The organism is Mesorhizobium sp. M2E.F.Ca.ET.219.01.1.1 (genome assembly GCF_004016445.2).
GTDB lineage: Bacteria > Pseudomonadota > Alphaproteobacteria > Rhizobiales > Rhizobiaceae > Mesorhizobium.
On the sequence record NZ_SADT02000002.1, the window covers coordinates 1,117,254 to 1,172,294 of the forward strand.

The 55,041-nt window shown below is 65.8% G+C and carries 56 protein-coding genes and 1 pseudogene (2 of these 57 running past the window's edge); 33 read left to right on the top strand and 24 right to left on the bottom strand.

Annotation, left to right across the window (positions count from 1 at the left end; translation table 11 throughout):
- Positions 1-996, bottom strand: partial view of an NAD(P)/FAD-dependent oxidoreductase gene (locus tag EN862_RS16115; RefSeq protein ID WP_127865273.1) — the 5' portion only. Its footprint begins 285 nt before the window's first position; 996 of the gene's 1,281 nt are visible here — the first part of the coding sequence; it begins with the start codon at positions 994-996; its stop codon lies beyond the left edge, outside the window.
- The gene (locus EN862_RS16120; protein WP_127865274.1) at positions 993-2,525 is read right to left on the bottom strand and encodes a formyl transferase; all 1,533 of its coding nucleotides are present in this window, start codon (positions 2,523-2,525) and stop codon (positions 993-995) included. The genes EN862_RS16115 and EN862_RS16120 overlap by 4 nt, the downstream gene beginning before the upstream one ends.
- Positions 2,526-2,771: 246 nt before the next feature.
- On the opposite strand from EN862_RS16120, the gene EN862_RS16125 reads away from it, so the two are divergent.
- Both EN862_RS16125 and EN862_RS16130 read left to right on the top strand, forming a co-directional pair.
- Positions 2,772-4,880 (top strand): Wzz/FepE/Etk N-terminal domain-containing protein, encoded by a 2,109-nt coding sequence (locus EN862_RS16125; RefSeq protein ID WP_127865275.1) that lies wholly within the window; start codon positions 2,772-2,774, stop codon positions 4,878-4,880.
- A gap of 1 nt (position 4,881) precedes the next feature.
- Complete coding sequence (locus EN862_RS16130) at positions 4,882-6,201, top strand: VpsF family polysaccharide biosynthesis protein (RefSeq protein WP_127865276.1); 1,320 nt, start codon at positions 4,882-4,884, stop codon at positions 6,199-6,201.
- A 191-nt stretch (positions 6,202-6,392) separates the two neighbouring features.
- Here the strand turns inward: EN862_RS16130 and EN862_RS16140 are convergent, their stop codons facing one another.
- Positions 6,393-7,592, bottom strand: coding sequence for a TCR/Tet family MFS transporter (locus EN862_RS16140; protein WP_127865277.1), 1,200 nt, complete (start codon positions 7,590-7,592; stop codon positions 6,393-6,395).
- A 171-nt stretch (positions 7,593-7,763) separates the two neighbouring features.
- Here EN862_RS16140 and EN862_RS16145 point away from each other — a divergent pair, with 171 nt between their 5' ends.
- On the top strand, positions 7,764-8,402 hold the full coding sequence (locus tag EN862_RS16145; RefSeq protein WP_127865278.1) for a TetR/AcrR family transcriptional regulator: 639 nt from the start codon (positions 7,764-7,766) through the stop codon (positions 8,400-8,402).
- A gap of 94 nt (positions 8,403-8,496) precedes the next feature.
- Here EN862_RS16145 and EN862_RS16150 read toward each other — a convergent pair whose 3' ends face one another.
- Both EN862_RS16150 and EN862_RS16155 read right to left on the bottom strand, forming a co-directional pair.
- On the bottom strand, positions 8,497-9,771 hold the full coding sequence (locus EN862_RS16150) for a cellulase family glycosylhydrolase (RefSeq protein WP_127865279.1): 1,275 nt from the start codon (positions 9,769-9,771) through the stop codon (positions 8,497-8,499).
- Between the two features lie 10 nt (positions 9,772-9,781).
- On the bottom strand, positions 9,782-10,969 hold the full coding sequence (locus EN862_RS16155; protein ID WP_245519601.1) for a DUF1972 domain-containing protein: 1,188 nt from the start codon (positions 10,967-10,969) through the stop codon (positions 9,782-9,784).
- 357 nt (positions 10,970-11,326) lie between these two features.
- On the opposite strand from EN862_RS16155, the gene EN862_RS16160 reads away from it, so the two are divergent.
- The 11 genes and pseudogenes from EN862_RS16160 to EN862_RS16225 all read left to right on the top strand — a co-directional run bounded on the left by EN862_RS16160 (position 11,327) and on the right by EN862_RS16225 (position 25,615).
- On the top strand, positions 11,327-12,511 hold the full coding sequence (locus EN862_RS16160) for a glycosyltransferase family 4 protein (protein WP_127865281.1): 1,185 nt from the start codon (positions 11,327-11,329) through the stop codon (positions 12,509-12,511).
- Complete coding sequence (locus tag EN862_RS16165) at positions 12,508-13,815, top strand: hypothetical protein (protein WP_127865282.1); 1,308 nt, start codon at positions 12,508-12,510, stop codon at positions 13,813-13,815. Before EN862_RS16160 ends, EN862_RS16165 begins: the two co-directional genes overlap by 4 nt.
- Before the next feature lie 9 nt (positions 13,816-13,824).
- A complete protein-coding gene (locus tag EN862_RS16170) occupies positions 13,825-15,054 on the top strand; it encodes a GNAT family N-acetyltransferase (RefSeq protein WP_127865283.1) in 1,230 nt (409 codons plus the stop codon).
- 95 nt (positions 15,055-15,149) lie between these two features.
- Positions 15,150-15,374: a hypothetical protein gene (locus EN862_RS16175; protein WP_127865284.1), complete on the top strand. Its 225-nt coding sequence runs from the start codon at positions 15,150-15,152 to the stop codon at positions 15,372-15,374.
- Positions 15,375-15,639: 265 nt separating this feature from the next.
- On the top strand, positions 15,640-18,138 hold the full coding sequence (ligD, locus tag EN862_RS16185; RefSeq protein ID WP_127865285.1) for a DNA ligase D: 2,499 nt from the start codon (positions 15,640-15,642) through the stop codon (positions 18,136-18,138).
- A gap of 141 nt (positions 18,139-18,279) precedes the next feature.
- Positions 18,280-18,566 (top strand): annotated as a pseudogene (locus EN862_RS16190) (GIY-YIG nuclease family protein).
- 363 nt (positions 18,567-18,929) lie between these two features.
- A complete protein-coding gene (locus EN862_RS16195) occupies positions 18,930-19,838 on the top strand; it encodes a Ku protein (protein ID WP_127865287.1) in 909 nt (302 codons plus the stop codon).
- Entirely contained in the window at positions 19,835-20,944 is a 1,110-nt protein-coding gene (locus tag EN862_RS16200; protein ID WP_245519602.1) for a tetratricopeptide repeat protein, read from the top strand. The genes EN862_RS16195 and EN862_RS16200 overlap by 4 nt, the downstream gene beginning before the upstream one ends.
- A gap of 238 nt (positions 20,945-21,182) precedes the next feature.
- On the top strand, positions 21,183-21,839 hold the full coding sequence (locus tag EN862_RS16205; protein WP_127865288.1) for an alpha/beta family hydrolase: 657 nt from the start codon (positions 21,183-21,185) through the stop codon (positions 21,837-21,839).
- 173 nt (positions 21,840-22,012) lie between these two features.
- A complete protein-coding gene (gene xth / locus EN862_RS16210; RefSeq protein ID WP_127865289.1) occupies positions 22,013-22,786 on the top strand; it encodes an exodeoxyribonuclease III in 774 nt (257 codons plus the stop codon).
- An 813-nt stretch (positions 22,787-23,599) separates the two neighbouring features.
- Positions 23,600-25,615, top strand: coding sequence for an amidase (locus EN862_RS16225; RefSeq protein ID WP_127865290.1), 2,016 nt, complete (start codon positions 23,600-23,602; stop codon positions 25,613-25,615).
- Between the two features lie 42 nt (positions 25,616-25,657).
- Here EN862_RS16225 and EN862_RS16230 read toward each other — a convergent pair whose 3' ends face one another.
- Positions 25,658-26,887, bottom strand: a complete 1,230-nt coding sequence (locus tag EN862_RS16230) for an MFS transporter (protein ID WP_127865291.1) — start codon at positions 26,885-26,887, stop codon at positions 25,658-25,660.
- Positions 26,888-26,986: 99 nt separating this feature from the next.
- Here EN862_RS16230 and EN862_RS16235 point away from each other — a divergent pair, with 99 nt between their 5' ends.
- Positions 26,987-27,895, top strand: a complete 909-nt coding sequence (locus tag EN862_RS16235; protein WP_127865292.1) for a LysR family transcriptional regulator — start codon at positions 26,987-26,989, stop codon at positions 27,893-27,895.
- Between the two features lie 289 nt (positions 27,896-28,184).
- Here EN862_RS16235 and EN862_RS36180 read toward each other — a convergent pair whose 3' ends face one another.
- Positions 28,185-28,433: a hypothetical protein gene (locus EN862_RS36180; RefSeq protein ID WP_193771567.1), complete on the bottom strand. Its 249-nt coding sequence runs from the start codon at positions 28,431-28,433 to the stop codon at positions 28,185-28,187.
- Positions 28,434-28,577: 144 nt separating this feature from the next.
- Between EN862_RS36180 and EN862_RS16245 the strand changes: the two genes are divergently transcribed.
- The 4 genes from EN862_RS16245 to EN862_RS16260 all read left to right on the top strand — a co-directional run bounded on the left by EN862_RS16245 (position 28,578) and on the right by EN862_RS16260 (position 31,508).
- Positions 28,578-29,129, top strand: coding sequence for an isochorismatase family protein (locus EN862_RS16245; protein WP_127865293.1), 552 nt, complete (start codon positions 28,578-28,580; stop codon positions 29,127-29,129).
- A 52-nt stretch (positions 29,130-29,181) separates the two neighbouring features.
- Entirely contained in the window at positions 29,182-29,637 is a 456-nt protein-coding gene (locus EN862_RS16250) for a GFA family protein (protein WP_127865294.1), read from the top strand.
- Between the two features lie 295 nt (positions 29,638-29,932).
- Complete coding sequence (locus EN862_RS16255; RefSeq protein WP_127865295.1) at positions 29,933-31,156, top strand: amidohydrolase family protein; 1,224 nt, start codon at positions 29,933-29,935, stop codon at positions 31,154-31,156.
- A 196-nt stretch (positions 31,157-31,352) separates the two neighbouring features.
- Entirely contained in the window at positions 31,353-31,508 is a 156-nt protein-coding gene (locus EN862_RS16260) for a DUF1127 domain-containing protein (protein WP_127865296.1), read from the top strand.
- 113 nt (positions 31,509-31,621) lie between these two features.
- Here the strand turns inward: EN862_RS16260 and EN862_RS16265 are convergent, their stop codons facing one another.
- Both EN862_RS16265 and EN862_RS16270 read right to left on the bottom strand, forming a co-directional pair.
- On the bottom strand, positions 31,622-31,915 hold the full coding sequence (locus EN862_RS16265; protein ID WP_127865297.1) for an antibiotic biosynthesis monooxygenase: 294 nt from the start codon (positions 31,913-31,915) through the stop codon (positions 31,622-31,624).
- Positions 31,916-31,938: 23 nt separating this feature from the next.
- The gene (locus EN862_RS16270; protein WP_126083289.1) at positions 31,939-32,253 is read right to left on the bottom strand and encodes a GYD domain-containing protein; all 315 of its coding nucleotides are present in this window, start codon (positions 32,251-32,253) and stop codon (positions 31,939-31,941) included.
- Positions 32,254-32,649: 396 nt separating this feature from the next.
- Between EN862_RS16270 and EN862_RS16275 the strand changes: the two genes are divergently transcribed.
- Together EN862_RS16275 and EN862_RS16280 are read left to right on the top strand one after the other, a co-directional pair.
- On the top strand, positions 32,650-33,819 hold the full coding sequence (locus EN862_RS16275; protein WP_189401352.1) for a PLP-dependent aminotransferase family protein: 1,170 nt from the start codon (positions 32,650-32,652) through the stop codon (positions 33,817-33,819).
- A 320-nt stretch (positions 33,820-34,139) separates the two neighbouring features.
- A complete protein-coding gene (locus EN862_RS16280; protein WP_127865299.1) occupies positions 34,140-34,685 on the top strand; it encodes a YbhB/YbcL family Raf kinase inhibitor-like protein in 546 nt (181 codons plus the stop codon).
- Between the two features lie 244 nt (positions 34,686-34,929).
- Here the strand turns inward: EN862_RS16280 and yghU are convergent, their stop codons facing one another.
- On the bottom strand, positions 34,930-35,799 hold the full coding sequence (gene yghU / locus EN862_RS16285; RefSeq protein ID WP_127865300.1) for a glutathione-dependent disulfide-bond oxidoreductase: 870 nt from the start codon (positions 35,797-35,799) through the stop codon (positions 34,930-34,932).
- A gap of 205 nt (positions 35,800-36,004) precedes the next feature.
- On the opposite strand from yghU, the gene EN862_RS16290 reads away from it, so the two are divergent.
- Both EN862_RS16290 and EN862_RS16295 read left to right on the top strand, forming a co-directional pair.
- A complete protein-coding gene (locus EN862_RS16290) occupies positions 36,005-36,907 on the top strand; it encodes a S1C family serine protease (RefSeq protein ID WP_127865301.1) in 903 nt (300 codons plus the stop codon).
- A 13-nt stretch (positions 36,908-36,920) separates the two neighbouring features.
- Positions 36,921-37,877 carry a LysR family transcriptional regulator gene (locus EN862_RS16295; protein ID WP_127865302.1) on the top strand — a complete coding sequence of 319 codons (957 nt, stop codon included), beginning with the start codon at positions 36,921-36,923 and terminating at the stop codon, positions 37,875-37,877.
- On the opposite strand, the gene EN862_RS16300 is transcribed toward EN862_RS16295, so the two are convergent.
- The 3 genes from EN862_RS16300 to EN862_RS16310 form a co-directional block, all read right to left on the bottom strand.
- A complete protein-coding gene (locus EN862_RS16300; RefSeq protein ID WP_127865303.1) occupies positions 37,828-38,565 on the bottom strand; it encodes an SDR family oxidoreductase in 738 nt (245 codons plus the stop codon). The two genes, EN862_RS16295 and EN862_RS16300, sit on opposite strands and share 50 nt — an antisense overlap.
- A gap of 107 nt (positions 38,566-38,672) precedes the next feature.
- Complete coding sequence (locus EN862_RS16305; RefSeq protein WP_127865304.1) at positions 38,673-39,107, bottom strand: type II toxin-antitoxin system HicB family antitoxin; 435 nt, start codon at positions 39,105-39,107, stop codon at positions 38,673-38,675.
- Positions 39,108-39,119: 12 nt separating this feature from the next.
- Entirely contained in the window at positions 39,120-39,308 is a 189-nt protein-coding gene (locus tag EN862_RS16310) for a type II toxin-antitoxin system HicA family toxin (protein ID WP_042642833.1), read from the bottom strand.
- Positions 39,309-39,525: 217 nt separating this feature from the next.
- Between EN862_RS16310 and EN862_RS16315 the strand changes: the two genes are divergently transcribed.
- Positions 39,526-40,122, top strand: a complete 597-nt coding sequence (locus EN862_RS16315; RefSeq protein ID WP_127865489.1) for a YdeI/OmpD-associated family protein — start codon at positions 39,526-39,528, stop codon at positions 40,120-40,122.
- 229 nt (positions 40,123-40,351) lie between these two features.
- Here EN862_RS16315 and EN862_RS16320 read toward each other — a convergent pair whose 3' ends face one another.
- A complete protein-coding gene (locus EN862_RS16320) occupies positions 40,352-40,654 on the bottom strand; it encodes a hypothetical protein (protein ID WP_127865305.1) in 303 nt (100 codons plus the stop codon).
- Positions 40,655-41,007: 353 nt separating this feature from the next.
- Here EN862_RS16320 and EN862_RS16325 point away from each other — a divergent pair, with 353 nt between their 5' ends.
- From EN862_RS16325 to EN862_RS16360, 7 genes are all read left to right on the top strand, one after another.
- Positions 41,008-42,381: an adenylate/guanylate cyclase domain-containing protein gene (locus tag EN862_RS16325; RefSeq protein ID WP_127865306.1), complete on the top strand. Its 1,374-nt coding sequence runs from the start codon at positions 41,008-41,010 to the stop codon at positions 42,379-42,381.
- A gap of 206 nt (positions 42,382-42,587) precedes the next feature.
- Positions 42,588-43,295, top strand: coding sequence for an SDR family NAD(P)-dependent oxidoreductase (locus EN862_RS16330; RefSeq protein WP_127865307.1), 708 nt, complete (start codon positions 42,588-42,590; stop codon positions 43,293-43,295).
- 252 nt (positions 43,296-43,547) lie between these two features.
- Entirely contained in the window at positions 43,548-44,744 is a 1,197-nt protein-coding gene (locus tag EN862_RS16335) for a diaminopropionate ammonia-lyase (RefSeq protein WP_127865308.1), read from the top strand.
- A 44-nt stretch (positions 44,745-44,788) separates the two neighbouring features.
- Positions 44,789-45,973 (top strand): M20 aminoacylase family protein, encoded by a 1,185-nt coding sequence (locus tag EN862_RS16340; protein ID WP_127865309.1) that lies wholly within the window; start codon positions 44,789-44,791, stop codon positions 45,971-45,973.
- A 409-nt stretch (positions 45,974-46,382) separates the two neighbouring features.
- On the top strand, positions 46,383-48,500 hold the full coding sequence (locus EN862_RS16345; RefSeq protein ID WP_127865310.1) for an EAL domain-containing protein: 2,118 nt from the start codon (positions 46,383-46,385) through the stop codon (positions 48,498-48,500).
- A 90-nt stretch (positions 48,501-48,590) separates the two neighbouring features.
- Complete coding sequence (locus EN862_RS36185) at positions 48,591-48,989, top strand: hypothetical protein (RefSeq protein ID WP_189401207.1); 399 nt, start codon at positions 48,591-48,593, stop codon at positions 48,987-48,989.
- Between the two features lie 183 nt (positions 48,990-49,172).
- On the top strand, positions 49,173-49,676 hold the full coding sequence (locus EN862_RS16360) for a hypothetical protein (RefSeq protein ID WP_127865313.1): 504 nt from the start codon (positions 49,173-49,175) through the stop codon (positions 49,674-49,676).
- Between the two features lie 4 nt (positions 49,677-49,680).
- Here the strand turns inward: EN862_RS16360 and EN862_RS16365 are convergent, their stop codons facing one another.
- The 3 genes from EN862_RS16365 to EN862_RS16375 are packed head-to-tail and all read right to left on the bottom strand — an operon-like array spanning position 49,681 to position 50,920.
- Complete coding sequence (locus EN862_RS16365; RefSeq protein ID WP_127865314.1) at positions 49,681-49,980, bottom strand: AzlD family protein; 300 nt, start codon at positions 49,978-49,980, stop codon at positions 49,681-49,683.
- Positions 49,977-50,720: an AzlC family ABC transporter permease gene (locus EN862_RS16370; protein WP_127865315.1), complete on the bottom strand. Its 744-nt coding sequence runs from the start codon at positions 50,718-50,720 to the stop codon at positions 49,977-49,979. The genes EN862_RS16365 and EN862_RS16370 overlap by 4 nt, the downstream gene beginning before the upstream one ends.
- On the bottom strand, positions 50,717-50,920 hold the full coding sequence (locus EN862_RS16375) for a hypothetical protein (protein ID WP_127865316.1): 204 nt from the start codon (positions 50,918-50,920) through the stop codon (positions 50,717-50,719). Before EN862_RS16375 ends, EN862_RS16370 begins: the two co-directional genes overlap by 4 nt.
- On the opposite strand from EN862_RS16375, the gene EN862_RS16380 reads away from it, so the two are divergent.
- Positions 50,892-51,350, top strand: a complete 459-nt coding sequence (locus EN862_RS16380; RefSeq protein WP_127865317.1) for an Lrp/AsnC family transcriptional regulator — start codon at positions 50,892-50,894, stop codon at positions 51,348-51,350. The two genes, EN862_RS16375 and EN862_RS16380, sit on opposite strands and share 29 nt — an antisense overlap.
- A gap of 228 nt (positions 51,351-51,578) precedes the next feature.
- Here EN862_RS16380 and EN862_RS16385 read toward each other — a convergent pair whose 3' ends face one another.
- The 5 genes from EN862_RS16385 to EN862_RS16405 all read right to left on the bottom strand — a co-directional run bounded on the left by EN862_RS16385 (position 51,579) and on the right by EN862_RS16405 (position 53,171).
- Complete coding sequence (locus EN862_RS16385) at positions 51,579-51,896, bottom strand: plasmid stabilization protein (protein ID WP_127865318.1); 318 nt, start codon at positions 51,894-51,896, stop codon at positions 51,579-51,581.
- 40 nt (positions 51,897-51,936) lie between these two features.
- The gene (locus EN862_RS16390; RefSeq protein ID WP_127865319.1) at positions 51,937-52,134 is read right to left on the bottom strand and encodes a hypothetical protein; all 198 of its coding nucleotides are present in this window, start codon (positions 52,132-52,134) and stop codon (positions 51,937-51,939) included.
- Positions 52,135-52,159: 25 nt separating this feature from the next.
- A complete protein-coding gene (locus tag EN862_RS16395) occupies positions 52,160-52,378 on the bottom strand; it encodes a hypothetical protein (protein WP_127865320.1) in 219 nt (72 codons plus the stop codon).
- Between the two features lie 45 nt (positions 52,379-52,423).
- Complete coding sequence (locus EN862_RS16400) at positions 52,424-52,918, bottom strand: hypothetical protein (protein ID WP_127865321.1); 495 nt, start codon at positions 52,916-52,918, stop codon at positions 52,424-52,426.
- Between the two features lie 151 nt (positions 52,919-53,069).
- The gene (locus EN862_RS16405) at positions 53,070-53,171 is read right to left on the bottom strand and encodes a KGG domain-containing protein (protein ID WP_082056318.1); all 102 of its coding nucleotides are present in this window, start codon (positions 53,169-53,171) and stop codon (positions 53,070-53,072) included.
- A gap of 439 nt (positions 53,172-53,610) precedes the next feature.
- Here EN862_RS16405 and EN862_RS16410 point away from each other — a divergent pair, with 439 nt between their 5' ends.
- On the top strand, positions 53,611-53,835 hold the full coding sequence (locus tag EN862_RS16410) for a hypothetical protein (RefSeq protein WP_127865322.1): 225 nt from the start codon (positions 53,611-53,613) through the stop codon (positions 53,833-53,835).
- Positions 53,836-53,888: 53 nt separating this feature from the next.
- Here the strand turns inward: EN862_RS16410 and EN862_RS16415 are convergent, their stop codons facing one another.
- Together EN862_RS16415 and EN862_RS16420 are read right to left on the bottom strand one after the other, a co-directional pair.
- Positions 53,889-54,782: an alpha/beta hydrolase gene (locus tag EN862_RS16415; protein ID WP_127865323.1), complete on the bottom strand. Its 894-nt coding sequence runs from the start codon at positions 54,780-54,782 to the stop codon at positions 53,889-53,891.
- A gap of 36 nt (positions 54,783-54,818) precedes the next feature.
- Positions 54,819-55,041, bottom strand: the 3' portion of a protein-coding gene (locus EN862_RS16420; protein WP_127865490.1) for a hypothetical protein. 11 nt of this gene lie beyond the right edge of the window; the window shows 223 of its 234 coding nt (coding positions 12-234); its start codon lies off the right edge, out of view — the gene reads right to left on this strand; it ends in the stop codon at positions 54,819-54,821.

A 55,041-nucleotide genomic window follows, 5' to 3' on the forward strand; every position in this document is an offset into this window, starting at 1 on the left:
CGCCATGCCGGGCGTTTCGAGCCAGGCAGGGATATGCGTCGTGGCGAGGCAGTCGACATCGGTGAGCACCCGGTGGATGCCGTCGCCCTGCGCCGGACAGGTCGTGGCGAACGCATCGCCGATGAAGACGACACCATCGCGGCGATGGCCCTGTGTCGTCGTCAGGCTGACCTGCCGCACCTCGACCTCGCTGGCGACGGCGAAGTTGCCGCATCGCTGGGCAATCTCCGGCATCAGGTCCAGCAGCATCTGTTGCGGGTTCTCGCGGAACGCCCGCACCCACGGATCGGCGACGGTCCGGTAGACGAACATGTTGGCCCGCAGCCGCTCGCCGATCCGGAAGATGGTAAGAAAGGCAATGCGATCGGCGATCCGCCTTCCGTAGAAGGTGAGGGATTGCAGGCCGAATTCCTGCGGGCTGATCGCCAGATCGAAGCCCATCGTCAGCGAATGCGCCTTCGATTCCTCGATGCGCTCGACGCCGATGGCGCGCCGCACCGCCTCGCTGTAGCCGGTGGCCACCACCAGCAGCCGGGCATCGATGACCGAGCCGTCGGTGAGCATCAGGCGCTGCCGGTCCGGTCCGGTCGACACCTCGGCGACCTTGCCCACCGTCAGCGGCACTTCCGGAGGCAGCGCCGCTCGCATGCCGTTGACCAGCGGCGCGTAGGAAAAGGCGTATTCGAAGGTCTGCTTGCGCTCGAACAACTGGCCGAAGCGGAAGACATGGAGATCGGTCATCGGCGTGGAGATCGACCTGAAGGCCGAGCCCAGGCCGAGCTTTTCGAACAGCCCCATCTGTTCCGCGCGGGTTTTCTCGGCCCGGAATTCGTCATGGTGGACACGATGCGGATCGATCAGCGCCACCTTGCGGCCTGCTTTGGCGAGCGTTGTCGCCAGAACGGTTCCGGCCAGCCCGGCGCCGACGATCGCCACTTCCACCTCGGTCCGGCCGGGCGGGGCTGCGGGCGTTTCGCGATTCTCGGTGGTGCTCATTGCTTGTCTCCACGGCCCGTGGGCATGCTCTTCCGCCGCTGGGTCTGCTTCCAGCGCGGTGCCATTGCCGAACCATCTATGAATTCCAGTCCGCCCGCTTCGTTGAGCGTATGCAGCTTGCGGCCGGCCCAGCCGGCGCCCGGGTTGAGGATCGTCTCGACGACCTGTTCGAAGCCGTTATCGTCGAGCTGTGTGACGCGTGCGATGCCAAGCGCGGCGCCATAGCTCCTGCGGCAGTCCTGCACCGGACGCAGAAGCTGGCCGCCGCGGCTCACCATGCGGCCCGCCGGCCGCGCCGAGGCGATGTCGATCAGCAGCGGGTTCTTCGGATGCGACGTCCACGGCCCGCGGAAATCCGTCGCCGACCACAGATGCAGCTGATCCGAGAAGGCGCCGCCGCCGTCACGCACCGTGGCGAACATCCACCAGCGTCCGCCATGCTCGACAAGCGTGGCGTCGCTGGCGACGACGTCGGAGACCAGCGTCGCCTCCTTCACCCAGCCGCCCGGGAAGGCGGTGGCGCGGTAGAGGTCGACGCTGCGGTTGGCGCCGCTTTCCGGCACCATCCACATCTGGCCGTCGCGCTCGAACACGAAGGGGTAGGAGAGGTGGTAGGGCAGTTCCAGCACCGGCTTAGGGGTGCCTGCCGGTCCGTTCGGCCCGAAAGCCACCGCCGACAGGATCGCCTTGCCGGCGCTATGGATATAATCCTCGACGAACAGCGTCACCTGGCCGCCGTAAAGCACCGGGAACGGATCGGCGTAGAAGCGGCTGCCGTCGTCGGGCAAGTCCCGCCAGCCCGATTGCGGATGGGCGCGCAGATCGTAAAGGTCCTTGCCTTGGGTCTCGCGCCAGCCGACCCGCCAGTGCGGGGCATTGTAGCACAGATGATAGATCTGCTGGACGATGCGCCGCACTGTCGCCTTGGCGGCCCGCACGCCGAGCTTCGTGGCCGATGGCATGGGCGGTGGCGACGCGCCGGATGGCGGTTCGGGCAGCACAGGCAGGTGCGAGCGCGCGGCGCCGGCCACCGCCGCCACGATCAGGCTGGCCGTGCGCGCCAGCATGTCCTGGAAGGACGCCAGCGCGACGCCGTGATATTCGGTGCCGAGCCGCCCTTCGGCGAAGGTCACGCCGTTCTGCTCCAGGCGGGCGAGCGGCGTGCGGCCGGCAAGGATGAGCGCCAGCAGCGCTTCCTCGCCGCAGACGCCGTCATAGGCGAGCCGCCAGACCTGTCCGCCTTGCGGCTCGACATCGCCGACAAGGTCGATGGTGAGGTCGGCTGGCTGGGACGCCCTCGCATGGCCGGCAAGGGCCGAAATTGGCACACGCCTGGCCGTCCCATTGGCGGGCAGGCGGTGGACGAGCGTTTCAAGCTGGAACAGCGCCTCTGCCGCGCGCGGCACACCGCCCGCCGCCGGGCGAGCGTCGACGCAAAGCTCGACGCCGGGCAGCAGCGACAGCCGTTCGGCCAGCGCGACATGGAAAGCGCGCACGCGATCGCCGTTGAGGCGCAGGCTCAGGCGCATGGACAGTCCCCGGGCGACTCGCCTCCGGAACTGGCAGGCAGGCCCGCCGGGTCTAGTTCCCGCCGCATGCGCACGATGTCTCCAATTTCAGCTGCACCTAATTTCTACTGTGTTGGTGCAAACTTCGTGCCAGGACAGCCTCAATTTATGAACATAATTAACAGTGTTTTAATCGTTGCCGGGAATAGCTAGGCCAACGCCGCATTTCTCGTCTTGCCGGCCGATGGAGCGTTGTCGGAGCGACCTTTGCAACCACCCCTGCTCATGGTGCCTCAGCAGAACGCTTCGGAGGCGGTTGCGCCGGCGCCAGCCTATTACGCGCCCGCATTGGCGCCAGCGGCTGCCACGGTCGAGCTTGGTGATCTCGGCCGCATCCTGCTGCGGCGCCGCTTCCTGATCCTTGCCGTCACCGCGCTCCTCACCGCATTGACGCTCGTCTACACCATGCTGACCCCGGCGCTCTACTCCTCGACGGCGCAGATCATCGTCGATCCCGAGGACCTCCAGGTCGTCACCAACGACGTCAATCCGAGCCGCATCTCGCCCGACGGCGGCATCACCCAGGTCGAGAGCCAGGTCAGCGTCGCGCAGTCGAACGGCGTCCTGCTGCGCGCGATCAAGGCGACCAACCTCACCGAGGATCCGGATTTCAACGGGCAGGGCGTTCTCGGCCGCTGGCTGGGCATGCTCTTCGGCGACAGTGACAGCGACAGGACGGCGACCACGCTGGATTCGCTGCGTCGCGTGCTCGCGGTGAAGCGCGACGACAAGGTTCTGGTGCTCAACATCATCATCACCGCCAAGAGCGCGCAGAAGGCGTCGGACCTCGCCAACGCCATCGCCACCGCCTACCTTGCCGACCAGGCCGACGCTCGCAGGGACAAGGCGGCCAAAGCCTCCGAGGCGATCACCGCGCGGCTCGACGAACAGCGCAAGCGCGTCGAGCAGGCGGAGAACGCCGTCGAGGCCTACCGCTCGCAGCACAACATGGTGATGGCCCAGGGCAATCTGGTGAGCGACCAGGAACTGACCGGGCTCAATGCCGAGCTGACCGCCGCGCAGGCGCGGACCCAGCAGCTGAAGGCGCAGGTCGATCAGTTGCGCAGGCAGGGAGGCGCGCCGGACGCGACCTCGGAAGCCACGCGCTCCTCGACAATTTCGAGCCTCAGGGCGCAGGAAGCGGCGCTGGTCGACCAGATCGCCCAGCTCGGCACCGGGCTCGGACCGCGCCACCCCTCGATGATCGCCGCCCAGCAGCAGCTGCGCGACCTGCGCGCGCTGATCCAGCGCGAGCTCGGCCGCATCGTTACCGCCGCGGAGACCGACTATGAGCGGTCCCTGGCCAACCAGCAGGCGCTGCAGGCCAAGGTGCAGGCGCTCAAGTCGAAATCGCTCGATACCGACCAGGCTTCGGTGCGCCTGCGCGAATTGCAGCGCGACCTCGACGCCGTGCGCACCGTCTATGCCAACTACCTGCAGCGCGCCCAGGAAACGCGCGAGCAGACCAATGTCGACAGCACCAACGCCCGCATCATCTCGCAGGCCATGCCGGCGCTGAAGAAGAGCTGGCCGCCGAAGGGGCTGCTTGTGTTCGGCGCCGTCTTCGGAGGGCTGGCGCTGGGCATCGGCATGGCGCTGATCGCCGAATATCTTTCGCCGACCGTGCTTTCCGCCAACCAGATGCAGTCGGCCATCGAGGCGCCGGTGCTGGGCGTGCTGCCGGGCAGGGGACGCCGCCGCTTCGGCCGTGCGGGCGGCGTGGCGCAAAAGACCGACGCCGTGGCCGGACTGGCGCTGCAGCGCATCGCCGCCACCACAAGGCGTCCGCCCGACTGGCCGCTGGTGCCCTCGATACTCGTGGCGTCGCCGCCCGAGGACAAGGCGCAGCGCTCGAGGGTCGCGTGGCAGCTCGCCAACGCGGCGGCGGCCCGGGGACGACGCGTGCTGTTCATCGACATCAATGCCGGCAAGGGCCAGAAGGACCCGCAGCCCGGCGTGCTCGACGTGCTGCGCGGCGAATATCCGCTCGACGCGGTCAGCCGCTATGCGCCCGGCAGTTCCGTCGCGCTCATCGGCCGGGGCCGGCCGGCGGCGGTGTTCCAGGAAGCGCAGGCGCTTTATTTCGCCCACCGCATGCTGGCCGAGGCCAATCGCAGCTTCGAGCTCGTCGTCGTCGACGGTGGCGCCCTGGCCGACGACCTCAACGTCCTGCCGCTGGTCGCCATGGCCGACGAGATCCTGCTCGTCGCCAGGCTGAACGCGACGCCGATGCGCGATGTCGCCTCGACCTCGGAAGCGGTCTCCGTCATGGGGCGCCTGCCGACCGGCGCCATGCTGGTCGACGAGGCCGCCTGACATGGCCTCGGTCCTGGCTGGTTCCGCCCGGCCTGTCCCGGCTCCGGTCTACGGCATGGCCGGCCGGCGCGCTGTCCCTGTCGACACGCTGACCCGGCTTGGCATCACCGTGGCGGTGCTTCTCCTGTTTGCCGTATCCGGCGGCATGCTTTGGCTGCTCGGCTACAATTACGAGGGCCTGCAAGGCAGCGCCCTGACCAAGATCCATCCCTCCACCTATCTGGTGGTCCTGGTGTTTGCCTGGCGGTCCTGCACCTTCGGCAATCCCGTCGGCTATGTCGTCAATGTCACCAACCGGCGTCCGGCCACCGCGCTTTTGGCGGTGATCGCGGTGGTGCTTCTCCTCGTCGTCATCGTCAGGCAACGTCCCGGCATGGCCGGCATGATCGACACCTTCGTGGCGCCGGCGCTGTTCGTCCTGGTGCTGAGCGAGGATGACGAAAAGACTTTTGCCCGGCTGCAACTCGTCATCCATGCCGTGATGACGGCGAACGCGCTGCTTGCGCTGTTCGAGTTCGGCGCCAAGCATCTGGTATTCCCCTACAGGTTCGACGGCGCGGTGTTCGTCAACGACCCGCGCTCGACGGCGCTGCAGGGGCACCCTCTGTCCAATGCCACGGTCACCTTGATCTATGTGCTGTCGCTGCTGTCCGGCGCGCGTTCCCTGTCGACGCCGCTGCGGCTGGCGTTGGTCGGCCTCCAGTTCTGCGCGCTGGTTGCCTTCGGCGGCCGCTCGGCGATGGTGCTGACGGTCCTGCTCGGCAGCGTCTATATGCTGACCCGCGGCGTCGCCCAGCTCAGGACCGGGCGAGTGAACCTTCTGGCCGCGGCGCTCGTGATCATGCTTGCCGCGCTGCTGCCGTTGGCGATCATGCTCGCCGGTTACTACGGCTTCTTCGACGCGCTGCTCGAGCGCTTCGTCTCCGACAATGGCAGCGCCAACGCGCGCGTCCAGATGTTCGACCTGTTCAGCCGGCTGGAGCTGCGCGACATCATCGTCGGCCCCGACATCGACCTTTTGGAGAGCACCCGCCGTATCAGCGGCCTCGAACAGGGCATCGAGAACCCGATCATCCGCATGACGCTCTATCAGGGCGCCTTCTTCACGCTTTTGATGTTCTTCGGCGTCGCGCTGTTCATGCACGAGGTTGCCCGCCGCTGCCATCCCGGCATCTGGCTGCCGATGCTGGGTTGGCTTCTCATCATCAACACCTCGGAAAGCCTTGCGTCCAAGACAACGCTGATGACCAAATTCGTGGTGATTGCCCTGGCGCTGTACAGGCCGGTTGGGCCCATTGCGCGTCAAAGGACGCAGGCGTAGCCGCTCTACGGCGCCCCCCTCTGTCCTGCCGGACATCTCCCCCACAGGTGGGGAGATCAGCCGTCACGCTGGCTTTCGCCAACCACCGACGTTGCAAGCGAGGCGCGTTCGCGGAAGCTGCCAATCTCCCCCCAAGTGGGGGAGATGTCCGGCAGGACAGAGGGGGGCGCGAAGGAACTCGGCGAATCTAGTTACGCACCCACAGCCACCCCGCTCGCCTCACGCCTCCGCGTCCCAAGCAACACCAGCGGCACCGCGACCAGGTTGATCGCGATCACCGACAGCCAAGTGGCGCCGGGCCATTCTCTTCGCGTGGCGAAGTACAGGGTCGAGAACGCAAGCGGCGCGACGATGGTGGCGAGGCTCACCGCCGAGGCCAGCACGCCCTGCAGCTGGCCCTGGCGCGCCGCGTCGACCTGCCGTGTCGCCAGCGCCTGGAAGGCCGGCGTGCCGATGCCGGAGAGCGCGAAGACCGGCATGATGGCGAACACCATCCAGCCCTGGCTGGCGAAAGCCATGACGGCGAGCGCGACACATGCGCAGGCGATGCCGGCGACGAAGGCCTTGCGCTCGCCGAGCAGCCGGGCAGCCGGGCCGGGCAGGAAGGCCTGTGCCAGCGTCTGGCAAAGTCCGAACGCACCGAGCGAAAGCCCGATCCAGAGACCGTTCCACCCGAATGTGTCGAAGCCCCAGAGCGCCCAGCAGGTGCCGTAGGCCTCGCCGGCGCCGGAGAGGATGAAATAGACGAGGACGATGGGAAGCAGCCCTTTCATCGAAAACACCCAGCCGAGCGGCTTCAGCGGATTGAGCGCGGCGAGGTCGATCTTCCCGCGGGCCGGCGGGCGCGACTCCGGCAGGACGAAGACGGCCAGGAGCAAGTTCGCGGCGTTGAGCAGGGCGGCGGCGATGAAGGGCAGCCGGATCCAGTGGTCGCCAAGCACGCCGCCCAGCACCGGACCGATGATGAAGCCGATGCCGAACATGGCGCTGAACAGGCCGAAGCGGCCGGCGCGCTTATCCTGCGGCGTGATGTCGGTGATGTAGGCCGTCGCCACGGAAATGTTGGCGCTGGTGAGCCCTGCGATGGCGCGGCCGATCAACAGCATCCAGAGCTGCGGCGCGAAGGCCATGATGAGGTAGTTGATCGCGGCGCTCGCCAGCGAAATCAGCAGCACCGGACGGCGGCCCAGATTGTCGCTCAGGGCGCCGAGCACCGGCGCGAAGAGGAATTGCATGGCCGCGTAGAGCGCCGTCATGACGCCGATATAGGCGACGATGTCGGGGCTGTGCGTCACCTCCTCGAGCAGGCGCGGCAGGATCGGGAAGACCAGGCCGATGCCGACGGCGTCGAGGCAGATGGCGGCAAAGATGACGATGAGAGGTTTGTTCATGGGGTGAGCTCCGGGAGCAAAGGTCTGTTCGCCGGGGCGGATCGCATCGCGCCGGGCGTCAAACCATATATGTACTGAGTTTTAATATGGACTGAGTACATATATCGCGCGCTGGCGACGCGGAGTCAATACGAATATGTACTGAGTACAGAAATCATGCTAGGAGAAGCCATGCCCGAACCATCAGACCGCCGTTCCCGCAAGCGCCTCGCCACCCGCAAGGCCATCTCCGACACCGCCACGCGCCTGTTCATGGAGCGCGGCTTCGATCACGTGACGGTGGACGAGATCGCCGAGGCCGCCGATGTCGGGCGCATGACGGTCTTCAACCACTTCCCGCGCAAGGAAGACATGTTCTTCGACCGCGACGAGGAGGGGCGTGAGATGCTGCGTGAAGCGGTGCGGCACCGCCCAGCCGGCGTCGCGCCGCTGGAGGCGCTCTGCCGGCTCGCGCACCGTTTGGTGGCGGAGAAAAGTCCCGTCGTCGAGTTTTCAGCCAGAAGCGAGCGCCTGGTTCCGACGGTCGCCGGCAGCGAAACCCTGAAGGCGCGGGCGCGGGCGATCCGCGACGACCTGGCCGACCTGGTCGCCGCGGCGCTGGCCGAAGCGGTTGGGCGCGATGCCGCCGATCCCGACGCCCGTCTTGCGGCAAGCCTGCTGCTGGCGGCATGGACGGTCGCCTTCCTCGAAGCGCATCGCACTTTTCGTGAGACGCGCAGCAGGAAGGAAGCGGACAATGCTTTCCTGACGCTCGTCGACAAGGGGGCGACGGGCCTGAAGGCCGCGATGGCCGGCACGCCTTATTTGTGAGCCGCTGGCTCGATTTCGCAAGAATGCACCGGCTTCCCGCCCGCCGGCGCTCGCATCAAACCAAAGCCTTAGCGTGGTTTGATGATTCAACAAATCAGTTTGGCGGCATCGTCAGTCCGAGCGCCTCCACCATTGCCGGGTCGAGCGCGCGGGTCGTGTCGTCCATCATTCCCATGCCGTCGAACAGGTCCCAGAACGCCCAGGGAAAGCCGGCGGCTTCGGCGCTCTGCCGCACATCGGTGATGTAGCGGGCGCGGTCGGGATTGGGCGCGGCGGTGTAGCGGGCGTCGGTGCGCAGCGCGCCGAACTCGCCCATGACGATGCGCCCGGGCGCGATGCCGTGGCCGTCCGCCCAGTCGCTCACTTGCGCGAGATAGCCGTCGACGAAGCCGCGGTCGGGCTGCGCGTCGAAATAGACTTTGAGCACCTTCTCGGTCTCGGCATAGGCGGCCTTCTTGGCTTCGTCGGACCTCTCCGTATCCTTAGCCATCCTTGCCCTGACCGAGGCCAGCGTCTGTTCCAACGTGCCGGCCGAGGCTGGCCAGGGCACGTTGTTCAGCGCGCGATAGACCGGCTCGCGCATCCATGGCGCTCCCTGATGGCTGAACAGATAGGGCTCGTAGAAGTGGAAGGTGAACAGGATCGGCTCGAATTCCGCCAGCGGCGCCGGGTCGAGCGCGGTGAGGCCCCGCACCATCGAGCCGCAGCCGCCGGTGACGACGATCGGCAGGTCTTTCGCCGAGCCCCGCGCGGCGTTGAGCAGCGCCGCCTGCACCCTGGGCCACGCCTCGGAGGAACAGTCCTGCGGCGGCTCGTTCACGGGTTCCAGCGCGACCCTGCCGGGCGCCATGTCTTTGAGCATGCCGGCCACATCGGCGACGAAGGCGCGGTAGCGGGCGAATTCCGGAGCGTCGGTGCTGGAAACCATACGGTCGGGATTCCAGTAATGGGTTGCGCCATTGGCCTGCACGTTGACGATGACGCCGAGATCGGCGGCCAGAGCCGCTTCGACCGCCGCGCTGAGCATCGCCATGAGGTCGGCGCGCCGGCCCGCATCGGCGGCCAAGAACGGTCCCGGATCGACAGGCAGGCGGATGAAGTCGAGGCCGCTGGCGCGCAGCCGGGCAAGGTCGGCCGGCGTCGGCACGGGCCGCTGCGACTGGAAAGGCGGCCAGTCATAGTCGGTGCGCGGTGCTGGAAATTCGCGCGTCAGGGCAAACCACGGCCAGGCGTTGACGCCGCGCCTGAAAGGCCATTCGCCGGTCTCGGCTTTCGCCGGTGCGATCGATGGCGGAGCCATTGCCGCCAGCGGCGCCGTCGCCGCGGCCAGCGCCGCCCCAAGGATCCGGCGGCGAGACCAGCCGGTCATGCGTGCCCGGTCATGCGTGCTTGGCGCGGTCGGCTTGCGCCGGCGCGGCCGTGGCGGCGCCGAGCTGCCGCAGCGCTTCCTTCTCATAGGCGGCGAGCACGTCTTCCCAGCGGAAGGCCTCGCGGGCGCGTGCCCGCGCCGCCTTGCTGCAGCGCGCCACCAGCGCGTCGTCGGCCAGCGCCTCGTCGATCCGTGCGCTCAGGTCGTCGGTGTCGTTGAAATAGATCGCCGCATCGCCGGCGACCCAGCGGTTGTAGCGGTTGTCATGCGCGATCACCATGTTGCCGGCGGCCAGCGCCTCGACCAGCGAGGGGTTGGTGCCGCCCACCGTGTGGCCGTGCATATAGGCGCGCGCATGGTAGCGCAGCGCCTTCACCGTCGCCTGGTCGTAGATCGCGCCGGGCATGATCACCGTGGTGCCTGCCGCCTCGCGCACCGCGCGGTGATAAGGGATGTCGTCGTTGAGCGTGCCCAGCACCACCAGCTTGATGTCGCCGCGATCGCGGCGACGGAAGGCTTCGATGATCGGCAGGATGTTGTTGTCCGGCTCGATGCGCGCGATCGAGACCAGATATTTGCCGGGCTCCAGCCCGAGCGCGCGAACGGGTTCCTCCGGCGCCGAGGTCACCGGGTCGGCGCCATAGGCAATGGTGGCGATGGCGCTGCGCGGCCGCCTTGTCGCCAGGTGATCGGCGATCGCCGGGTGGTCTGCGACCAGACGGTGCGAGAGCCAGGCGCCGATCCATTCGTTGAGCCAGAACCAGGCGCGCGCCGCCAGCCCCCATTTCGGCCGCCGCCACTCGATGCCGTCCATATTGGTGATGATCTTGCGCCGCATGAGCCTGAGCCAGGTCAGGAACACCGCGCCGTTATAGCCGAGCACCAGGCACACGCCCGGCCGCCGCGCGGCGTCGAGCACGCATTGCCAGTCGAATTCCAACGTCGCGCGCGGACCCCTGGAGGCGACCTCGATGGTGATGAGCTCGATGCCGCGCCAGGTGCCGCTCGTCACCCTTTGGCCGACGCGCTCGACTTCCTTCTGGCAATAGACGCCGACCTTCCAGCCGCGTCCGGCCAGGAAAAGCGCCAGCCGCTCGGCGAAAGTCTCGAAACCGCCATGCGAAGCCGGAATGCCGCGCGTGCCCAGGATCAGGATCGAAGGCTTTTCGATCGGGGTGGAAGGTCGTTCCGGTTTCAAAATAAAAGGATTCCCCGGGTCCGGTCATGGTTGTCGTTATGTCAATGACCGCCCAGCAACTTCCGTGCCAGGGGTACCCCCGGGACGAACACTCGCATGAAGGTGTAAAATTTCTCTTCAGAACGCGGGACTTGCTTCATTATCGGTCAACTTTCGCGACGTATCTGTATCGATACGGGGCACGGTTGGGTTTTGGAGGTCGCAGTCGGGCGTTCGATACCCGGCACGATCCTTGCTCCCGAGGCCGGCAGTGGCCACCGCTGCGTAGAGCGGCGTGCGGATTTGGCATGAAGTTCCTTCCGCGCTTGAAGGGTCCGGTGCTGAGCGGACTCGGGGGTGCAAGGTGGAAAGATAGAAATGCGCATAGCCTGTGTTCATCAGGGCTACGAGCTCTATGGTTCGGACCGCAGCTTCGCGGAGAGCGTGGCTGCGCTGCGCGCCGCGTTTCCGGCCGCCGAGATCGAGGTCGTGCTGCCGCGCCAAGGGCCGATCGTCGATATCCTCGCGCCGCATGCCAGCCGCATCGTGTTCGAGCCGCTCTGGGTGCTCAGGCGCCAGGCCATGCTCAGGCTCGCCACCGTCGAGATGGCGCGGCTGCCGGCGGCGCTCTGGCGCGCCTGGCGCCGCATGCGGGGCAGCGACCTGACCTATATCAACACCTCGATCATCGCCGATTATGCGCTTGCCGCGCGGCTTTTGCCGCGCAAGGCGCTGCTGCATATCCACGAGATCCCCGAGGGCATATTGCGCAAGGTGCTTGTCGCCCTGATGCGCTGGAGCCGTGCGGACCTGATCTTCAACTCACGCGCCACGAGCGCCACTTTCGGCGATCCGCCGGCCGTCGATGCCGGGGGACGGCGCACGCATGTCGTCTATAACGGCGTCGCCGGGCCGCTGGCCGCCCTGCCGGTGACCTATGACGGCAGCCGCCCGCTGAAAATCCTGCTGCTTGGCCGCGTCAACCGCATCAAGGGGCAGGAGGTGCTGCTCGAAGCGGTCGCCTCGCTTCCCGCCGGGTTGCGCGATCGCGTCGAGGTCCGGCTCGTCGGCGGCGCCTTCGAAAGCGTCGAGCGCGAGCAGGCGCTCGCCGAGCTGGTCGGGCGCATGGGGCTGACCAGGCATGTCGAGGTGCTGCCCTTCGTCTCCGACCCCACAGACCACTATCGCTGGGCCGACATCGTGGCGGTGCCGTCGCGCCGCCCGGAATCGCTCGGCCGCGTCGCCATCGAGGCGATGGGCTGGGGCAGGCCGCCGCTGGTGTCGGCGATCGGCGGGCTGGTGGAAGTGGTGGCCGACGGCGAGACCGGCTGGCATGTGCCGCCGGGCGATGCCAGGGCCCTTGCCGGCAAGCTCAGCGAGATCATCCAGCGGCCGGAGCTCTGGCGCGGCTTCGCCGCCGCCGGCCGGGCGCGCTACGAGGCGCTCTTCAGCGAACATATCGCCGCCGCCGCGATCGTGGCGATCGTGGCCGACAAGCTGAAGGCCACCACGCCGCGGCGGGGGCGGGCGCGTGTCGCCCGCGAGGCGGAGACGAGCCCGTGAAGTTCGCGTTCCCGGCCCACTTGGTGCGGCGCCTCATGCTGATGATCGGCGGCGAGGCGATGCAGAGCGGTTTCCATTTCGCCCTCAACATCGCGCTGCTGCATCTTTTGTCGGCGGAAGGCTACGGCCTCTTCGCGCTGGCCATGGTGATGGGCGGCGTCGGCCTGTCCTATATCCGTTCGCTCACCGCCGTTCCGGCTACGGTATGGATGAGCAAGAGCACCAACAGGATCGGCGTGGACGCTTATGACGTGACCTTCGGATCGGCGGCTCTTGTGGTGGCGCTGCTGATGGGACTTGGCACGGGGCTGCTGATGCGCCTGCTTGGCGACCCGAGCGGCATCGGCGCCGCCTGCTTCGTCGGCGCCTGGTCGCTGCGCAGCCACATGCGAACGGCATTTTTCGCGCGTCGCATGCAGCTCATCGTCTCCATCAGCGACGCCATGTTCACGATCGCGGGCATAGTGCTGGCGGGAGCGGCGATCTGGTTCTTCGCGAACGCGCTTCAGGCCACCTTCTTCGCGCTTGCCGCAGCCAATGTGGTCGGCATCGCCGTGCTCGTGAAGCTTGCGCGCCGCAGGCTGCGCGTCTCCTTCCGCGCGCCGACCTGGCGGCGCTACGCAAAGCTGTGGCGGCAGCTCTCCTGGTCGGGGTTCAGCGCCACCACCACCAACATCCAGGGGCAATGCCTGGCGCTGCTGGTCGCCGGCATCGCCGGACCGGCCGCCTACGCGCCGCTGGCGGCGGTGCTGGTGCTGTTCGCGCCGCTGCGCATCGTCAGCCTTGCCTTCTCCAACATGACGCAGCCGGAACTCGCGAAGCTGGTGCGCAACGGCGAGTTCGAGCGCGTGTGGATGCAGGCCAAGGTCTGGGCCGTCATCATGGGGGTCGGCAGCCTCGTCTATGGCGGCGGCATCCTGTTCATCCTGCCGATGATCAAATCCCAGGCCCTGCAGCATGCCTCGGTCGGGCTGATCGGGCTCTTCGCCATCGCCAACTATGTGCCGATCATGGCCTATGTGATGCCCCGCGTGATCCTCGAGATCGTCGGCGACTTCCGCATCGTCGCCTTCATCACCCTGGCCGGCGCGATTGTCGGGCTGGCGACGATCGGGATCCTGCTGGCGGCAGCGCCGCCGACATGGTCGCTGGCGGGTGCTGCGGTTTCCGAGACCTTCGTGCTGGTGGCCTCATGGTATTTCGCGGCCAACCGCATGTGGAACCTCAAGCACCCCAACGAGCAGCGCCCCACCATGGTCGGCGCGTGGCGCCGCGCGGCGACGCTCGCCGTGCAGAGACGATAGGAGAATGATGTGGCAAGCCAGGCAATGCCGATGGCCGCGATGACGACCGGCTTGGCCGACGACGAGACGGCGCTGCATCCCGCCGGCGCCGCCAGCGGCGCCTACGCGGCGCGGCTGCACACCAGCCTCGAAGCCGTCAAACCGCTCTGGCTGCGCCTCGAGACGACCGGCCTGTGCACCGGCCACCAGCATTTCGCCTGGGCCGAGGGGATCGTCGAACGGCTCATGCCCCCGAAAGCCGGACTTGCCATCGTCGAATTGCGGGACGCCGCGTCGGGCGAACCGGTCATGCTTGTGCCGCTGATGCGGCGCCGCGCGTTCGGCCATTGGGTGATCGAGTGGCTGAGCTGCGGGGTCTGCGACTATGCGGCACCCTTGCTCGCCGATGCGGCGCCCTGGACCAGCCAGTCCGCCGAGGCCGCGTGGGCGGCGGTGCTTTCCGTGCTGCCGCCGGCGGACCGCATCCACATCACCGGTATCCCGAAAGCGATCGGCGGCGTCGCCAATCCCCTGGCGCTGCTTTCGCCGGCACGCGATTCCATCCATTCCCACTACGGCATCGCCATGGATGGCGACGCCGAGACAGTCGTCAAGCGCATCTGCCGTCCATCCTTCGTCAAGGCCCTCAACAAGGACCTGCGCCGGCTGGACCGCAATGGCGGCCTGGCGCTGGTGGAAGCCGATACGCCGGCTTTGGTGGACTCCATCTTCGGCAAGCTGGTCGAAATGCGGCTCAGCCGTTTTCGCGAGCTGGGCCGGTTCGATCTCCTGGCGCAGCCCCAGGTCGTCGATTTCTACCGCAAGGCGGCTCAGCGCGGCCTGGCCGACGGTTCGGTGCGCATCTTCGGCCTGCGCGCCGGCGACGTCATGGTCGCGGTCCAGTACCTGGCGGTCCATCAGGGGACCCTGCATGCGCTGCTGGTCGCGATTGACCAGGGCGCGGTGCCCAACGTTTCGCCCGGCCTGTGCATCATGGGCGAGCTGATCCGCTGGGGCCGCGGGCAGGGCTTCGACTATTTCGACCTGTCGGTCGGCAACCAGAGCTACAAGGAGCATATGGGCGCGGTGAAGTCGGTTCTGTCCGAGCTTTGCTACGGCATCACGCTGAAGGGCGTGGCGGCGAGCGAAGCCATCAGGTACCGCGGCCAGGGCGTCGCCTTCGTGCGCGACAACCCGCGCCTGTTCAAGCTCGCGCAGGAATTCATGCAGCGCTGGCGGCGGCTGCGGGCGGGGCGGTGAACGACGGGCCGCGCCAGGCAAATTGACTCATATTCCGCTCTCCGCCATGCTTATGGCCAGCCGCATCTTCAGCGGCAGCGTGTTCGAGTGAAGCCATGGCCAGTCCCGTCGCCAGAGAAAAGTCCCGCCGCGCCGCAGTGAAGACCGCGCTCGAGCGCCACAAGGTCTATGTCACCGCGCAGCGCTTTTCCGGCGGCACCTACAGCGCCCGCGTGCTGGTCGACGGCGAGGCCTATTGGGTCGACGAGTTCCGGCTGAGCCAGTTGCGGCAAGGGCTGACGCCCGCCGAGCTGGAACTGACGCCGGCGATTGACGATTGATCCCGGTCCCTTGCTTCGCCGCGATGTAGGAAAATCCGAAATGCTGGCGGGACAGCACCCCCCTCTGTCCTGCCGGACATCTCCCCCGCAAGGGGGGAGATTGGCAGTTTGGGCGCCGGCGCTTTGCTTACAACGTCGGCGATTGGCGAAACCGGCGGCGACATCCGATCTCCCCCCTTGCGGGGGAGATGTCCGGCAGGACAGAGGGGGGTGTGCCGGAACGCGGCGCTGGCAAGGTAAGCTTGCCATCACCTCCGCCTGATCCATGCCCGCCAACCTCAAACCCTACCGCGCCAAGCGCGAATTCTCCCGCACCCCGGAACCCGCCGGCAGCCTTTCCGCCAAGGGCTCCAACCGCTTCGTCGTGCACAAGCACCACGCCACCGCCGATCATTACGACCTGCGCCTGGAAGTCGGCGGCGTGCTGAAGAGCTGGGCCGTCCCGCGCGGGCCGTCTCTCAACCCCGCCGACAAGCGGCTTGCCGTCGAGACCGAGGATCATCCCATCGAATATATCGACTTCGAGGGCGTTATCCCCGAGGGGGAATATGGCGGCGGGCCGATGATCGTCTGGGACGCCGGAACCTGGGCGCCGATGGAGGACGTCGACAAAAGCCTGCGCAGCGGCGCCTTCAAGTTCCGGCTGGCCGGGCAAAAACTCAATGGCGGCTGGATGCTGACAAGGCTGAAGCCCAAGCCCGGCGAGGACGAGAACAAGAAGAACTGGCTGCTGTTCAAGGAGCGCGACCTCGCTTCCGACACCAAGCTCGACATTCTCGAAGCCCGCCCCGAGAGCGTGAAGTCCGGCCGTCGCATCGAGGAACTGGCGGCGCCGCCGAGGAAGCGGGAACGCCTGCCGCCGAAGCCGGGTTCGCTGAAACCGGGCGCGCTGCCCGGCGCCGTGAAGGCCGCCCCGCCGAGCCGCATCGAGCCGCAGCTCGCCACCCAGGTGCCGAAACCGCCGGGCGGCGATAATCCAGCGGAGCGCACCGGCGAGCTTTGGCTGCACGAAATAAAATTCGACGGCTACCGCACCATGGCGCATGTGGTGGATGGCGAGGTGCGGCTGATCACCCGTGGCGGCATCGACTGGACGAAGCGCTATGGCGATCTCCCGCAGGCCTTTTCGCGCTTGCCGGTCGCCCAGGCGATCATCGACGGCGAGATCATGGTGCTCGACGACAAGGGCATCTCGCGCTTCGCGCTGCTGCAGGACGCGCTGGCCGAAGGCGCCGGTTCGAAACTGCATTTCTACGCCTTCGACCTTTTGCATCTCGATGGCTGGGACTTGCGCAAGGCGCCGCTCATCAAGCGTAAGGCGCTGCTTGCCGAGCTGCTCGCCGGCCAGGCCGCCAATGCCGCCATCCAGTACAGCGACCATGTCGAGGGGGACGGGCAAGGTCTTTACGATCAGGCCTCGGAGCTGGGGCTCGAAGGCGTCGTCTCCAAGCGCGCCGACGCCATTTATATCAGCGGCCGCACCAAGAGCTGGACCAAGGTGAAGGCGCAAAAGACGGATGATTTCGTCATCGCCGGCTACACCGTCTCCGACCGGGCGGAAGGGCTGGCCGCGCTCGGCATGGCCGAGTTCGAAAATGGCGAGCTTCATTATCGCGGCAAGGTCGGTACCGGCTTCGACCGCGACATGGCGACCGAGCTGCTTGCCAGGCTGGAGCGGCTGACGGCCGGCGCCAGCCCGCCTGAAGGCGTGCCGCGCGAGATCATGCGCGAGATGCGCTGGGTGAAGCCGCTGCTGTCGGCGCGCGTGCGCTATTCGAACCGCACCGCCGACAATGCGATCCGCCACGGCGTCTTTCGCGGCTTGCGCGATGTCGGCGGGCTGACCACGCCGGCGCCGGTGAAACGCAAGCGGCTGATCGCCGAATCCGACCTCGCCACCATCTGGGTGACCAATCCGGAGCGGCGACTGTTCGGCAAGACCGGGCCGACAAAACTCGACATCGCCGTCTATTACGCATTGGTCGGCGATTTCATGCTGCCGCATATCATCGGACGCCCGGTGTCGCTGGTGCGCTGCCCGACCGGCAAACCGCAGGACTGCTTCTTCCAGCGCCACGCCTTCACCGGCATGCCGCCTTCGGTGGCGGTGTTCGAGAGCGTCAATTCGGAAGGCGAGACGAAAACCTATCTCTCGGTCGAGGACGCCAAGGGCTATCTCGCGCTGGCGCAATTCGGCGTCGTAGAGTTCCACACCTGGGGCACACACCGCCAAAGACTCGACAGGCCGGACCAGATCGTCTTCGACCTCGACCCGGGCGAGGGGATTTCGTGGCGCGAGGTGGTGGAGGCGGCAGTCCACATCAAGGGCGGGCTGGAAAGCCTTGGCCTGGTGCCCTTCGTGAAGACCTCCGGCGGCAAGGGTATCCACATCACCGTGCCGGTGACCAGAAAGCAGAACTGGAAGAAACTGCACCAGGCGAGCAGCGCCATTTCCACCTTGCTCGCGGCAAGCGCGCCCGACACCTTCACCACCACCATGGGCAAGGAAAACCGCAAGAAGCGCATCTTCATCGACTTCCACCGCAACGCCCGCGGCCACACCTCCGCCGCGCCCTATTCGCTGCGCGCCCGCACCAACCTCCCGGCCTCGACGCCGGTGAGCTGGACAGACCTCGAGACGATCGACGCGCCGGAGGACCTGAACTACGCCTCGCTGCCGGGACTGCTGGAGACGTCGGGCGATCCCTGGGCGGAGATCGACGAGGCGGCAAGGGATCTGCCGGTGATGGAGAAGGAGCGGTAGCCTCTCGGCGTCGTCATTCTAGGGCGGAGCAAGGAGCGAAGCGACGCGCGCAGACCCTAGAATCCATGCCGTGACATGGGCCTTAGGATGCGGCGGTCCAGAAGAATAGCCACCAGAATCAGCGCCAATTAGGATCGCTCGATGACAGGTTACGTGTAATGACCGCGAGCCAGAAAGGCGGCACGATCTACATCGGTGTCACCAACGACCTCGCGCGTCGGATGCCCGAGCACAAGAACGGCCAAGGCTCGCATTTCACCAGCCGCTACGCCGTGCACCGCCTAGTCTGGTACGAGGAATACTTCGATATCGCCGATGCCATACAGCGCGAGAAATCGTTAAAGCGCTGGCCGCGCCAATGGAAGATCGAACTGATCGAGAAGACCAATCCAGAATGGTCCGAGCTCTTTCGCGGGACGGGCTGGTGAGCGATCTGCACCGTCGCGGCGCTCGCATGTCACGGCATGGATCCTAGGGTCTGCGCGCGTCGCTTCGCTCCTTGCTTCGCCCTAGGATGACGAAGCTTCGGGGCTTCAGCCAATCGCCAGCGTCCGAATCCATCTCCATCGACGCTTCCTACAATTTGAATTATCCTCCGCGCCAACCCACCCTCAAAAACACTTCGCTAGGAATTCGGCTGTAAGGTGAGGGGTCGGTGTAGGATTTCCAAGGCGCCAATCGTCCTACGGACGAAGCGCTGCAAAGAGCATGGTCCCAAAAAGTGGGAACCGGTTTTTGGACAAGACCATGCTCCAACATAGTGTCAGTGCATGGCCGCGTAGGAGTTCATCATGGCGCCCAGGGCAAGTTGGAAAGGTTACCTCAAGCTCAGCCTCGTCAGCTGTCCGGTCCGGCTTTACCCGGCCACCAGCGCGAGCGAGCGCATCTCGTTCAATCAGCTGCACAAGAAGACGCACAACCGCATCAACATGAAGCCGGTCGATCCCGAGCTTGGCCTGGTCGAGCGCTCGGACCTGGTGCGCGGTTATGAGTATGAGGACAAGCAGTACATCATCATCGACGACGCCGACCTCGATGCGGTCAGGATCGAATCCAACCACACGATGAACATCGAGGCCTTCGTCGACGAGGGCGAGGTCGATGTCATCTACCAGGACTCGCCCTATTATCTCGCGCCCGACGGCGCGATGGCGGAGGAAACCTTCGCGGTGTTGCGCGAAGCCATGCGCAAGTCCGGCAAGCTGGCGATTGCGCGGCTCGTGCTCTCCAGCCGCGAGCGCGTGGTGACGATCGGCGCGCGCGAGAACGGCATGTTCGTCTGCACCTTGAGGAATCCCAACGAAGTGCGCGGCACGGCTGAATATTTCGGCAACATCCCGGCGGGCAAGCCTGACCCGGAAATGCTCGATCTCGCCCAAGCGCTGATCAAGCAGAAGGAAACCCACTTCGATCCGAAGAATTATGAGGATCGCTACGAAGTGGCGCTGATGGCGATGATCCGCGAGAAGTTGAAGGGCCACAAGCCGATCATTGCGGCCGCGCCCGAGCGCGGCAACGTCATCAACCTGATGGATGCGCTGAAGGCCAGCCTGTCGCAGCAGGCCAAGCCGCCGGCCAAGTCGAAGAGCAAGGCCGAGGAAGCGCCGGCAAAACCCGCGAAGAAGGCCGCTGCCGGCGGCGCGCCTGAGAACCCGCTGAAGGCGAACCTGTTGAAGGCCGTCGGCAAGAGCAAGAAGTGACGGGAGGGCCGGCGATCGTTCCCGGCGCCGTCTTCGGCGTCGTCGGCGCGCTGGCCGCTTTTCCGCTGCGGCTCGCCGCGCGCGAGGTCGAGCGCCGCCATGCGGAGCTTAGGCGCGGCGTCACCCGCCGTACCAGCCATGTCGTGTTCGGCCGCGCGCTTCTCGCCAAGGAGAAATCCGGCGATGCCGAGATCGAGCGCCGCGCCAAGTCCGAACGCCAAGCCGGACGCGCCCTGGTCAGCGAGAACGGTTTCCTGCGCCTGCTCGGACTGATGAAGGCGCCCGACGCCTCGTCGCTCTCCCGGCAATCGCTCATCGACCAGTCGCGGCTCGCGGGCGATGCCCTCGACATGCTCTCGCTGTTCGACGCCTTCGAGCATGACGGCGAGCCCTATTCCTTTCGCGACCTGATCCTGGCGAGGAAATATGCCGGGCTGATTGCCAGCGGCGCCACCTGGGGCGCGATCGCGCGCTCGGTGCACCGTTCCGGCCCGGTCGCGTCGCTCACGGCAAAATCGCTCAATCTCGGCTCACAGCATGGCCGCCCGGACGCGATCTATCTCGACGATGGGACGAGCGAGCTCGACGGCCAGCTGCTGTTCGACCTCGGCAGCCCGGAAGACGACACGCTGGAAGAACTCTTCGCCGAAGCCGAGATGGCGGAAGAGGAGGGGCGCCACGACGATGCGGCAGCGCTCTACCAGCGCTGCCTGGCGATCGACCCGAAAGACAGCATCGCCGCCTTCAACCGCGCCAACTGCCTGCGCGGCGCCGGCCGGATTGCCGAAGCGGCGCACGACTATGCCCGCGCCATAAAACTAGACCCCGGTTTCGTCGAAGCCTGGTTCAACCTCGCCGGGCTGATGAGCGACGAGGGCAAGGCGGGGTCGGCAAGGCGCCATCTGCAGAAGGCGATCGCGCTGGACAAGGCCTATGCCGACCCGGTGTTCAACCTCGCCCGGCTGGAATTCGACGCGGGCAATCTGATGGAGGCCCGCCGGTTGTGGGTGCGCTATCTGGAACTGGACGCGGAGTCCGAATGGGCACGGACCGCGCAGAAGGGCATCCAGTTCGTGGATCTGCACATGGCGCGCACGGCGGGGTGAGGATGGTTGGCGAAGGCCTTCGCGACAGCCAATCTCCCCCCTTGTGGGGGAGATGTCCGGCAGGCCAGAGGGGGGCGCTGTCCCGCCGGCCTCTCAGCTTTTCGCTGCCGCGACCTCTAGGATTCTCGTTTTGTAAGGAGCGAGGTCCGCGTTCCTTCGCGCCCCCCTCTGGCCTGCCGGCCATCTCCCCCACAAGGGGGGAGATCAGCAGCTTCGCCGCCGCGCCGAGAACAGTCCTATGACAACCCATTTCCTCTTCGACGGCTTCGACACCGCCCCAGTCACCATCCTGCTCGCCCATGGCGCCGGCGCGTCGATGGACTCGCCCTCGATGACCGCCACCGCCAAGGCGCTCAGCACGGCCGGCTTCCAGGTCGCGCGTTTCGAGTTCCACTACATGGCCGCGCGCCGCTACGGCCACCGCAAGCCGCCGCCGCGCGCCGAGACGGTCAACCCGGAATACATCAAGGCGATCGCCGATCTGCGCGCCAGGGGCGTGACCGGCATGCTGATCATCGGCGGCAAGTCGATGGGCGGCCGCGTCGCCTCGATGGTCGCCGACGAGATGTTCGAAAGAGGCGAGATCGCGGGGCTGGTCTGCCTCGGCTACCCGTTCCATCCGCCAGGCAGGCCGGAGCAGCTGCGGACGAAGCATCTCCTCGACTTGAAGACCCCGACGCTGATCTTCCAAGGCACCCGCGACGAGTTCGGCACGAAGGACGAGGTCGCGACCTACGGCCTTTCCCCGGCGATAGAGGTGGTCTGGCTGGAGGACGGCGACCACGATTTGAAGCCGCGCAAGGCGATCTCGGGCTTTTCGACGGCGGATCATTTGAAGATGGTGGCGGAGACGATAGTGGCTAAATTCGCGCAGCCCTCGGCTTCGTCATCCTAGGGCGAAGCAAGGAGCGAAGCGACGCGCGCAGACCCTAGGATCCATGCCATGACGCTAAGGCTCTGCTCCGGTTCAGAATTCTGCCCCGCCACGTTCCATGGCGACGGTCACGGCATGGATCCTCGGGTCAAGCCCGAGGATGACGAAGCGAGAGGCGCCTTCGGCATCCAAACATGAAACTCGCCACCTTCAACGTCAACAACATCAACAATCGTCTCGAGAACCTGCTCGCTTGGCTCGCGCGCGCGAAACCCGACGTCGTTTGCCTGCAGGAGCTGAAATCGCGCGACACCCAATTCCCGCTGACCCGGCTGGCGAAGGCCGGCTATGGCGCGGTGTGGAAGGGCGAGCCGACCTGGAACGGCGTCGCCATCCTAGCAAAGGGTGCCGAGCCGGTGCTGACGCGCGACGCGCTGCCCGGCGATGATGCCGACCGCCAGGCCCGCTATATCGAGGCGGCGGTCGACGGCGTCGTCATTGCCTGCCTCTATGCGCCGAACGGCAACCCGCGGCCCGGCCCGAAATTCGACTACAAGCTCGCCTGGCACGAACGCTTCGCGGCGCACGCGGCCGAGCTTCTCGACACCGGCCTGCCGGTGGCGCTCGCCGGCGACTTCAACATCGTGCCCGAGCCGCGCGACATCTATGAGACCCGCTCCTATGACGACAACGCGCTGGTGCAGCCCGAAAGCCGCGCCGCCTTCGCCGCGCTGATCGATCAGGGCTGGACCGACGCGCTGCGCAAGGTTTTTCCCAAGGAGGAGCGGCTCTACACTTTCTGGGACTATCGCCGGAACCGCTGGCCGCGCGATGCCGGATTGCGGCTCGACCACATCTTGCTGTCGAAGAAGCTGGCGCGGAAGCTGAAAGCGGCGGGCATCGACCGCGAGGTGCGGGGAGGGGAAAACCCCAGCGACCACGCGCCGGTCTGGGTGGAGTTGGGGTGAGAAAACAAAAATCCCCGCCGTGGCGGGGATCGTTGAGAGACCAGGCTTTGCGTCTTCCGATCACTGTGGAGCCGGCTGCGAACCAGCCACAACCGCCGAAAGCTTGCCCTTGCGGGCGAAAACCGGCTTCTCGTAAGTCTTCTTCATATCAGGATGTCCCCTATCGACACATGCTCAAAGCGGCGATGATTTCACCGTCAACCTGGCACGGGCGAACCGGCCACAATCGCTGAAAGCTTACCCTTGCGGACCAATACCGGCTTTTCGTAAGTCTTCTTCATGCGATTGCTCTCCTCGAAAATCACGGCGGATAATCTCATATGAACGATTTCTGTCAAGTAAGCGGCCCCGGCCGGCCGTTCTGTTTTCTGGGGACAGCGTTATACTGAAGTAACCGCCGTCGCATCATCCGCAATTGGCCGGCGGCGGAGGAGATGGCAAGGTGCTGTTTGCCGGGGCGCCGGAGTGAGGGCGACGTTACAGGTTGGCAAAAAAGCCGGCATGATGGCCGATCTCCCCCCTTGTGGGGGAGATGCCCGGCAGGGCAGAGGGGGGCGCTGTCCCGCCGGCGTCCCAATTCAGCCATCTGTCACACCCACCGCTGTTTCATTGGGGCAATGCGCAATGCCGCGTTCTTTCGCGCCCCCCTCTGGCCTGCCGGCCATCTCCCCCACAAGGGGGGAGATCAGCAGCTTCGACCGCGGCGCCATTCCTCCTACGTGTCCATGAAGTCCAAGCCTCTTTCCAAGCCTCTTGCGGTGGAGACATCCGGCAGGGCAATGGTACCGAGACGCCACGTAAGCCGAGCCCATCATGCCCACCCTCCATCTCGTCGAAGCCTCGATCGCCGACCTTCGCCGCGCGCTTGAAGACGGCACCATCACCAGCGTCGAGCTCGTCGCCGCCTATCTGCGGCGCATCGCCCATTACGACCGCCACGGCATTGCGCTCAACGCGGTCCCCATCCTCAACCCGAACTTGTTCGAGGAGGCGGAAGCGTCCGACCGGCGCCGCCGCGCGGGCAGGGCGCTCGGGCCGCTCGACGGCATCCCCTACACCGCCAAGGACAGCTACAAGGTGAAGGGCCTGACGGTCGCGGCCGGCTCGCCCGCCTTCGAGCATCTCGTCGCCACGGAGGACGCCTTCACCATCGCGCGTCTGCGCGCCGCCGGCGCGGTGCTGATCGGCCTCACCAACATGCCGCCGATGGCCAATGGCGGCATGCAGCGCGGCGTCTATGGCCGCGCCGAGAGCCCCTACAACAAGGATTTCCTTACCGCCGCCTTCGCCTCCGGTTCGTCCAACGGCTCGGGCACAGCGACCGCCGCGTCCTTCGCCGCGTTCGGGCTCGGCGAGGAAACCTGGTCGTCCGGCCGCGCGCCGGCCTCCAACAATGCGCTCACCGCCTACACGCCCTCGCGCGGCGTGATCTCGGTGCGCGGCAACTGGCCCCTGGTGCCGACCATGGATGTGGTGGTGCCGCATACGCGCAGCATCGCCGACATGCTGGAACTGCTCGACGTGATCGTCGCCGACGACGCCGAGATGCGCGGCGATTTCTGGCGCGCGCAGCCCTGGGTGGATATCCCGAAAGCCTCGGCGCTGCGGCCGGCGAGCTACACCGCCCTTCCGCTGCAAGGCGCGCTCAAGGGCAAGCGGCTCGGCGTGCCGAAAATGTATATCGGCAAGGACGAGAGTGCCGACAGGCCGATCGAGACCCGCGCCTCGGTGCTGGAGCTCTGGCGGCAGGCGGCTCGCGACCTGGAAGCGCTTGGCGCGGAAGTGGTCGAGGTCGATTTCCCGGTTGTGTCCAATTACGAGCGCGACCGTCCCGGCGCGCGCTCCATGGTCGATTGCGGGCTGGTGTCGAAAGACTTCGCCGAGCGCGAGATCTGGGACCTGTCGATCTGGTCGTGGGACGATTTCCTGCGCGCCAATGCCGATCCGGCCATCCCCGATCTTGCTTCGGTCGACGGCGCAAAGATCTTCCCCCAGCCGCCGGGCACGTTGCGCGACCGTTACGGCGAGGCCGAGTTCGATCTGGCGCAGTATGTCGAGCGGGCGAAGCGGGGCGTGGCGCGACTGGAAGATATCCCAACCATCGGGGATGGCCTGAAAGGCCTCGAGGCAACGCGCCGCGTCGACTTCGAGGACTGGCTCGATGCCAACCGCCTCGATGCCGTCGTGCTGCCGGCGGTCGCCGATGTCGGACCGGCCGATGCCGACGTCAACGAGGCCTCCGCCCATCTCGCCTGGCGCAACGGCACCTGGGTCGCCAACGGCAATCTCATCTGGCGGCATCTGGGCATTCCGACGGTGACCGTGCCGATGGGAACCATGGCCGATATCGGCATGCCGGTCGGCCTCACCTTCGCCGGCAAGGCCTATGACGACACGGCGCTGCTGATGATCGCCGGCGACTATGAGCGCGCCACCAAGCGCCGCACCGTCCCGCCGCGCACGCCGGCGCTGGCTGATGATGTGTTCGCGGCGGGCAGCGGTGTGAGGAGGGGCGCTGGCGATGCGCCGTTTACCCTGAAGCTGACTGCCGAAACGGCCCATGCCGGTGACACCGACGAGATCACGATCACGCTGGAGATCGAGCCGGCGGAGCCGGAAGTAGACGTTAAAGTCGACGTCAACGGCGAGCCGGTGATCATGCAGGCGAATGGTAACCGCTACACCGGCCGGGTGGTCGTGCCGGCCTCGACGCATCAAGGTTTTCACAGTGTGTGGCGCGGTCCCTATGGCTCGATCGTCACGGCCATCGTGCAGTCGCCGGATGGGCGCACCGCTGGGGCATATGCCGTGACGGGCGGGATTGAGTAGTGCCTCCTCCTTCTCCCGCAAGGGGAGAAGGGAGAGATTGCGCTACTCCGCCCAATCCACCACCAGCGCCGCCACCCCAAACACCGCACCAACCGCGCACACCGCGTTCCAGCCGCCCCAGGCCCAGGCAAACCCTGCCAGCAGCGAGCCGATCGCGCCACCGATGAAGAAGATGCCGACGAACAGTCCGTTGATGCGGCCGCGCGCCGTCGGCTGCAAGAGGTTGACGGCGCGGCGGCCGAGCGTCTGATCGCCGATGACGCCGATATCGAGCAGCACCGCGCTTGCGCCCATCAGGATGAGCGGCAGCCATGCGCCGCCGGCCCTGGGGGCGCCGGCGAAGGCGGCGAGCGCGAGCGCGGCGATGAGCACGAAATGGCAGGCGATCGTCGCCGGCCGCGTCCAGCCGCGATCGCCGGCGCGGCCGAACAGCGGCGTCACCGCCGCACCCCCGGCGCCGGCCAGAGCGAACAGCGCGATGCCCTTCTGGCCGAGGTCGAAGGGCGGTGCTGCAAGCCTCAGCGCCACCGCCGTCCAGAACACGCTGAAGCCGGCCATCGCCAGGCTGGCGGTGAAGGCGCGCCGCCGCAGCACCGGCTCTTGGCGCAGAAGCGCGAGCAGCGAGGCGATGAGTCCCGCATAGCTCGCATGCGCCAGCGGCCGGCGCTTCGGCATGGCGAAGCCGAGCAGGATGGCGAGCAGCGCCAGCGTCGCGGCGACGATGCCATAAAAGGCGCGCCAGCCGAAGGCGTCGGCGACGAGGCTGGCCAGCGGGCGCGACAACAGAATGCCGATCATCAGCCCGCTCATGACGTCGCCGATGACGCGGCCGTCCTCTCCCGGCGGCGCCATCGAGGCCGCGACCGGCACCAGCACCTGGATGCAGGAGGACGCCGCGCCGAGTGCGAACAGCACCAGCAGCAGCGAAGCCGCGGATGGCGCGACGGAGGCGACCGCCGCAGCGAGCACGGCAGTGCCCAGCATGCGCAACACCAGCACGCGATTCTCGACGAGGTCGGCGAGCGGCACCAGGAAGAACAGCCCGGCGGCATAGCCAAGCAGGGCGGCCATGGAGACGAGGCCGCCTTCCGATGCCGCTGCCCCCAGCGACGGTCCGATCAGCCCGACCAGCGTCTGCGGCGCGAAGATGTTGGTGATGATGATGCCGACCGCGCCGGCGAACAGCAGCGTCTGCGCCCTGGTGATGGTTTGAGCGCCGGTGGACGGCGCGGCGAACGCCGTGGTGGCTTGCGTGCAGTCTGATCCGCTCATTGCGAGTCCTTCATTGTGCGCATATCATGAGGGGACTTTATTCCATGATAGCATAATGCTACGATTCAAATGATCTAATAATGATTATGCGAGATACGCATGAACATTCACGACCTCGAAGCCTTCGTCGCCGTCGTCGAAACCGGCTCCATCGTCGGTGCTTCGGCCAGGCTCAACCTCACGCAGCCCGGTGTGACGCGTCGGGTGCAAAATCTCGAGGAGCGGCTGGCGACGCCCTTGCTCGACCGCCAGTCGAAGCCGCTCAAACCCACCGCATCCGGCCGCGAGGCCTATGAGCATGGCCGCCGCGTGCTGCGTTCGCTGGAGGATCTCAAGGCGGGCGTCTCGCCGGCGGGCGAGGTGCGTGGCGAGTTTCGCCTCGGCATCATGCCCTACCTCTCGACCAGCGCGCTGTCCGAGCCGCTCGACAGTCTTCGCGCGGCCTTCCCGCAACTGACCCTGAGGATTACCTCAAGCCTCTCGCCGCGCCTGGTGGAGCAGGTGCTGCACAGCGAAATCGACGCGGTGGCCGTCTGCCTTGCCGAGGGCGTCGCGCCGCCGCCCGAACTCGTCGGCGACGATCTCGGCGTGCAGGCGGTGCTTCTGGTGGCCTCGCCAAGCCTCGGGGTGCCGAAGCCCGCCGAGCTCAACGATCTCGCGCGCTACCCCTGGGTGCTCAACGAAACCGGCTGCGGCTTTCGCGCCTTCATCCGCCACCGCTTCGAGGTGGCGCGGCTGCCTTTCCATGTCGGCGTCGAGGCGCAGGGCGCGGATCTACGGATGTCGCTGGTGGCGCGCGGCCACGGCATCGGCGTCGTCACGCTCGGCGCGCTGTCGAGCAGCCAATGGCGCGATGCGGTCGAGGTGGTCGACTGCCCCGGCTTCAAGCCGCAGGTGCGCTGCTGGCTGCTCCACCGCCCCCCGGCCGGCAGGCTGGCACGCCCGATCGCGGTCTTCCGCGACGCGCTGGCCGAGGCGCTGAAGGGCCCGATGCCGCTGATGTCGTAAAAGCCAGGCGCCCCTCTTCCCCCTGACCCTAGAAAAGCGATTTCAACATCTTCGCAAAACGAACTGTTAGAGACTGCCAGAGGGAGCGGGCTGCACCGTCCGTCGAGTTCGCGATCTCCGGGTCTTGCGACCGGGGCAGGGAGGCGAGCCACGAATCCCAAAACTGCTGCTGCATGAAGACGAACACGGGCACATCGTACCCGTCGTCAAATATATTGACTAAAGTCGCTCTCCTTGGGACGCTCCCCCGTTTTCACTTTGCAGACCACCAATCCACGACTCATCCCTGTCACGGTGCCTTCAGGGAAAACATTCGCGCTCGCGCCATAACAAAAAAGGGCAGTATTCCTTCCACTTCGAGCTGCTTGCGGATTTGGCATAGGGCTTCGAAATAGTCGTCTTCCTCGGCAGCGATAACTTTGTTGCGATAGCTGCAAGTGAGCCTGCACCGAGTCCCCACATTCTGCGGCGTGAACACCGCCTGCTCGTCACCTCCTGTGCCCCCTCCGATTAGGAACACGGTGTATTGTTCATCCATTGTCATCCCCCGATCCTCTGGTCATATTAGTTGCAATGGTTTTATAAATGCAACTGAAAATTGCATTTGGGTTGGCGCGAGTTGCTGCTTGCTGGCTCCTGCCTCGTCCTTGACCCATCCCCCACCCACGCTATCTTCGCCGCCATGCCAGATACCGCTCCCTCCGCCGCCGCGCCGCTCGTCGTCATCGACCTGCAGACCGGCATGTTCGACGGTCGTTTCGATCCGCCGATCCATGACGCCGACGCCATCGCCGAGCGCTCGCGCGCGCTGATCGACTGGGCGCGGCGTTCCAGCCGCAAGGTGGCGTTCATCCGCCATGACGGGCCGGAGGGCGATCCGCTGGCGCCGGGCGCGTCCGGCTGGCCGGTCTGGCCGCTGCTCGGCCAGGCGGCCGACGAGCCGACCTTCGGCAAGAGCGTGGGCAACGCTTTCTCCAATCCCGAGCTCGCCGAATGGGTGGCGGGGCAGGGCGCGAAGGACGTCGTGCTGATCGGCGCCCAGACCGATTTCTGCGTCGCCGCGACGGTCAAGGGCGCCTTGGCCGAGGGCTTGGGCGTCACCGTGGTCTCCGACGCGCATTCGACGCTGGATTCGCTCGAGGAGAAAGCGCCCGCCATCATCGCCCGCCACAACGAAGCCTTCGCTGGGCAAGGCGCGCGGATGACGACGACGGCGGAGTTGACGGAAGGCTGAGCGCCCCTTCTCCTTCTCCCACAGGAGAAGGGAGAACCCCAAGGAGTCCATCTTGCCCACCCTCACTCTTCCTGCCGAAGGAGGCTGCCGCTGCGGCCGCGTGCGCCTGAAAATCTCGGCAAAACCGCTGCTCACCATGGCCTGCCACTGCACCGGCTGCCAGCTTATGTCGTCCAGCGCCTATTCGCTGAGCGCGGCGATCCCCTCGGAAGGTTTCGAGGTGACGAAGGGCGAGCCGGTGATCGGCGGCCTGCACGGCGCCTCGAAGCATTATTTCTGCGGCTACTGCATGACCTGGATGTTCACGCGGCCCGAAGGGATCGACTGGTTCGTCAACCTGCGCCCGACCATGCTCGACGACCATGCCTGGTTCGCGCCCTTCATCGAGACCTGGACGGCCGAGAAACTGCCCTGGGCGGCGACATCGGCGGTGCACAGCTACGAAGCGCTGCCTGCCTTCGAGGACTATGAGGGGCTGATCGCCGAATACGCCGGCACCCAAGGCTGACCGGAGGGCCAAAGGCAAAACGGCGACCCTGGGCAAGGTCGCCGTCGGCATTTCGTTCATGGTCGACGCGTCCGTTGGGGGCGCATTGTTGGGGATGTGCTTGGGCGTCCGCGTCGACCACGGCGGCCTCATACCGCTGACTTCACCATGGCATATTTGCCGCCCGCTGAAACTTCCGCGAAAGCGGTATATAACGGGCGTTGTACTTGCCTTCCTCCACAACGGGAGAAGGCAATGGCGAAACACTTTCTATCTCATCCCGCATTGACCTTGGCCAGCCAAGCGACGACCACTGATGCGTTCACTTTCAATGGGATGCGTCGTGAATCATACTCGTTTTCTCAATGCCAGGCTTGCCGACGGCACCGTCGCCGACCTCGCCGTCGTTAATGGGCGCTTCAGCGCCATCACTCCGGCCGCCAATGCCGCATCGCCGCCGCCAGGCGCCGTCGACCTCACCGGACAGCTCGTGCTGCCGGCCTTCGTCGAGGGCCATGTCCATCTCGATACCTCCTTCTATGGCGATACCTGGCGGCCGCATATTCCCTGCACCAACGGTTTTGATGTGCGCGAGCGGGTTGCTTTCCAGATGCGCAACCTCGAGCAGGCGGCACCCATGGAGGAGCGCGCGAAAAACCAACTCGAGCTTTGCGTCGGCCATGGCAGCCTCGCCATGCGCAGCCATGTCATGGTCGACGCCGCGGTCGGGCTGAAGCATGTCGAGACGATCCTTGGCGTGCGCGAGAGATACCGCGACCTGATCGACATCCAGCTCGTCGCCTTTCCGCAGAGCGGCATCCTGTCCTCGCCCGGCACGGCCGAGCTGCTCGACGAAGCGCTGAAGCTCGGCTGCGACCTGATCGGCGGGCTCGATCCGGCGAGCTTCGACCGCGATGTTAGGGCCCATCTCGACGTGGTCTTCGGCCTTGCCGAAAAGCGCGGCGCCGGCATCGACATCCACCTGCATGACCGCGGCGCGCTCGGCCTCTTCGAGATCGAGGAGATCGTCGCCCGCACCTCGGCATCGGGCATGCAAGGAAAAGTCGCCGTCAGCCACGCCTATGCGCTGGGCGACATCTCCGCCGAAGCGCTGGCCAGGGCCGGCGAGAGGATCGCCGCCGCCGGCGTCGCCATCATGACCAACGCGCCTGGCGACCATGCTTTCCCGCCGGTCGCAGCGCTGCGCAAGGCAGGCGTCACCGTATTCGCCGGGTCCGACAACATCCGCGATTCCTGGTGGCCCTATGGCGATGGCGACATGCTGAACCGCGCCAACATGATCGGCTACCGCTCCGGCTTCTACGAGGATTGCGAGCTGGAAGCGGCCTATGATGTGGTGAGCCATGGCGGCGCGACTGCTCTGGGGCTGGAGGGCTACGGCATCGCCGCCGGCGCCAAGGCCGACTTTGTCGCTGTTCGGGCCGAGCATATCCCGGAAGCGGTGGTGGCAGTGCCGAGGGACCGCACGGTCTACCGGGCGGGCAGGGAGGTGGCTCGAGGCGGGAAGGTGGCCGAGTAACGCGTCCAAGCACGCCTGTGCCTCAGGCCGCATGCTCGACCGCAAATTAATTTGCATGCATATGTTTCAGGCCGCTCCGGCTTCGTGAAGCATTTCACCGTTTCCGCGCAATCCACCGGTTACAGACGCATCGCAAAAGCGGCGCCGGGTGAAGAGGCGGCACCGGTTCTGCGCCGCCGATTTATGGGAGCTTTCCATGTTCAAAAGTCTCAACCGGATCCGCGCCGCCTTTGCCAAGGCCAGCAAGCGCCGCCGCACGATGCGCGAGCTGAACGACCTGCCGACCGAGATCAAGAAGGATATCGGCTGGCCGCAGGCCGCGCAGGACGACGAGATTCGGTTGCCGTTCTGAGGCTGACGCAAAGGCGCCGCACCGCCGCGGCCGGCTTCTCGCGAGCTTCGAGCCGATGACGCCGGCCAGGCGCGCAAGGCGGCCCGGCCGGCGCCAGAAGGCGGCGCCTCAGCCTATATTTTCGCAACGACCGCGCCGGACACCGGATCCGTCACGCCGAGATCGCCACCCAGGTCTTCGAGCATATCGCGGAACGTGTCGAGAATGCCGATCATCATCGGCCGCGCCGCGGCGAGGCTGTCCATGTCATCCCATTCGCCGACCATGCAGAAGCTGCGCTCGCCGGTCTTGATCAGGGCGCCCTTGCGAAAGCCCTTGGCGTTGAGCGCGACCTTTTCGTGCGCGTCGACGAAGGCCTTTTCCTTGCCTGGCTTGGTGCGAAAGCGGACGACGTTGTAGGCGGTCATGGCGTTCTCCGTTCGATGAGATATCAGCCGGCCGGCTTGTAGGCGCCGGCGGCCTTGTTGGCGGCCGCGATCACCGCCTTCATGTCGAGCTCTTCCAGAACGACGAGATCGCTCACCGAGCCGCTCGCACGCACGGCAAGCGTCATCCCCATCCCGGCAATCTGGTCCGGCACCTCGCCATTGACGATGACGTCATAGAGGCCGCGCGTGAACATCAGGCTGTTCATCTTGCCGCCCACACTTTCAAACAGCGCCGCGATTGCAACTTCCCGGTTCGATCCTTGCATCAGCCCCTTGGCGGCATGGGGTTCGTAACTCGCCAGTATGGTAACCTTCATGGGATCCTCCTCCAAATATCACTGCCTCGGCCACCCGATGATGAGGGCGGCACGGACGTGCCTGTTTTCTCCTGGCATTTGACTGATCTTTGGACCGCTCCGGCGGCCTAGCCAAGGGGCGGTTCAACCGGAACCACGCCCCGGCTTGCAATAATATGCGCTTTTTCTAATATAACGACAATCCGCCATCTGCCGGGGAGCCGATGGCCGAACTTTCCATTGGCATCCGCGAAAATCTGTAGGCCAAATGTCGCCTCGACGATGCGCCATGACCGTTTTGTGTATTCACGCGCAAGGCGCGGCCTGATAATAGGTCAACCAAGCTGACCTAAATAGAAGCACTGCGGGAGGTGCGCCTTGACCTTGTTGAACCTTCTGGCATCGCGCTCGTCGCGGATGAAAGCCTCGGAAATCCGCGAGCTGCTGAAGCTGCTCGACCAGCCCGACATCATCTCCTTCGCCGGTGGCATTCCGGACCCGTCGCTGTTTCCTGCCGAAGCGATCGGCGACGCCTACCAGGCGGTGCTGGGAGGCAAGGAGGCGGGGGTCGCGCTGCAGTACCAGGTGAGCGAGGGCTATCTGCCGCTGCGTAAGTGGCTGGCGGCCCAAATGGGCAAGCTCGGCGTTCAATGCGACGAGGGCAACATCTTCATCACCTCCGGCTCGCAGCAGGCGCTCGACTATCTCGGCAAGCTCTTTTTGTCCCCCGGCGACACAGCCCTGGTCACCTGGCCGACCTATCTCGGCGCGCTCCAGGCCTTCAACGCCTATGAGCCGCGCTATGACCGGCTGAACCCCGCCGGCGGCAACATGACGCCGGAAGCCTACCGCGCCGCCGCCGCCGCTAACGGCGGCAAGGTGAAGTTCGCCTATCTGGTACCGGATTTCGCCAACCCGACGGGCAACACGCTGGACGTCAAGCAGCGCGAGGCGGTGCTCGACCTCGCCGCCGATCTCGACATCGCCGTCATCGAGGACGCCGCCTATCGCGCGCTGCGCTATGACGGGGAAGGCGTGCCGCCCATCCTGGCGCTCGACTGCGCCCGCTCCGGCGGCATCGACAAGGCCCGCACCCTCTATTGCGGGTCGTTCTCGAAGATCCTGTCGCCCGGCATGCGCGTCGGCTGGGTTTGCGCGCCGCGCCATGTCGTGGAGAAGCTGGTGCTGATGAAGCAGGCGTCCGACCTGCACAGCCCCTCGATCAACCAGATGGTCATGCACCGCGTCGCCGACACCATCTTCGACGCCCAGGTGGAAAAGCTGATCGGCGCCTACCGCAAGCGCCGCGACGCGCTGCTCGGCGCGCTCGAGGCCAACATGCCCGACGGCATTTCCTGGAGCCGCCCCGAAGGCGGCATGTTCGTCTGGCTGACGCTGCCGGAAGGCGCCGACGCCACCGAATTGCTGGCGCGGTCGGTCAAGGAGGCTCGCGTCGCCTTCGTGCCCGGCAACGCCTTCTATGCCGACGGCACCGGCCGCAACACGCTGCGCATGTCGTTCACCCTTGCCGACGACCGCGCCGTGAACGAAGGCGTGCCGCGGCTGGCGAAGCTGCTGCGGGGTTAGGGCGCAACGCTGAAGCGCCAATCTCCCCGTCGCAGGGAGATCAGCAGTTGCATTGCCGGTTATCACCGCCGCCTCGCGCAGGCGTGATTGGTAGTGCGCAGGCGTGATTGTCCGCGCGGCCGCTTCCTCGGCTAGGGTCGCGGCCGATCCAACACCCCCTGGATCGACCCGACCTTGGGGTCCCACCTCCATGGTCCGAACGAAAGAGCCCCGACGGCCTCCACCGGCGGGGCTTTTTTCGTTGCCCCGGCGGTCAGCGCGCCGGTCTGCCCTTTTTCGGGCCGCTTTTCCGCTAGGCTGTAGCGTTCAGGGAGGATCAGATGACCTTGCGTTTTGGCTTGACCATGCTTGCCTTCGTCGCCTTCGCCGCGCAGGCGCAGGCGTTTGAAATCTCCAGCCCGTCGGTCTCCGATGGCAAATGGAATGCGAAATATCTCGGCGACAAGGCCGGCTGCGGCGGAAAGAGCGTTTCGATCGCGCTTGCCTGGAAAGACCCGCCGGCCGGCACCAAGAGCTACGCGCTGACCATGTTCGACACCGACGCCAATGGCGGCAAGGGTTTCTGGCACTGGCTGGCCTGGAATATTCCGGCCAGCGCCAAGGGCCTGGGTGAAGGCGCCGGCGCCGAGGGCGGCAAGCGCATGCCGAAGGGCTCGGTGCTGGGCAAGGGCGGCGTCGGCCGCGCCGGCTATTTCGGCCCATGCCCGCCGCCCGGCAGCGGCCAGCATCACTATGTCTTCACGCTCTATGCGCTTGGCGAGAAGACGCTCCGCATACCGGAGAACCCGTTGCCGGATATGGTCTCGGTGGCGGCGAAAAGCTCGGCGCTGGGCGAGGCGACGGTGACGTATACTTACGGGAGGTAGCGGGGGAGAGCCAACCTCTCCCTCTTATGCCCGGCAGAGCAGAGGCGGTTGTGAAGGAATGCGGCACTTCGCCTTCGTCATCCTAGGGCGGAGCAAGGAGCGAAGCGACGCGCGCAGACCCTAGGATCCATGCCGTGACGCTAAGGCGTTGAAACGGTTAAGAATTCTGCTCCGTTGCGCTCTTCGGCGCGCGTCACGGCATGGATCCTCGGGTCAAGCCCGAGGATAACGAGCGTCGGCGCGGTTACTCCGCCGCTTCGAGCTTGTCCTGCGTCTTCGTCTCGAAGTCGCTGGCGTCGTGGCGCTCGCGCAGCTGGAAGGCCGGATCGCCGGACATGCGGTTGACCATGCGGCCGCGCGTCACCGCCGGCCGCGCGTCGATCGCGTCGGCCCAGCGCTGCACGTTCTTGTATTCATGCACCGAGAGGAACTGCGCGGCGTCGTTATAGCTGCGGCCCTTGGCGAGCCCGCCATACCAGGGCCATACCGCCATGTCGGCGATCGTGTAGTCGGGGCCGGCGAGATATTCGCTCTCCGCCAGACGGCGGTCGAGCACATCCATCTGCCGCTTGGTCTCCATGGCGAAACGGTCGATGGCGTATTCGATCTTCTCCGGCGCGTAGGCGTAGAAATGGCCGAAGCCGCCGCCGAGATAGGGCGCCGAACCCATCTGCCAGAACAGCCAGGAGAAGGTCTCCGCGCGCGCCGCGCGCTCGGTCGGCAGGAATTCGCCGAATTTTTCGGCGAGATAGGTGAGGATCGAGCCGGACTCGAACACCCGCACCGGCTTCGGCTCGCTGTGGTCCATCAGCGCCGGGATCTTCGAATTCGGGTTGACCTTGACGAAACCCGAGCCGAACTGGTCTCCATTGCCGATCTTGATCAGCCAGGCATCGTATTCCGCGCCCTTGTGGCCGAGCGCCAGAAGCTCTTCCAGCATGATCGTCACTTTCTGGCCGTTGGGCGTGGCCAGCGAATAGAGCTGCAGGGGGTGCTTGCCGACCGGCAGCTCCTTCTCATGCGTCGGGCCGGCGATCGGCCGGTTGATCGAGGCGAACTCGCCGCCATTCGGCTTGTTCCAGGTCCAGACTTTCGGCGGGATATATTGGTTCATGGGCAAGGGCCTTGCGGGTTCGGGAGGGCAGCGCGTCCGCTGATGGCGATAAATTTAGGTGCGGGTTTGCCGGCGTCAAAGAAAAAAGTTCAATCTTCGTTGAACTAGCGCTTGTGCCAGCCCGGCAAGGGGAAGATCACCCTTGCACCGCAGCCCTCTGGCCATACTTATAGAAATAGAAAAACCCGCAATGCAGGATGGATCGATGACCATCGAGAAAATTTCGCGCTCCGTCGTTGCCGTGCGCGCCACGGTTCCGGACGACGCTTTTACCGCCAATGCGCTGGGCACGCGCCGCGAGGGCAGCGGCGTGGTGATCCGCGACAATGGCCTGGTGCTCACGATAGGCTACCTCATCACCGAGGCCGAGGAAGTGTGGCTGACCGACCAGGACGGCCGCGTGGTGGCCGCGCACGCGCTGGCCTATGACCAGGAGACCGGTTTCGGCCTCGTGCAGGCGCTGTCGCCGCTCAATCTGCCGGCTGTCCAGTTCGGCAACGCCAGGAAGGCCAATATCGGCGACGCCGTGACGCTCGCCGACGGCATCGGCCAGCAGGTCGACGCCCACATCGTCACCAAGCAGGAGTTCGCCGGTTACTGGGAATATCTGATCGACGAAGCGATCTTCATCACGCCCGCGCATCCGTCCTGGGGCGGGGCCGCGCTGTTCGACCGCGACGGCAAGCTGCTCGGCATCGGCTCGCTGCGCCTGCAGATGAGCCGCGCCGGCGAGGTGGCCGACATCAACATGGTCGTGCCCATCGACCTCTTGACGCCGATCCTCGACGATCTCATCAAGCGCGGCCAGGCGGCCAAGGCGCCGCGCCCGTGGCTCGGCGCCTTCTCGGCCGAGTCGAACGGCATGGTGGTGGTGATGAGCGTAGCCGAAGGCGGTCCCGCCGCCAAGGCGGGGCTGCGCCAGGGCGACATCATCTCCGATGTGCGCGACGGCGAGGTCGACGGTCTGGCCGATTTCTACCGAAAGCTCTGGCAGAACCCGGCCGGCGCGGAAATCCCGCTGCGCGTCGTGCGCGACGGCCGCGAGACCTGGCTGCGCGTCAAATCCGCGGACCGCAATTCCTTCCTGAAGAAGCCGCAGCTGCAGTAGCGCCGCCCGCCAGATGCACCCCAGGCTGTTGAAGACCTTTCTGGCGGTCGCGCGCACGCGCAACATCACGCGCGCGGCGCAGGAGGTCAATCTCGCCCAGTCGAGCGTCAGCGACCAGATCCAGTCGCTGGAGGCCGAGCTTGGCGCCAGCATGTTCACTCGCTCGCGGCGGGGGCTGGACCTGACGCCGGCGGGCGAGGCGCTGAAACCCTATGCCGAGGACCTGTTGGCGCTGGCCGAAGACGCGCGCGCCGCCGTCGATGCCACAAGGGCAGGGGCGGCCGGCAGCCTGTCGATCGGCGCTCTGGAGACGATCGCCTCGGCAAGGCTGGCTTCGTGGCTCGCCGCTTTCCGCGCGGATCACGCCGGTATCGACATCAAGCTCAGGATCGCCGGGAGCGGGGAGTTGCTGCGCAGGCTGGGCGAGGGCGAGATCGACGTCGCCATCTGCTTCGAGCGGCCGCCCGGGCTTGATGTCGATGCCGAAGCGCCCGACTCGCGCCTTGCCAGGCGTGTCGTGGCGCACGAGCCGCTGGCGCTGATCGCCCCGCCCGGCGACAACCATGTGGATGTCGATCTGGCGACGCTGGCCGAGAAGCATTTCGTCGCCACCGAGACCGGCTGCGTCTACCGCGCCATGGTCGACAAGGCGTTCGGCGAAGCGGGGCTTGGCAAGCCAAGGCTGGCCGCCGAAGCCGGCAGCATCGACGCGATTGCCGGGCTGGTGGCGGCCGGCGCCGGCTTTGGCCTTGTGCCGCGGCTGGCGGCCGCCGCCGCGATCGATCGCGCGGAGGTGGCCGAGCTTGGCTGGCCCGGCCCGGTCCGCTCGGCCGACATCGTGATGGTCTGGCGTCGCCGGCGCGTCCTGCCGCCGGCGCTGAAGCAGTTTCTCGCGGCGATGAATGAGGGCTTTGCGCCGATCAAACCAACCGGTGCCCGCCCTCGACATGCAGCGTCTCTCCCGTCGTGAAACCGTTGCCGATCAGGAAGCGGATCGCGTCGGCGATGTCCTCGGGCCGTCCGACCCGCCCGGCCGGCAGGCGCTTCGCCATCGCGGCCAGCGTCTCATCCTTCTTCTCGCCGGCGACGAACTCCCAGATCGGCGTGTCGACCCAGCCGGGCGACACAGCGTTGACGCGGATCGGCGCCAGCTCGACCGCCAAGGCCCGCACCAGCCCTTCGAGCGCCGCGTTGACCGCCGCAACCACCGAGCCGCGCGCCGCAGGCCGATAGGCCGCAATGCCGGAAACGAAGGTTAGCGAGCCGCTCGGCGGCAGTTTCGGCGCGCCGTGCTTGGCGAGCAGCAGCGGCCCGTAGAGCTTGCTTTCTACCACACGCTGCGCGGCTGAGAGTTCGATCTCGGGCAACAGCCGGTAGGCGCCGTCGATCGCCGCGGCCGTGCTGACGATATGATCGAGCCTGCCGATGCGCGCGAACAGGGCCGCGACCTCATCCGCGCGGCTGACGTCGACCACCGCCGTTTCAAGCGTTCCCGGCCGGCCGAGCCCATCCCGCGCCGCGCTCAACTTCGCTTCGCCACGCCCGGCGATAATGACGTGCGCGCCTTCCTCGATGCAGCGCCTAGCGAGCGCCAGCCCCATGCCCGAACTGCCGCCGACAATCAGAATCTTTTCCATGTCCATGCCCTTCCTTTGCATGGACGGTCATGTGGCAGGCCTGCGCGCGTAGCGGAAACGGAAGAAACCGATAGTGGTATCGGAAGGTCCGATGATACCGGGCGGCCGCCCAGCTTTCGCCGGGAAAGTCAGGCGGCCTTGTGGAAGTCCATGTCAAAGCGCAGCGGATGGCCGAGCGCCTTGAACGCCTCCTCGAGCGAGTCGAGCCGTGAATTGTGGTCGAGCCGAAACAGCCGATCGACATGCTCTCGTTGGCATTTCAGCTCGCGCATCAGATCAGCCCGACTCCAGCCTTTTTCCCTCAGGGCCATGTAGAGAGCCGATTTCAGGAAGACGAGCGCCGGGACCTCCACAAACCATCCCTTGCCCTTGGTTTCCTTGAGCGGGAAAGGGATATCATCCCCGTGCGCAATTCGGGCGGCGATGGCCTCCTCAATGGCATTTCGCCCATTGCGGCAGGCTTCCTCTTTTGTGCCGCCATACGAAACCACCTCGTCGAATTGAGGTGCCGTAACCAGCCAGGTGTCGTTGTCGTCGGGCGTGAGAGCGAGTTCATACCACATACACAGTCTCCTCTATTTCAGGCCCAGATCCTTCTTGATCTTCTCGACCAGACGCGTTCCAAGCTCCTTACCACCGCCATGCATCGGCAGTTGCGAGACCTTGTCTTTGAGACGGACAGTCAGGTGACCGCTCCCACCGCGGTGGGTTTCAAAGGTACATCCCTGCTTGGCGAGCCAGCGCCGGAATTCGCTTGCGTTCATAAAAGATAGCGTATTCCACACATCTGTGGAAGTCAACAGAAGTGTGGAGTTCTTCAAGTCCTTGAAAAAGAGAAGTTTTTCTTGGCGCTACAATTCGTAAATCAGGAATCCATCGGACCAGGCTATCTCTCGCTTTGCTGACAGAAACTGGCACCAGCTCTCGCTACAATCGCCGAGGAATCGTCCACACTGCTTGCGGACGAAAAACGAGGTGATGATGGCTCCCATCAAGGTCGATCCGGACAAGGTCCGGGAATTCCCTGATGCCCACAGTTTCTATGCCTGGCTGGCTGACAACCACGACCGCGAAAGCGAGGTCTGGATCAAGATCCACAAGATCGGCTCGGGGCTCGCCTCGATCACGCCGAAGGAGGCGGTCGACGTCGTGCTCTGCTTCGGCTGGATCGACGCGGTGCGCAAGTCGCTCGACGACAAGAGCTTCCTGCAGCGCTACACGCCGCGCGGCAGGAAGAGCATCTGGAGCAAGATCAACATCGACAATGTCGCGCGCCTGGTCGAGTCGGGCCGCATGACCGAGCATGGGCTGCGCGAGATCGAGGCCGCCAAGGCGGACGGCCGCTGGGACCGCGCCTATGCCGGCTCGAAGGAGATGACCATTCCGCCCGACCTGCAGGCCGCGATCGATGCCGAGCCGAAGGCGAAAGCGATGCTGGAGAAGCTCTCGGCGCAGAACCGTTTCGCGCTCGCCTTTCGCACCCACAACATGAAGACCGAGGCGGGGCGCAAGAAGAAGATCGCCGATCTGGTGGCGATGCTGAAGCGCGGGGAGACGATCCATCCGCAGAAGAAGTGATCCCGAACCGAAGGACCGCGTTGACGAAAAGGCATTACCGGTTGTGGGAAAGGATCATGCCGCTTCGAAGATGATACAAAAACGCCGCCCGGGAGGGAGGGCGGCGTTTTCGGGAAGCGATGATCCTGAACCCTTTGGAAGCGGTCCGGGATCATCCGGTCATGAAGGTGGTCGCAATTCCAGGGAAAGTGGGAAGCGGTCCGGAATTGCGTGGAAACAGAGGCGGCGTTTACGCGGCCTTCTTCGCGGCAGGCTTCTTCACGTGGTGCTTCTTCACGTGATGCTTCTTCACATGGTGCTTCTTGACGTGATGCTTGTGGTGCTTCGCCACGTGATGCTTCTTGGCGTGGTGCTTCTTGTGCTTCTTATGATGCACGACCTTGGCGGCCGGCTTCGCGGCCGGAGCAGCAGTCGTGGTCGTCGTGGTCGCGGTGGTCGTCGAGGCGGCATTGGCTTCGGTGGTGCCGAGCGCCGGCACCGCGAAAGCGAGCGCGACGGCCAGGCCGAGAGCGGAAAGAAGGGTCTTTTTCATAATCGGCAATCCTTGGTTTAGATCGATGTCTGTTTGTCGCGCGCCGCAATCGCTCGGCTGCTCCGGTGCCGTTTATGACAGCGGGTTTTTTCGCGAGTTTTTCCGGATTGTTGAATCTTGTTTCTGGATTGTTTCCGGCATGTCCCCACCCGTGGAACGGGGGCTGCCTGGTGGTCAAAAGCCGATGCCAAACGCGCCTTTCGACCGACCAAGGCGGACTATCGGACTCGACGATGGCGTCCGAGCCGTTGCTGGGCTAATGTCGCCGGAACGAGGCCAAAACGGTGTCCGGCTGACAGACCTGTTGTTAACACCAGCGTCTGGCGCCACTTCGTACTGGAAGATCAGTTCCGATGCCTACGTTGCTGTCACTGCCCGACGACATATCGATCAAATCGGCGCTGGGGGAATCTGTCCTTGAAGCAGCTCGCCGGGCAGATGTCCCGATCGCCTGCGCTTGCGGCGGCAAGGCCAAGTGCTCGACCTGCCGGATTTGGATTCTCGACGGTGCGGACCGCTGCCCGGAGCGTACCGCGCCGGAGCGCGCGCTCGTGGAGCGGTTGGGGCTTGGCAACAACGTACGCCTGGCATGCCAGCTCAGGCCTGACTCCGACATCACCTTCCGCAGGCTCGTACTCGACGAGACCGACCTGCGAATGACCAGTCAGTTGCTGCCGCACAGGTCCACCAGTGCGGGCGAGCTGAAGTCGGTCGTCATTTTCTTCAGCGACGTTGCCGGGTTCACCCACTTCTCCGAAACGTTGACGCCCTACGACGTCATGTATCTGCTCAATCGGTATTTCACTCAGGTCGCTGAAGTCATCGAGCTCAACGACGGCTACATCGACAAGTTCGTCGGCGACGGGCTTATGGCGATATTCGGCGTGCAGGGCCAGGAGGATGCACCGGTGCGCGCGGTCAATGCGGCCCTGCAGACCCTTGCCACGGTCGATCGGCTGAAACCCTTTTTTGCCTCGATGTACGGGATCGACTTCGATATTCGCGTCGGTTTGCATCTGGGCGAAGCGGTGATCGGCTCGGTCGGATCACCCGGCAACGAGCGCCTGACGGCTATCGGCGATGCGGTCAATGTGGCGAGCCGCGTCGAAGCAGCCAACAAGGAGGCCGGAACCCGCCTCCTGATTACCGAGACGCTCTATGAACAGGTCAAGGGTGAGGTTGAAATTTCCGATTTCATTCGAGTGCGTTTGCGCGGTACCTCCGACCGAATTACGCTGTACGAGATAAAGAAGCTGAAGGCTGAAGCCGAGCGCCGGCTGAACGAAAAAGGCGCGCGCGAGACTATGCAGCTGGGCGGCAAGACCTGGCACCGGACGGTCGCCACGAGCGAACTGAAGGATGGCGACCACAAAGTCATCGAGTTCCCGGCGCTCTATGCCGTGATCTTGCGCAGGGGCGGGCGCGTCTATGCTTTTAACAATGCCTGCCCGCATTTGAAGTTGCCATTCTTCGAGACTGCCTCGGGGGCCAACGGCCACGCAGGACGGGCGAGCACTTTCGGCGAGGACGGCACGCTGGTGTGTCGCTGGCATCACAGCGGATTCGATCTGGATACAGGCGAAATCGTAAGGTGGTGCGAGGCGCTCAATGAGGACGGCACTTCGGCCGGCATGGAGATTCTCGGCGATATTTCAAAGAACCGGGCTCCGCTGCATCTCTTTCCGTGCCGCGAGGAGGATGGCTACATCTGGGTCGGTCTCGAGTGAGCGTACCCGCCAGATCGTCCATTCGGCCCTAGAGCAAATTCCAGGAAAAGTACGTAGCGGTTTTCCGTCCGGAATTGCGCGGAAACAAAGACCGCGCCCATTCATGAGCTGCATTGCGCAATGAGTGCCAATTCGGCGCTCTAATCGGTCGGCGTGATCGATGCCATCTTTGCTGTCGATAAGAGGAAATTGAAGGAGCAGAAGCAATGGCCGCTGAGGCAAATCATTCAGGCAAGGTGGCGCTGGTCACCGGCGCCAATCGCGGCATCGGCCTGGAAACGGCAAGGCAGTTGGCCGAACTCGGCTTCACCGTGCTGATCGGCGTGCGCGACCTGGCCAAGGGCGAGGCGGCGGCCAAGAAGCTCGGCGGCAAGGTCGAGGCCATCGCGCTCGATGTCGCCGCGCCCGATGCGGCGGCGCACGCCGCGGCAGAGGTCGAGCGCCGCTTCGGCCGGCTCGACGTTCTGGTCAACAACGCCGCGATCCACTACGACCCGTCGGCGCGGGCGCTGAAGCCCGACTGGGCGGTGATCCGCGAGGCGTTCGAGACCAATGTCTTCGGCGCCTGGCGCGTCGCCGCCGCCTTTGCGCCGCTGCTCAGCGCTTCCGCCCATGGCCGGCTGGTCAATGTCTCGTCGGAAGGCGGCTCGCTCGCTTCGATGGGCGCCGGCGCGCCGGCCTATTCGACCAGCAAGGCGACGCTCAACGCGCTGACCCGCATCCTGGCGGCCGAGCTGCGCGGCTCGGGCGTGCTCGTCAATTCGATCTGCCCCGGCTGGGTCGCAACCGACATGGGCGGCCCCGGCGGACGCCCCGTGGCGCAGGGTGCTGCCGGCATCGTCTGGGCCGCGACCCTGCCGGACGATGGCCCGACCGGCGGCTTTTTCCGCGACGGCAAGCGGCTGCCGTGGTGAAACGGGCTCGTGCGCGTCGCCGCCCGGCTGGCGGCGATTGATCGCGGAAGGAACGCAGATGGTTGTGGCCCAGACTGTGCCGCGGGGGCGAAATACCCCCAAAAATAGTCAAGTTGGCTATCGGATCCCTCCGAAACGAACATCCGGCGACATCCAATCGAAACAAACTTCAATCACTTAGCCAATGAAAGTGTCCGGAATCGCGCCCGAATCGCGCCCGCCAGAGTTTCAGTGCCTTGCAGGAAGACTAGCATGCTGCTGCTCAACCAACGTCCCGAACACAACCAGCCGTTGGTTGCCGCCGATGCCGAGTCTCTCGGCATGGCAGGCGGCGCGCGGGCCGAGCGTTACCTCGAGGCGCGCGACGACCATGCCGAAACACCACTGCTCGCCTTGCGGGCGCTGGCCGGCGAGCTCGGTATCGCGTCGCTTCATGTCAAGGATGAGGGCCAGCGTCTTGGCCTTGGCTCCTTCAAGGCGCTGGGCGGCGCCTATGCCGTCATGCGGCTGGTGCTGGAGGAGGCCGGCAAGTGGCTCGGCCGCGACGTCGATATCGGCGAGATAAACAACGCCCGGGTGCGCCAGATCGCGTCCGGCATGATCTTCGTCTGCGCCACCGACGGCAATCATGGCCGCTCGGTCGCGCAAGGCGCCAGTCTGGTCGGCGCGCGTTCGGTGATCTTCGTCCATGCCGGCGTAAGCCGCGAGCGTGTCGCGGCCATCGCCCGTTTCGGCGCCGAGATCGTCGAGGTCGAGGGCGGCTATGACCATGCTGTGCGCGAGGTCGCGCGCGTCGGCGCCGAGCGCGGCTGGAAGATCGTCTCCAACACCTCCTGGCTCGGCTATGAGCGCGTCCCCGGACTGGTCATGCAGGGCTATACGGTGATCGTTCGCGAGACGCTGCGGCGCATGGCCGAGCCACCCACGCATGTCTTCCTGCAAGCCGGGGTCGGCGGCTTCGCGGCGGCGATCGCCGGTCATATGGCGGTTATGCTGGGCGAGCGGCGGCCGAAGGCCGTGGTGGTCGAGCCGCGGCGCTCGGCCTGCGTCTACGCCTCGGCCGAGGCCGGACGTCCCGTGACGATCGCCCATCAGCAGCCGACCGTGATGACGATGCTCGAATGCGCTGAGCCGTCCCTCGTCGCCTGGCGCGTGCTGGCGCGCGTCGGCGATGCCTTCATGACGGTGGAGGAAAAGGATGCGGTCGCGGTGATGAAACGGCTGGCGCGGCCCTTGGGCAGCGATCCCGCGATCGTCTCCGGCGAGAGCGGCGGGGCAGGGCTCGCCGGGCTGGTCCGCGCCGCGGGCGACAGGCATATGCGCAAGGCGCTCGGCCTCGACGGGCATTCGCGCGTGCTCGTCATCAACTCGGAGGGCGCGACCGACCATGGCCGCTTTGCCGAGCTGGTAGGGATGGCGCCCGAAGAGGTGTTCCTGCAAACTGCCTGAGAGCAGTTCCGGTTCTCCGTGTCAAGAAAGGCTTTGGGCGACCGATGGCCAGACTCGACCTCGAAGCTCTTCACCGCGAGATGACGGCGTGGCGGCGCGATCTCCACGCCCATCCCGAGTTCGGCTTCGAGGAAAAGCGCACCGCCGCCTTCGTCGCCGGGAAGTTGCGGGAGTTCGGACTGGACGTCGCCGAGGGCATCGGCGGCACCGGCGTGGTCGGCACGCTGACCCGGGGCAGCGGCAACCGCGCCATCGCGCTGCGCGCCGACATGGACGCGCTGCGCATCGCCGAGCAGGGCACGCAGGCCTGGCGCTCGCAAACGCCAGGCACCATGCATGCCTGCGGCCATGACGGCCACACCTCGATGCTGCTCGGCGCCGCCAAGCTCCTGGCAAGCGAAGGCGGCTTCGACGGCACCGTGCGCTTCATCTTCCAGCCGGCCGAGGAATGGGGCAAAGGCGCGCTCGCCATGCTCGACGACGGCCTGCTCGAGCGCTTCCCCTTCGAGGAGATTTTTGGGCTGCACAACATGCCGGGCCTGCCCGTCGGCCATTTCGAGACCCGCAGCGGCCCGGTGATGTCGGCCGAGGACAATTTCGAAATCGTGCTCAAAGGCCTCGGCGGCCACGCGGCGCGGCCGCATGCCGGCCAGGAGACGCTGGTCGCCGCCTGCGCGCTGGTCGTCAACCTGCAAACCATCGTCTCGCGGCGCCTGAGCCCCGCCGATATCGGCGTCGTCTCGGTGACCGAGCTCATCACCGACGGCACCCGCAACGCGCTGCCCGGGCTGGCGCGCATCCTGGGCGACTGCCGCAGTTTTCGGCCTGAGGTGAGCGCCGCGATCGAAAAGGAGATGCGCCGCATCGCCGAGGGTACGGCGCAGGCTTATAATGTCGCTGCTGAAGTGACTTACACGCGCGAGTTCGTGCCTTTGATCAACGACGCGCCGCTGGTCGACGAGGCCCTTGCGGCTGCTAGGACCGCGCTGGCCGACGATGCCGTTGGCATCGCTGCCGCCGACGCCGTTCGCGTCGCGGCTGAGCCGATGACCGCCTCGGAGGACTTCGCCCGCTTCCTGACCCACGTGCCCGGCTGCTTCGTCTTCATGGGCAATGGCGACACCGCGCCGCTGCACAACCCCGCCTACGACTTCAACGACCAAGCCCTGCTGCACGGGGCGCGGTATCACGCCGCTGTGGTGCGGAGACGGCTGGCGGTGGGCGATTAGCAATCTCCCCCCTTGTGGGGGTTGAGGAGCGGTCCGCGCAGCGGACGAGAAGCCAATTGCTTGGCTTTCCGAGCGACGAAAGCCGGCAGGGCAGAGGGGGGCGCTGTCCCGCCGGCCTGCTGAAGCCTGGGTTCCTCGCCCCCGCAAAGGCGGGGGAGAGATGTCCGCGAAGCGGACGGAGAGGGGGCCTTCGTAGGGCGCTCTCCTCTCCGTCTCGGCTTCGCCCAGCCACCTCTCCCCACATTCGTGGGGCGAGGAATCTTGATCCTGCAGCGCCGCGATCCTTCACGCCCCCCTTCTGGCCTGCCGGCTTTCTCCCCCACGAGGGCGGAGACTAGCTGTAACCCGGTAACCCTTTCTTCTCTGCTTTCATGCAGTATTGCCGGGGACGGGACGGCAAGAACAAAAAATGGTGGACGACAACAGACGCAACGGCAATTTCTGGGCGCTGGCGCTTGAGCGCGCTCATCTCGGCCTCTGGGACTGGAATCTGTCGACCGGCGATTGCTACTATTCGCCGACCTGGTCGAAGATGCTGGGCTATGAGGAGGGCGAGCTCGCCAACACGCCCGATCTCTGGCTGAAGCTCACCCATCCCGACGACCGCCAGCGCGCGCAGGAAAGCGGCGACCGGCATATTGCGGGCCTCGTCGATTCGATCGAGACGGAGCTGCGCCTGCGCCACAAGGACGGCCACTGGGTCTGGGTGCTCGACCGTGGCGGCACTGTCGAGCGCGACGCCGACGGCAAGCCGCTTCGGCTGATGGGCGTACAGACCGATATCACCCGCCAGAAAGAGGCCGAGGCGGCGCTCGAGCAGGTCAACATCCGCTTCCGCCTGGCGCTCGCCGCCAGCGGCACCGGGATCTGGCATCACGACATCGGCACCAGGAAGAGCTATTGGGACGCGCGCAGCCGCGAGATATTCGGCCTCGTTGCCGACAAGGACGAGGTGTCGGCCGAGCTGTGGCACACCTATCTTCATCCCGACGACAAGGAAGCCACGGAGCGCGCCCATCAGATCGCGCCGGGCTCCAGCGATGTCGTGGCCTCGCAATACCGCATCATCCGGCGTGACGGCCAGGTCCGTCATCTCGAATCGCTGGTGCGCTTTGTCGCCGATGTCGGCTCGGCCGGCCAGGTGCTTGGCACCGTGCGCGACATCACCGAGGAGAAGATGCGTGCCGAGGGACTCGCCTTCGCCGCGCGTCACGACGCCCTGACCGGGTTGCTCAACCGCGCGGCCTTCGACCGGCTGCTCGCGGAAAACATCGCCATGGCCGAGCGCCTGCCGCTAGCTGTGTTTTATGTCGACCTCGACTACTTCAAGGCGCTCAACGACTATGCCGGTCATGCCGCCGGCGACCTGGCGCTGAAGAGCGTCGCGGCCGGCATTCTCGCCAGCCTGCCGGCGTCGGCGCATGCGGCGCGCCTCGGCGGCGATGAGTTCGCACTGATGGTACCGAACTGCAATGACGCTTGTGCCGAGCGCATCGCCCGCGCCGTGCTCGCCGCGGTGCGCGATGCCGACCTCGGCTCGGCGGTCACCTCGCGCAGGCTTGCCGCCAGCATCGGCATCGCCTTCGTCCGCGACCGCAACATGAGCGTGGCCGATGCGCTCGCCTGCGCCGACGACGCCTGCTACGCCGCCAAAGCCGGCGGCCGCGACCGCTTCGCCGTGTTCTCACCCGACACGACGTCGGGTGCCGGCGGGCTCAACGCCGCGCGGTTGGCCGCCGACCTGGTCGACGCGATGGAGGATGGCCGGCTGAAGCTGTTCGGCCAGGAGATCCACCGGCTCGGCCTGCCATGGGAGGACAGCCGCCATGTCGAGGTGCTGGCCAGGCTCGAGGCCCGCACCGGCACGATGATCCCGCCCGGCGATTTCGTGCCGGTCGCCGAACGCTTCGGCCTTGCCGCCCGGCTCGACCGCTGGATCATCCGTACCGCGCTGACGCGCCACGGCGAGGCGATGCGCGCGGGCGCCATCGCGCTCGACTTCAACCTGTCGGCACAGACCCTTTCCGACCCGCAGCTCTGGGATTTCGTCGACGAGGCCATCGCCGAGAGCGGCGCGCCGCCGTCGGCCGTCGGCTTCGAGATCACCGAAACCGCCGCCGTCACCAATTTCGAGGCGGCCGAGGCATTCGTGCGCCGCGCGCGCGAGCGCCATTGCCGGGTCAGCCTCGACGATTTCGGCGCCGGCATGAGCTCGTTCGAATATCTCAGGCGCTTCCCCATCGACGCTATCAAGATCGACGGCTCCTTCGTCGAGCACATCGCCGAAAGCCGCTTCGACCGCGAGATCGTCTCGGCGATCACCGGCATCGCCCGCTCGATGGGCGCCGCCGTGGTGGCCGAAAAGGTCGAGGAGAAAGAGGCGCTGGAGATTCTCATGGGCATGGGCGTCGCCTTTGGCCAGGGCTATTTCCTGCACCGGCCCGAGCCGCTGGGGGCGATCGTGGCAAGAGCCGCCAGCGGCACGATGTTCCCGGAGCGGCCGCATGCCAGGTTAGGCTTAAAATAAGCAGTTGCTAAAATTGAAATCACTCATTTAAGGCCGCCGTAATCCGCTATGATGATGATCCGAGATCACGAAGCGAATCGGAGCGCCTGGATGAAAACCCTTCCCTTGCTTGCGGCAATTGCAATCGGCCTGCTCGGCATCTTCGCCACCCAGCCATCCCATGCGGGCTCGGATAATGGCGGTGGACTGACGGCGGCGTCCACGGCCGACGATGATGAGGATCAGGTCAACACATCCAGCGTTGGCGACGACCAAGAGGCCGCCGAGAATGACGAGGTCGGGAATAGCGGGGACAGCGCCGCTTCCGGCTCGCATGAAGGCGACCAGGAGGCCGACGATCAGGGCGAGGATCAAGATGGCGATCACGACGGCGGGGACGGTGGCAGCCAGAATGGCGGCGGAGACAGCGGCAGCCATGACGGAGGCGGCGACAGCGGCAGCCACGATGGCGGCGGCGACGGTGGCGGCGATGGCGGCGGCGACGACTGAGCTTCGGCGTTGAGCCAAACCAAGGAGATAGCGCGGTTCATCGTTAAAAGGTGAACCATCGTTCTATCGAACTCTTAGGACAACCGGGTTATTGCCTGTGAAACGCTTCGGCCAGGACATGACGTCTTGGCTCGACTGTCCGGCGTCCGGTCCATGACGGACGGGCGCTTGCGAGACCCGGCAATGTCTTCGACACTCAACACCGCGCTTGTGATCCTGCAGCCGCTGCGCCTGCCGCCGACGGCCAGACCGGCCGCCGACGGTCTTCCTGCGCACGTCTCCGGCCCGGCGGGCTCGCCGGTCATACAGGCGGAACCCGCGACCTCGGTATCCAGGTTCAGCCTCGACAGCCTCAACATCACGGCGACGAAGGTCAGGCTGATGCAGCGCGCCGGCAAGGAGTTCGCCGTTGATCAGACCGATTACGATTCCGTGTCTTCCTACGGCTCGGCGATCAAGAATGCCGTCGAGGCGTTGAAACGGCAATCGCCGTCGGCGGTCCCCAAGATCGAGAGGCAGCTTGGCCTGGACCAGCTTGGCGTTTCCCTCGATACGCTCGTCAACGCGATCGTCCGTCCGCAAAGCGGCGACAACGACAGGCTGGATGCCGCGTTGAGGCAGCGTGCGGGCGGGCAGGGCGAGGCCGCTTCAGGCCGGCCGGACGATCTCGGAATCTACGGCCTCTGACGCGTCATCCCATCAGCCACCGCAACACGCCCGCCGAGGCCACCCCGATCACCACTGTCGGCAGCATCGACAGCCTCGTCGCGGCAAGCAGGGTGATGGCTAAAGCCGCAAGGTCGGCCGGATTCCTTGAGACGAAATCCGGCGCGATCACCGAGATCAGCACACAGCCGGGCGCGGCTTCCATCACCGCCGTGGCGCGCGGGCTGAGCGCGCGGTTCTTGAGCATCACATAGCCGCCGATGCGGGTGAGATACGTCACGCCGGCCATCGCCAGGATGGCGAGCAGGGTCATCGGATCGATCATGTCTCGCCTGCCAGGAACCACGCGGCCACCAGGCCGGACAGCGCGCCGGCCGCCACATACCAGGCGCCGGGCACGACGAGGTAGGTGAGCGCCGCTACCGCCAGGCTGACCAGCCAGGGCCGGGCGGCCGCGAAGCCCTTCCACATGCCTCGCAGCAGCACCAGGAAGACGGACGGGAAGGCCATCGCGAAGCCGTATTTTTCGACATCGCCGAGCACCGGACCGAGCGCCGCGCCGCAAGTCGTGAACGCCACCCAGGCGAGGTAGACGGACAAGCCGGCGGCGAGATAGAAAGGCAGGCTGAAGGCCGGCCGCATGCCGGCGGCGGCGCGCCGCTGCGCATCCGCCAGGCCCACCGCCCAGCTCTCGTCGCACATCAAGAACAGCGCGGGAAAGACCTGGCGCTTCGGCAGGTGCCTGATGAATGGCGCAAGTGCCGCGCCCATCAGGAAATGCCGGCTGTTGACCAAAAGCGTGATGGCGGCGATCAGCAGGATATGCGGCGGCGAGGTCCAGAGCTGGATCGCGGCGAATTCCGATCCGCCGGCGAAATTGAGGCCGGTCATCAGCGGCACCTCGGCGATGGAAAGACCCTTCTGCGCGGCCTGCGCGCCGAGCACCAGCGCGTAGGGGATGATGCCGAGAAGCATCGGCGTCGAGGCGGCAAGCCCACGCCGGAACTCGGCGCCGCGTCTTTTGGTGGTCCGGCCCTCGGGGAGGGCGATCTCGGAAACGCTCATGGCTTTGCTTTCGGCTGGCCCTGCGGCCAGCCGTTCTCCCGCTCGGTTGTGGGGTTGTCGGTCGCCGGACAATAGCCGAAACGCGCGGCAATCGGGTTGCGAAAATGCGCCATCTCTGCCAAGATTTGGCATTGGATGGCAATTTCAGGTGAGGAATTGGAATCTGGAACCATGAAGCTCGATGAGATCGACAGACGCATCCTGCGCGCCCTGCAGCGTGACGGGCGCATGGCAAACAACGATCTGGCGAAAGAGGTTGGCCTGTCGCCCTCGCCCTGCCTGCGGCGTGTAAAACTGCTCGAGGAGGCGGGTGTAATCGACCGCTATGTCGCGGTGCTCAACCCGGCCAAGATCGGCCGCGGCCAGACCTTCTTTACCCGAATCTGGCTGCAGCAGCAGGACGAGGACACGATCGAGCATTTCGCCGCCGAGGTGGCGAAATTCCCCGAGGTGATGGAATGCTATCTGATGCTGGGCGACTGCGACGCCATGGTGCGGATCGTGGCGGCCGGTATCGACGAGTACCGCCGCTTCCAGTCGGAGCATCTGAGCCGCATCAAGGGCGTGCAGAACGTCAAGACGGAGGTGCCCAGCCAGACGATCAAGCAGACTTCGGAGATGCCGCTGTAGGATTCTTCCTTCTCCCCGTTCAACGGGGAGAAGGTGCCCGAAGGGCGGATGAGGGGCGGCGCGGCCTTTGGATCTCTGAGAGCCGGCGGCAGCGCAGCGACGACAAACTCGCGGGCTCGGCTCTGCCCCTCATTGCCCTGCCGGGCATTTCTCCCCGTATAGTGACGGGGAGAAAGGGGCGGCGCCGCCGATTTCGCCAATCGCCGACGCCTGCGCATCGAAAAGTCATCAATGATGCGCGTGGCTCTCATTGCGCTTGCGCGTCGCCGCAGCCTTCTTCGCCGAAGCCGATTTGTCCGCCGCGGAGCGCTCGCTGGAGGCCTTGCCGCCCGTCCTGCCGCCCTTATGCGCGGCCGGATGGCCGGTGTGCTTGCCGCGTCCCGATCCGCCTTCCTTCTTGCCGCCGCCATCGTCCTTGTTGACGGTCGCCCAGGCCCGCCGCTCAGCTTCCTTCTCCGAGACGCCGCGTTTCTCATAGCCTTCGGCGATGTGGTCGGCCTTGCGTTCCTGCTTGTCGGTGTATTTCGATTTGTCGCCACGTGGCATTTTTCTTCTCCTTGTTGCGCTGAGTAAATTCGGGAAGGGATTAATCGCCCTTCTTCTTGGCGACGTCGCCAAGGTCGGAGCGTTCCGGATCCTTGTTGTTCTCGCCGGCGGCATCGCGGTTCTCGTCGGGATCGTCCTTCGGCGGCAGGTAGCCGCGCGGCTTGTTGGCCTTCGGACCTTCCCAGCGCGGCCATTGATCGGACGTTCCAGCTGGTCCGTTCTTCGGTGAATTGCTCATCCTTGCCTCGCTTTCCGGAGGGCGTTCAGCCTTCCGCCTTCATGGTTCGTGCGATCTCCAGCAGCTTAGCGCGGTCATGTCCGTGGTCGCGGATCAGCTCGCGCGCCTGCTTCGGCGACAGGTCGGTGTTCTCCGCCAGGAACCGCACGTCGGGATCGTCGCCGCCCTTGACGGGCAGCTTGCCGCCCGACGGCGCGTTCGCGGCGCCCGGCCGGTGCGGCATGTTGTCGTTTGCCTGGGTCATCTTGGGTCTCCAGTCATCGCGGATCTCCTTCGCTTCGGCGCCGTGTCAGTCCGCCGTCTCCGACTGCCTGCGGCGTGCTTCCTTCTTGCGGCGCAGCACCTCGTCGGTCCCGACGATGTCCTTGGAACCGCCGGTGATCGCGGTGGAAACTACGGCCGGCGGATCGCTGGCCGGAAAGGAGTCCTCGAGGCCCGACTGCAACTGCTCTTCCAGCGTGTCCGGGTCCTCCGAGCGGCCTTCCGTGCGGCGGCCGTCGATCTCTTCCAGGTCCTGCTTGGCGTCGGGATGCTCACGCGCGTTGCGCAGCGTCGACACGACGAGTTCGACCGCGAATTCCTTCATGGCCTCGGCATCCGGAGCCGTCACATCGGTCTCTTCGACCAGGCGCACCAGCGACTGTTCGATCCTGTCCAATTCGCGCATGCCCTGGCAGCGCGCCAGCTTTTCCGCCAAGGCATTGATCAGCAGCGGACCGAAGGTCGAATAGGCCTGCATGCGGGTCTCGTCGACGCGTTCGGGATGAAGAGTGTGCAAGGACATTGTTGCCTCCGTTGAATATCCTGCGGCGACGGCTGCCTGTCGCGGCGGCCGGTCCCAAGGTCAACTGGAGGACGGCGAAGATGTTCCATCGAGGGATTGATCTCGCGGGGCGAATGAAATGGCGTCCGCGACCGCGGACGCCATTTTGAACTCAGCGCTGGCCGCCCTTCCGGCCTGCTTCCGAGGCGCGCTGACGGTCTTCGGCGAAGTTGCCGCTGCCGCCCCTGTGCTGGCCCGCGCTCCGCTGACCCATGTTGCGGTCCTCGGCCTGCTGCTGTCCGCCGCCGCGATGCCGATCCTCGCGGTTCTTGTGGCTCTGCTGGCCGGCCTTGACGTGCTGTTCGTGGGTTCCGCCTTGATTGGGCATATCCAATTCTCCGTTGGTTCGGATTTTTCTTCAGGGGTGAAATCAAGGACGCGTTCGACATCCTTGAGTAAGGGGAACAAGTGCCCGCAACCGATGTTCCGGTCGAAATATTTCGTGACTCCGCCCGACTGAAGTCTGACCCGGCGGGCGCATTGGGCTGGCTTGTGCAACCAACGTGCTTTCTGCGAATTGGTGAGCGGCCGACGAGAAATCCCTTCATCGCCGGCCGTCCTGGTGCCCGTTGATCGCCCCCCGCGCAATTCGGCGGGCACCAATATCCACGAACAAGAAGGCCGCGAAGCCGGCCCCGGAGCGAGACGACGTTTTGACCTATATCTCTGCAAAGCCCGCGCGGCAGGCTGCCGAAACCCTGCCTGCCAATGACAACAACCAAGCCGCCCTTGCCGATCTTTCGTTTCTCGATGCCATCAACAACGACGATCAGATCGCCGACATCGCAAGGCGTGCCGAGCGTCTCGGCCATGTGACGCTGATCATAATGGCGATCGGCCTGACGGCCGCGCCGTTGCTTTACCTGATGCTTGCGTGAGCCGTCCGGTCAGGCGTCCGGCTGGCCCGCGCCAACCTCCGCAAGGCGCGTTGCTATCTTCCGGAGAAGAACGCGTCGAGCGTGGCTGCGGTTTCGATCGGCGACGCCTCCGGGAAGAAGTGACCGCCGGGCAAGGCGCCACCGCTGACGTCGTCCGCCCAGTTCCGCCACTGCGCCTCCGGGCCGCCTTCCTCGACGTACCATTCGGCCAGCGCCCCATGCTCGCTCCATAGCGCCAGCAGCGGGCAAGCGATGCGCCGGCCGGTCTTCCTGTCGGCATGGTCATGGTCGCGGTCGAGGGACGCCGCCGCGCGATATTCTTCGCAAATGGCATGGATGTGCGCCGGGTCGCTGAGCGCCTCGACATAGAGCTGCCGCACCCCGGGCGGAAACGCGTCGGGCGACGATCCCCAGCCGGAAAGCGCATTGTCGACGATGGCATCGGCGGCGGCCGCAAGCATCGTCTCCGGCAGCGGCTCGGGTTGCGCCAGCAACGACCACGGCCAGTAGCCCAGCGCCAGCCTTGCATCGGCGCGGTCCCACGCATCGGCGGTGGGGATAATGTCGAGCACGGCGAGCTTCTCGACGCGGTCCGGATGATCGAGCGCCAGCCGGTAGGCGACACGCCCGCCGCGATCGTGCCCGGCGACCATGAAGCGCCTGAAACCCAATTTCTCCATCAGCACCACCATGTCGGCGGCCATGGCGCGCTTGGCATAGGGCGCATGATCGGCGGCCGATGGCGGGCAGGAGCTTCGCCCATAGCCGCGCAAATCGGCGCAGACGACAGTGAAATCCCGCGCCAGGCTTGGCGCCGCCCCGCGCCACATCGCATGCGTCTGCGGAAAGCCGTGCAGCAGGAGCAGGCCGGGACCGGCGCCGGCGCGGCGAACGAAGATCCTGGCCTCACCGGTGTCGATCTCACGGCTGTCGAAATCGTCGAACATTGCTTGCCTCCGGTATCTCGACCGGCGCCGGCTGCCTCAGGTCCAGGCCGAATCCAGCGTCAGCGACGCTTCGAAAATCTGGTGACGCTTTTCGTCGAGCACCTTGACCTTGATGGTCAGATGCCGGCCGGCCGGCATCTCGTCGCGGGCGACGTCGTGCAGGATGCGCAATGCCTCCATGCCGGCGCGCTCACGGCTGGCGAAGAGCTGTCCCTCAGTGTCTTCCTGGCTGTGCTCGGCGTTATACAGGTCGAAATAG

Coding starts and splice junctions, on each gene's coding strand:
- EN862_RS16120 (WP_127865274.1), bottom strand. CDS start 2,525: ATGCGCCTGAGCCTGCGCCTCAACGGCGATCGCGTGCGCGCTTTCCAT.
- EN862_RS16130 (WP_127865276.1), top strand. CDS start 4,882: ATGGCCTCGGTCCTGGCTGGTTCCGCCCGGCCTGTCCCGGCTCCGGTC.
- EN862_RS16140 (WP_127865277.1), bottom strand. CDS start 7,592: ATGAACAAACCTCTCATCGTCATCTTTGCCGCCATCTGCCTCGACGCC.
- EN862_RS16145 (WP_127865278.1), top strand. CDS start 7,764: ATGCCCGAACCATCAGACCGCCGTTCCCGCAAGCGCCTCGCCACCCGC.
- EN862_RS16150 (WP_127865279.1), bottom strand. CDS start 9,771: ATGACCGGCTGGTCTCGCCGCCGGATCCTTGGGGCGGCGCTGGCCGCG.
- EN862_RS16160 (WP_127865281.1), top strand. CDS start 11,327: ATGCGCATAGCCTGTGTTCATCAGGGCTACGAGCTCTATGGTTCGGAC.
- EN862_RS16175 (WP_127865284.1), top strand. CDS start 15,150: ATGGCCAGTCCCGTCGCCAGAGAAAAGTCCCGCCGCGCCGCAGTGAAG.
- ligD (WP_127865285.1), top strand. CDS start 15,640: ATGCCCGCCAACCTCAAACCCTACCGCGCCAAGCGCGAATTCTCCCGC.
- EN862_RS16195 (WP_127865287.1), top strand. CDS start 18,930: ATGGCGCCCAGGGCAAGTTGGAAAGGTTACCTCAAGCTCAGCCTCGTC.
- EN862_RS16205 (WP_127865288.1), top strand. CDS start 21,183: ATGACAACCCATTTCCTCTTCGACGGCTTCGACACCGCCCCAGTCACC.
- xth (WP_127865289.1), top strand. CDS start 22,013: ATGAAACTCGCCACCTTCAACGTCAACAACATCAACAATCGTCTCGAG.
- EN862_RS16225 (WP_127865290.1), top strand. CDS start 23,600: ATGCCCACCCTCCATCTCGTCGAAGCCTCGATCGCCGACCTTCGCCGC.
- EN862_RS16230 (WP_127865291.1), bottom strand. CDS start 26,887: ATGAGCGGATCAGACTGCACGCAAGCCACCACGGCGTTCGCCGCGCCG.
- EN862_RS16235 (WP_127865292.1), top strand. CDS start 26,987: ATGAACATTCACGACCTCGAAGCCTTCGTCGCCGTCGTCGAAACCGGC.
- EN862_RS36180 (WP_193771567.1), bottom strand. CDS start 28,433: ATGGATGAACAATACACCGTGTTCCTAATCGGAGGGGGCACAGGAGGT.
- EN862_RS16245 (WP_127865293.1), top strand. CDS start 28,578: ATGCCAGATACCGCTCCCTCCGCCGCCGCGCCGCTCGTCGTCATCGAC.
- EN862_RS16255 (WP_127865295.1), top strand. CDS start 29,933: ATGCGTTCACTTTCAATGGGATGCGTCGTGAATCATACTCGTTTTCTC.
- EN862_RS16260 (WP_127865296.1), top strand. CDS start 31,353: ATGTTCAAAAGTCTCAACCGGATCCGCGCCGCCTTTGCCAAGGCCAGC.
- EN862_RS16265 (WP_127865297.1), bottom strand. CDS start 31,915: ATGACCGCCTACAACGTCGTCCGCTTTCGCACCAAGCCAGGCAAGGAA.
- EN862_RS16270 (WP_126083289.1), bottom strand. CDS start 32,253: ATGAAGGTTACCATACTGGCGAGTTACGAACCCCATGCCGCCAAGGGG.
- EN862_RS16275 (WP_189401352.1), top strand. CDS start 32,650: ATGAAAGCCTCGGAAATCCGCGAGCTGCTGAAGCTGCTCGACCAGCCC.
- EN862_RS16280 (WP_127865299.1), top strand. CDS start 34,140: ATGACCTTGCGTTTTGGCTTGACCATGCTTGCCTTCGTCGCCTTCGCC.
- yghU (WP_127865300.1), bottom strand. CDS start 35,799: ATGAACCAATATATCCCGCCGAAAGTCTGGACCTGGAACAAGCCGAAT.
- EN862_RS16290 (WP_127865301.1), top strand. CDS start 36,005: ATGACCATCGAGAAAATTTCGCGCTCCGTCGTTGCCGTGCGCGCCACG.
- EN862_RS16295 (WP_127865302.1), top strand. CDS start 36,921: ATGCACCCCAGGCTGTTGAAGACCTTTCTGGCGGTCGCGCGCACGCGC.
- EN862_RS16300 (WP_127865303.1), bottom strand. CDS start 38,565: ATGCAAAGGAAGGGCATGGACATGGAAAAGATTCTGATTGTCGGCGGC.
- EN862_RS16305 (WP_127865304.1), bottom strand. CDS start 39,107: ATGTGGTATGAACTCGCTCTCACGCCCGACGACAACGACACCTGGCTG.
- EN862_RS16310 (WP_042642833.1), bottom strand. CDS start 39,308: ATGAACGCAAGCGAATTCCGGCGCTGGCTCGCCAAGCAGGGATGTACC.
- EN862_RS16315 (WP_127865489.1), top strand. CDS start 39,526: ATGGCTCCCATCAAGGTCGATCCGGACAAGGTCCGGGAATTCCCTGAT.
- EN862_RS16320 (WP_127865305.1), bottom strand. CDS start 40,654: ATGAAAAAGACCCTTCTTTCCGCTCTCGGCCTGGCCGTCGCGCTCGCT.
- EN862_RS16325 (WP_127865306.1), top strand. CDS start 41,008: ATGCCTACGTTGCTGTCACTGCCCGACGACATATCGATCAAATCGGCG.
- EN862_RS16330 (WP_127865307.1), top strand. CDS start 42,588: ATGGCCGCTGAGGCAAATCATTCAGGCAAGGTGGCGCTGGTCACCGGC.
- EN862_RS16335 (WP_127865308.1), top strand. CDS start 43,548: ATGCTGCTGCTCAACCAACGTCCCGAACACAACCAGCCGTTGGTTGCC.
- EN862_RS16340 (WP_127865309.1), top strand. CDS start 44,789: ATGGCCAGACTCGACCTCGAAGCTCTTCACCGCGAGATGACGGCGTGG.
- EN862_RS16345 (WP_127865310.1), top strand. CDS start 46,383: ATGGTGGACGACAACAGACGCAACGGCAATTTCTGGGCGCTGGCGCTT.
- EN862_RS36185 (WP_189401207.1), top strand. CDS start 48,591: ATGAAAACCCTTCCCTTGCTTGCGGCAATTGCAATCGGCCTGCTCGGC.
- EN862_RS16360 (WP_127865313.1), top strand. CDS start 49,173: ATGTCTTCGACACTCAACACCGCGCTTGTGATCCTGCAGCCGCTGCGC.
- EN862_RS16365 (WP_127865314.1), bottom strand. CDS start 49,980: ATGATCGATCCGATGACCCTGCTCGCCATCCTGGCGATGGCCGGCGTG.
- EN862_RS16370 (WP_127865315.1), bottom strand. CDS start 50,720: ATGAGCGTTTCCGAGATCGCCCTCCCCGAGGGCCGGACCACCAAAAGA.
- EN862_RS16380 (WP_127865317.1), top strand. CDS start 50,892: ATGAAGCTCGATGAGATCGACAGACGCATCCTGCGCGCCCTGCAGCGT.
- EN862_RS16375 (WP_127865316.1), bottom strand. CDS start 50,920: ATGCGTCTGTCGATCTCATCGAGCTTCATGGTTCCAGATTCCAATTCC.
- EN862_RS16385 (WP_127865318.1), bottom strand. CDS start 51,896: ATGCCACGTGGCGACAAATCGAAATACACCGACAAGCAGGAACGCAAG.
- EN862_RS16390 (WP_127865319.1), bottom strand. CDS start 52,134: ATGAGCAATTCACCGAAGAACGGACCAGCTGGAACGTCCGATCAATGG.
- EN862_RS16395 (WP_127865320.1), bottom strand. CDS start 52,378: ATGACCCAGGCAAACGACAACATGCCGCACCGGCCGGGCGCCGCGAAC.
- EN862_RS16400 (WP_127865321.1), bottom strand. CDS start 52,918: ATGTCCTTGCACACTCTTCATCCCGAACGCGTCGACGAGACCCGCATG.
- EN862_RS16405 (WP_082056318.1), bottom strand. CDS start 53,171: ATGGGTCAGCGGAGCGCGGGCCAGCACAGGGGCGGCAGCGGCAACTTC.
- EN862_RS16415 (WP_127865323.1), bottom strand. CDS start 54,782: ATGTTCGACGATTTCGACAGCCGTGAGATCGACACCGGTGAGGCCAGG.